We start from the raw sequence: 57,145 nt of genomic DNA on the forward strand, positions 1-57,145 counted from the left end.
AGGGCCGCTACCTGCTGGCCGCTACTTTCGGTAACGTCCACGGCGTGTATAAGCCGGGCAATGTTGTGCTGAGACCTGAAATTTTAAAAAATTCACAAAAATTCGTCCGCGAAAAATTTAATCTGCAATCCGAAAAGCCTGTAAATTTCGTCTTTCACGGCGGCAGTGGCAGCGAGACCTCCGATATCAAGGCAGCCGTGAGCTACGGCGTGGTAAAGATGAATATCGACACTGACACGCAGTGGGCGTTTTGGGACGGCGTGCGCGCTTATGAGGCCAAAAATCGCGGCTATTTGCAAGCTCAAATCGGCAATCCGGAAGGTGAGGATAAACCGAATAAAAAATTCTACGATCCTCGCAAATGGCTGAGAGCAGGCGAGCAGAGTATGGTGGCGCGCTTGCAGGTCGCATTTGACAATCTAAATTGCCTAAATAGGAACTAATATGGATCGCCCGAATAACGAAGTGCTCGATATCACGCTACCTGAGGCGAAGGAGCGCTCGCTAGCGGGCGTTTTTTTTAAGATCGCAGCTCTGCCGATCGCGGTTTTTGTGGTGTTTTTGCTGGGCTATTTGGGGCTTATCGGGCTGAAGGTAGAGACGCACTCGATCCTGATGCTTGCAGTTTTGCTCATTATCGCGCTAGTTTTAGCTCGTCATAATGCAGAATATGGCTGCTTAAATTTTCAAAATAATATTGATGATTTCAAGCGCGAGCTAAAGAATTACATCGTCGCCAATCTCTTAAGTATCGGCGGTAAGAAAAAATCCGATGCTAGCTTTGATCTTTTTGTGGACGAATACGGCTACTCGCTGCGTAATCAAAACTACGCTTCCGTCGCATCGGCAGTCTTTCCGATGCTTGGAATTTTAGGAACTTTCATCTCGATTGCGATTTCGATGCCGCACTTTTCCTCAAGCAATATCGATGGGCTCGAAACCGAGATCGCGCAGCTTCTAGGCGGCGTAGGTACAGCGTTTTACGTCTCGATCTATGGAATTTTCTTAGCGCTTTGGTGGATATATTTTGAGAAAAAGGGCATCAGCAAATATGAGCGCCTGCTCATCAAATACAAAAATTCCACTAAAAATTTCTTCTGGAACAAAGACGAAATAACACAGGGCTATCTGAGTGAAATTTTAAACGCTAATTCTGAAATTTCGCGCTCATTTGCGATGATGAGCTCTACGAATTTTACTGAAAGGCTAAACCGCCTAATCGATGAAAAAATTGGCGCTTTTGAAAGCGTAATGGAAGCCGAGAAGCGAAGTATGGCGATTACACAAGAAGAGCTTGAAAAAGCAGGCGAGATGATCCAAAGGACAAATCTTGCTCACGGTGAGCTAGATAAGAGCTTCACTCAAATTTTATCTGCGCTCAAGTCCGTGTCTGCAAGCCTAATCGAAATTCAAAACGGAATTTCCGCGCAGTATCTAAGTCAGTCTAAGACTTTAACGGACGGGCAAGGCGAGCTGGCTAACGTTACGAGTGCATTAAGCGCTCAAATCAAGAGCCTAAATGCTTCCTTGGGCGGGTTTGCGGGCGAAATTTCAAGTTCGCAGAATGCTTACGCCGCTAAAATTGACGCTAGCTTTAAGGAACTAAGCGCGGATTTAAAGGCACTTTTAGCTGGAGAGGGCGCTGCGCGGACGAGCAACGAAAGCATCATCGAAGAGCTTCGCAAAACGCTTGCGAGCATCGATGAAAAAGCACTTTTAGATGAAAACGAATAACGAAGAAAAAGAGACCTTTTGGATTGCGTACGCCGATTTGATGGCGGGACTGCTTTTTGTTTTCGTGCTTTTAGTAGGCGGCATCATCGTCAAATACTTCCTCACGCAAAGCAACCTGCAGGAGAAAGAAAGTCAAATTTCAAGCGCGCTAGCAAGCCTGCAAAGCCAGGAGAAAAAAAGCGCCGAGCTTGAAGCGCTGAATAAAATTTTTAGCGACCAGCTTGAGAAGCTGAACATAGAAAACACCGACCTTCGCAAGCAAAATTCCATCTATTTCATACAGATCGAAGATCTAACCGAGATGGCTGAGAAGCTGAAAAAAGAGAATTTAGACATCAACTCGCTTCTGCAAAAAGCGCGCGACGACGCCAACGCTACGATCAGCCAGAACGAGCTTAAAATCGCCTTTTTGCTCGATCAGCTCACGAAGAAGGAGAGCGATTTTAATAAAATTTTACAAGACCTCAACGTCACGAAAAACCGCATCCGCAACCTCACCGGAATGAAGGTCAAGATCATCGCCGATCTGAAGGAGAAGCTGGGCGGCAAGATCCGCATCGATAACGAAAGCGGCGCGATGACGCTAAGCTCGTCGATCCTTTTTGACAAAGGCTCAAGCGAGCTGAAAGAGGGCGCCAAAGAGACGCTTCGCTCGACGCTGCAGAGCTATTTCGCCGCGCTTTTGAATAACGATGAAATTCGCGAAAATTTAGATCAGATCATCATCGAAGGGCACACGGACAGCGACGGCGGGTATTTGTATAACCTCGAGCTCTCGCAAAATAGGGCGTTTGCCGTGATGGATTTCATCAACTCGTGGAATAAAGACGAGCGACTGCAAAAATATCTCATCGCCAGCGGTCGCAGCTACACGCAGCCCGTGATGCGTAGAGGCGTCGAGGACAAGGACGCTAGCCGCCGCATCGAGATAAAATTTACCCTTTCAAACAAAGAGGCGATGGAGGAGATCAGGAAATTTTTGCAGTTCGACGCGAACGCTACGAATTAGTAGCTCGCCCTTAACGGCTCGCTCGAAATTTTAGCCTGCAAAAAAGAGGGCTTAAAATTTTAAAATTCTTAACGAATTCGCGAATTGCTTGAAATTTCAGCGGCGACGGAACGCATCCTTTTATTTTGACGCGAATATTATGAACGAGCGTCTCGCTAAATTTTACCGTAGCCCTTACGTGGCGTTTATGTAGTATCTGCTGCGGCGGAATGGGTTTAAATTTTAAACCCGCGTATTTTGCCGCGCTTTTAGTGCTGCTGTGCGCGACGATATAATTCAAATTTTGACCTTTAAATTTAAGTCGCAAATTTAAGCAGGTTTAACGGGCGGCTTAAAATTTAAACGGATTAAAAGCCTTGTTCGTTTAGCTTTCTATATCCGTTACAACCGACTTGATCACCCAAATCACAAGCTTTGCCGAAGTATTTTTTTGCCATACTTATATTCTGACTTATGCCTTTTCCTAAATAATATGAAATTCCGATATTATAGCATCCGCTTCCATCTTTTAAATTGCAAGCTTTTAGATATAGTTCATTTGCCTTTTTATAATCTTGCTTTACGCCTTTGCCAGAGCTATACAAAACTCCTAGATTATAGCACCCTTTGCCATATTTCAAATCACAAGCCTTAGAATATAACTCATTTGCTTTATTATAGTTTTGTTCTACACCTTCTCCTTGTTCATATAAAAACCCTAGATTGTTGCATCCTGCGTCATATTCTAGGTCGCAAGCTTGAGAATATAGCTTGCTCGCTTTTTTATAATCTTTATTTATGCCTTTGCCGTGTTCATATAAAATTCCAAGATTAGTACATCCTATGCCATATCCTAAATTACAAGCTTTAGAATACAATTCACTCGCTTTTTTATAATCTTGTTTTTCATATAAAGCCCCTAGATCATTACATCCTAACCCATATCCTAGATTACAAGCTAGAGAAAGTAAGTTTCTTGCTTTCTCGATATTTTGTTTTATGCCTTCGCCTAAATAGTGTAAGACTCCAAGATTGTAACATCCTTCGGCAATTTCTAAATCGCAAGCTTTAGAATACAATTCGCTTGCTTTCTTATAGTCTTGTTTTATACCTTCGCCCGAGGCGTATAAGAGCCCAAGATTATTACATCCTGTGCCATGTCCTAAATCACAAGCTTTAGAATATAGTTCACTAGCTTTTTCGAAGTTTTGTTCTACATCTTTTCTTGAGTCATACCAAAGCCCTAATATATAGCATCCTTCGCTATATCCTAGATTGCAAGCTTTAGAAAGTAATTCATTCGCTTTTTTGTCGTCTTGCTTTATAGACGTACCTAAATAGTATGAAGCTCCAAGATTGTAACATCCTTCGGCAACTTCTAAATCACAAGCTTTAGAATAGAATTGATCCGCTTTTTGGTAACTTTGTTGCACGCCTTCACCTTTTTCATATAAAATTCCAAGATTATGGCAGCTTTTACCATGTTTTAAATCGCAAGCTTTCAAATATAGTTCGCTTGCTTTTTTATAATCCTGTTTTATATTTTCTCCGAAGTAATATGCGTTACCGAGATTTGCACACGCCGATGCATCGTTATTGTCGCATTTACTTTGCAGTTCGCTTTCATTAAAATCACTCTGTTTTGCCACTACTAAAGCCGCCGTAGCGATCAGCGCTAAAAATATCTTTTTCATACATCGCTCCGTTTAAAATTTCGGCTATTTTATTTCATTTTCGCTTAATCTTTTGAAAATCGGCGAGCTGTAAATTTACATCGCCGCGAGCTTAAAGGCGAAATTTAGCAAAAAGCGTTAAAATTCCAAGCATTACAAGGAGTAAAAATGAAAATTTTAAAAAGCACGAAGGCAAATTTCAAAGAGGAGTTTGCAAGGCTGGTGCGCCGCGGCGAGACGGATATGAGATCGGTAATGCCCGTCGTAAGCGGTATCATCGAAGATATCAGAGAGCGCGGCGATGAGGCGCTAGCTGAACAGATTGAGAAATTTGACAGATGGCGCGTGCAGGGCGATCTGGCTATCACTCGCGAGCAGATGAGTCTCGCGTATGAAGGCTTAACCGCAGAGCTTAAGAATGCGCTTCGGGTCGCATACGAGCGCATCTACGCCTATCACGAAAAGCAGCTTGAGAGAAGCTGGTTTAGCTTCGATCCAAGCGGCGCGATGCTCGGGCAAAAGATCACGCCGGTAGATCGCGCGGGGCTGTATATCCCGGGGGGCAAGGCAGCGTATCCGAGCTCGCTTCTGATGAACGCGATCCCCGCAATCGTCGCGGGCGTAGAGGATATCAGCGTCTGCACCCCTGCCGTGGGCGGCGTCGTAAATGAGCTACTGCTTGCGGCTATGCATGTGCTGGGGATCAAAAAAGCCTACAAGGTGGGCGGCGCAAGCGCGATCGCGGCGATGGCATACGGCACGCGCACGATCGGCAAGGTCGATGTCATCACGGGCCCTGGGAATATCTTCGTAGCGACCGCTAAAAAGCTCGTATTCGGCGACGTAAATATCGATATGATCGCAGGCCCTAGCGAAGTGGGCATCATCGCAAACGCCGCGGCAAATCCGCGCAACATCGCTGTGGATCTGCTCAGCCAAGCCGAGCACGACGAGATCGCGAGTAGCTTTTTGATAAGCGACGATGAAAAATTCGCTCTTGCCGTCGCAGAGCACATCGAGCGCGAGCTGCCTACGCTCGCACGTGAACCGATCGCTCGCGCCAGCATCCAAAACAAGGGCGCAGTCATCATCGCACGCGATATGAACGAGTGCGTGGAGCTGATGAACGAGCTTGCGGTCGAGCACCTCGAGATCGCGACCGAGAACGCCTACGAGCTGCTTCCGCGCATACGCCACGCAGGCGCGATATTTTTGGGCCACTACACGCCAGAGGCGATGGGCGATTACCTCGCAGGCCCCAACCACACGCTGCCGACCGGCGGAAGCGCGCGATTTTTCTCGCCTCTGGGGGTTTATAACTTCATCAAACGAAGCTCGATCATAGCGCTAAATAAACGCGCCATAGACGAGCTCGGACGCGCGTGCATGGCACTAGCGGATGCCGAGGGGCTAGGCGCGCACAAAAAATCGGTACAGATTAGATTTGAAGAGAAGTGATTTTGCGGCGGTAACGAAATTACGAAATGAAATTTTAAAAAAGCGGCTCAGGGCTTAAATTTACCCGCATATGGCTTAAGGCGGTTCGCATGCAGATTAAAAATTGCGAAGCGAAATTTTAAAAAGCACCGGCGGCAGTTGCGAAACCGAGAGTCGAAATTTTAAAATTTAAGAACGAGTTAAATTTTAAAAAATGTAAGCGTCGAGGTAAGAGTAAAATTTTAAAATTTCAAAAGCGCTATAAATTTAAAAAAACGGCCGTATTTGATTAAAATTTAAGGCAAATTTACTAAGCGAAATGATATACTTTCGCTGATTTTTTACAAGGAGAGAAAAATGAAAAAATCACTTTTAGTTTTGGCTAGTTTTGGCTTTGCGCTAAGTCTTAGCGCCGCAGATCTTTCAGATAGCTGCAAAGAGTATTTCGCAGATCTTGATAAGATGGTTGACACCTACAAACAAGCTGGTCAAGAGCAGCAGGTCAAGATGTATGAGGATCAAAAAAAGCAATCTATGGATCAGATCAGCGCACTTCCTAAGGAGCAGCAAGAGGCCACTTGCAAACAAGCTAAAGAGATATTTAAGCAGATGATGGATCAGATGAAACAACAAGGCGCTATGAAATAAATACCTTCGCGGGCACGATGATGCCCTCTTCAGTCGCGGCGATGCGATATCGTCGCGATTAATTCTTTTTAGACTCACACTTTTTTAAAAATTTTTAAATTTTAAAATTTGGATGTTTTATCCTCGCTGCTTTCGGGGCTTGCTAAGAATTTCAGATTTGATATTCGGCTCGTTGCAGGAAGTTAAAATGAAATAAAGCGCTCGCATCGTTAAAATGCTCCGTAAGGCGATGCATCTTAGTGGGACGCTGCGGTGCACCAAAGATTTACGAGCCGCTTTGGCGCGCTTGAAACAGCACCTCATCAATATGACGAATTCAGGGCTCGGTTTGAGCGTTATTTTATCGCGATTTGAAATAGCCGGGGCTCATAGATAGAGCGAATTCGCGTCTCAGTTTGCCGCTCTGCCTATGAAATTTACGGCCAAAAACATCTCGCAAAATCGCCTTGGATTTTAATCCTTAGTAACGATCGTGCCGTTTTGTATTTCGTGCAAGCAGACATTTCTGTGCAGCTCTTTACCGCCATCTAAAGTATAGTAGTGCGTTGTTACTGTGCAGCGTAAATCGGCGTCGATGACGAACTCCTGCTTGGCGCGCATCGGCGGCTTGCTTTTACCGCAGTGCACGTAATCGGCGTAAATTTCGCGACAATCGCTTATACGAAATGCGTCGTTTAAAAGGCACATAAAAACATATTCGTGCCCGTGCTTGCTATCTTGGAAATCCCCCAGATAAAGCCTTAGCAGAATTGTTTTGGCGCTCTTTTTTGGCAAACGACAAGCCCTTATGTCTTTGATCCTCTCCCAATACGCGCTTAGATTGTCGATTAAAAAATTCTCCTTTGCGAACGAAAACAGCTCATTTTTATCAAGTAAATTTTTATCGATAGCTGCTAAGGGCGAAATTTCTCCCGGATAGCGCATTGGCAGTTGCGCGATCGGTAGATCGTCGTAGATATTTTTCATACTCTGATAAATCTCTGGCCGCGGCGCATCGTCTTCCTTGACCGCGGCATTTTCCATGCCGCATAGCGCAAGTAGGCACAGCAAAAATATCCACACCTGCTTCATAGCATTCCCCCTTGTTTCGGTCGTGATCCCTTTTCTCCTAATCATACTGAAAATTTTAAAGCCTTATTAATATGAAGAAAAAAGATCAAAAATCAAAGCGCCGCTTTACAACCACTCTCGCGCTGTCTTTTTCTGCCCTTGCTTTTGGGTTAATTTAATCCGAGTTCTCTTGTTCTTGTGTGAAACGGACGATGCGCGACTATTCGCCTTCCGTAGCCTTTTCGGTGAAGCTAACAATGTGCGGAGCTGCAATGCGCGCGTAATCCTGCGCGTTTAGGATGATCGAGTGATCAAGCAGGCCCGCGTTGAAAGCAATCTCTTCGAAGCGTCCGAACAGCGACGGATCGGCGATTAGCAGCAGCTTGTCGTGGAAGCTAAAAGGCGGCACCGAGCCGATGACGCAGTCCGTGAGATCGCCCACTTCATCGGAGCTTACGAGCGATGCTTTCGTGCCGCCGAGCCCCTCTGCCAAGCGCTTTAGATCGGTTTTATGATCGGCTGCGAAGACCGCTAGGACGTAAATTCTGCCGTTTCTACCCGCGGGTTTGTCGCTAGGAAGCTTCAGCTGCTGCGGTACGTTTGCGCAGATTTGATCGGCGATTAAAGCTAAATTTCCCGCGCAGGCGCCGTTTTCGCAGCCTTGAGCGCTCGCAAGGGCGGAAGCATCGAGATTTTGCGCGTCATCGGCGCTTGCTAAATTTAAATTTTGCGAAAAAGAAATTTGCCCATCCTTAAAGCCCTTGATCGTGCAAACCAGCGCCTTTGCGCCTTGTCCTAGCTGCGTGCCGCGGATTTTGGCGACTTCGGCGGAGGTGCCCGCGCTTTCGTGAGCTACGACGCGGAAGCGCGCCCCCTGCTGCGTCAAAAGCTCTTTTAGGCTTTCAAAAATTCTCTCTGACATGCTCTCTCCTTGTTTTTGCGAAATTATACTGAAATTTTAACCAAACGACCCATCGATGCCGAAATTCCATTCTTCGCCGTAGAATTTATCTCGCCTGCGCGCAAAACCATTGCGCGATGAAAGATCTATTGCATGGCGGAAATTCCGCCATGCATAAGCTCGGTCCGCCCTGCTTCTTGCGAAATTATTTCATCTTGCGGATTTTAGGCTCTTTGCTCTCTACGAGCTCGTAAATTCTAAGCTCGACCTTGACGTCTTTGGGCGCCAAAATTCTAATTTCGCCGCCGTCGTAGGCGAATGGATGCGTGAGCTCGTAATAGATCCGCTTCTTTTGCTTCTTGCCGTCGCAGAGCATCAGCGTTTGAGCAAGCTCATCGCCGCCGCTAAACTCGTAATAAAGCCCGTCCGAGCCCTCTTTTTGCTCTATTTTGCCACCGATCAGATACGCGTCGTTGCAGTCGGCTTTGATCTCTTTGGAAAAGACCGCTTCGACCTTAAACTGCTGCGGCGGCATCTTTGACGGCGTTAGCTCAAAGACGTTTAGCTGCTTTTGCGCTTCGCCGCCGAATAAAAACAGCGGCAAGAGGAAGAATAAAACGCTTTTTCTCATACTTTACTCCTTGAAAAGATATTTTTATTTAAAATTTTAGCAAAATTTTTACTCATTAAACTGAAATTTCAATCGACTTTGTTTTTATCTGTAGCAGATAATATTTTTTAGCGCCTCTGCCTCCGGTTTTAACGCCTCGCTATCGGTTTTTTGCGCGGTGCTCTTTTTGTTCGCTAAATTTTTGCTAGAGCTTTGCAGCGATGGCTTTTCGTGCGAGTTTAAAGTTTTGACGGCGTCGCGCGATATTTCGCCCTGCGTCTGCGCGGTAGAAATTTCGCCGCTAGCCCCGCTGGCCTTGCTCGCATGGCGGCTTAGCACACTTTTGACGCTTATCTTTTTGCCTGCGTAAAACGCCTCGCAAAGCCCGCCTTGCGCCTCATAGTCTGTCACTTTGACGCCGCCTTCTTGAAATTTGTAAAATTTTACCCGTTTTGCTCTGCGTAGCTCCTGAGCTCCGCCCCATACGCCCGCCTCCGCGTCCAGATCCGCGAACGCAAATGCACCGTCTGTAGCCTTATACATATTGCCGAGCCTTATCGGTATTCGTTCGCCGCTCTTTTTGGTAAGCACGAAGCCGATCTTTTCGCCATCTTTTGGGTGCGGGCGGAACTGCCCCGAGAAAAATGCCGTGAAAAACGCGACCTCCTTGACCTCGCCGTCGGTGCTTAGGTACCTCGTCCAGCCATCTTCGGGCACGTCGATCTCGGCAACGTCTCGTCCGTCCTTTGCGCCGCATTTTAAGCCCGCGCAGCCGCTAAGCGCTAATGCTGCAAGCGCGGCTAGAAATAGATTTTTCATATTTTTCCTTCAAATAAATTTTGGCTCGGAGTAGGGCGCCCGCCGCGCCTCGGCGCGTAAATCTGCACGAAATAGGGCGCGCTAGCTCACTCCGCAGGCTTGATGCGCTACCGCGTCTAAACACACATAAATCGCGCGAGATAAGCGGTAGCGCGGAATTTTAACGTCGCTCGGCGCGTTTTGCAAGCACTTTGCGGTAAATCCGCCCGAAACCTCGGGCGCGCGAAGCCCATATTACAGGCTAAATTTATCAAGCCGATGTCGCCCAGATGCGTAAAAATCGCTGTCCGTTCGCCTCAAACGAGCACTCCTGCCAGTCCCAGTCGTTCTCGCCGCCCATTGCGAAATTTTGAGGCTCGTCTGATAGAGCCGCCGCACTCAAAGCAGCCGTTATCCGCTCTTTCATAAAATCATCGGGCTCGCAGGACTTGAATTTTTCAAATTTTATCTCGTAAAGGGAGGCGAGCCCAAAATCCGCGCGCACGAGCTTGCCGCACTGCTGCGCGAACTCTGCCGCGCTATATTCGTGCTTTGGGGCGTAGTACCAAACCTCCAGCTCCTCGATGCTTTCGCCCCCAAATTTTATGGATTTTATCATTCTGACTCCCTTTTCGCTTGTCGCGGCGGTTTAAATTTTGTTGCTTAAATTTCACTTGCGCCCATACGGCGCAGGTCTTACGCGTAAGATAAAACCTTCGCCATTTGGCGCGAGTGCGCTGCGCAGGCAAATTTTAAATTTAATCCGCCGCGCTTTAAATTCAGACGTCGAAATCCGCCCGCATCCCCTCTTTGCCCTTTGGCGTAAAATAGCAAACGACGTAGCAGAGCATTCGGTCTTTGCAGTCGTATTTGGCTTCGAGGCCACGGGTAATGTGTGCAAACTCCTGCGGCGGCTTGTCCGCAAAGGCGCCTCGCAGCTCCTCTGCGGCGATATGTCTTGGACTAAGGAGCAGATACGCCGCGCCGCCGTCCTCATCCTCGCTTATCGCGCGTAAAATTTCACCGCTCGCGCGAATGCCCCTTGCCGTTCCACTCTCGCAGGCTCAAAAACGTCGTGCCGCCGTCAGCGTCCAAAGCCTTTTCGTTTGGAATTTGAGCGCGTAAGGCGCTTTCATTTAAGCTCTCCTCGCTCGCGACCTCGATAAAAACGTCCGTGCCGAGCAGATAGCTGGTCCGCTCAAACTCGCTTTCGTACTCCCGGCCGTCAAATTTAGCGGCAAATTCGCGCACCCGCTCGTCCGCTTCGCAGCCGAACATCATCGCGTCGCTATCTGAAATTTTAACGATATAAGGCTCGCTCATGAGGTTTTCCAAAATTTTATTGCGGCCCGCATTTTCCGTAAAACCACTCGCGAGTTTCGTTTAGCTTAAACTCGCCGTCTTTTAGAAAATACTGCTTGCTGCTTTTGATCGCGTTTTCGCCCGTAGCTATGTAATCGCCGATGAAGCCGCGATCCAAGACGTCGTGCGCTAAAATTTCAGGCTCAAAGACGTTTTGCGTCCTTTGCGTCTCGTGCCATTTGCCGCTCTCATCAGGCTCGCGCAGGATGATCGAGATGTTGTTGCCCGCTTCGTCGTAGCCGTAAATATACTCGTACTGCTTGCCATCGGAAGCCGCGCGATTTTTTATCACGTTGCCGCGCGCGTCGTAGCTAAACTCGTTTTCAAACACGACCTCCCAGCGTTGCGATTCCTCGCGCCAAAGCACGGTTCGCTCGCGTAGCGGTCTGCCTTCCTCGGTCTCCTCGTGTACGTTTTTGTAGTACCCCCTCCACTCGTTTTTTGCGGCGTCCCAGCGCGATCTTAGCTCGCTAAAGCGCCTATACTTAGGCTCGATCTTGCGCAAGATCTTTTCATCGCGCTCCCAGGCGCCGTCGCGCCATATAAAATTTATCTCGCTGCGCGTCCCGTCCGCCGCCGTAAAGACGGTATGTTTTGTAAGCGGTACCCATTTGCCGCGCCATGCGTAGCCTTCGTAGCCCGCGTAAACGTCGCCGTTGTAGTGATATATCGATTTTTCGTACGGCATCCATTTTTTCGCTTTGGCGTTCCATTCATAGGTCGCTACGAAATTGTTTCTGTCGCTTTCATCGACAATCCTTTTTGTAAGGTGCGTCGGCGTCCATCTGCCCTTTTTTAGCGTGAAATTTTGCAAAATTTCCGTTTTACCCTCGCGCTTTTCGACGGCTTTTTCCCCATCGTATGGTTTACCGTCCTTTTGCAAACTGAAATAAATTTTCGAGCCGTCCTTTGCGATCTCCTGCTTGCTTATCGCCGTTTCGCGAAATTTATTTGCGTCCGCGTCCCAATCGTATTTGATATTTTCGATCTCGCGCTCGCCGCTTTCGTCAAATTTACTAAAGCTTTTCGATACGGACGCTCCCTCTTCGCTGCTTTTTTTGTAAATTTTTTCTAGGCGGCGGGTTTTAGCGTCGTAGTTTTGGCTCACTTCATATTCGTAGCGCGGTACGGCGCCACCCTCTGTTTTGTAGCTCGTCTTTTGCAGGCAGATTTTATCCGCCGCCGCATGTTTCGTCGCTGCCTCGCCCGTCTCGGTCGCGCCCGCAGGCATCGCAAGCGTTAATGTCGCCGCCAAAATAGAGCCTGCTAAAACTGCCGATCGCGCCCTCGAATTTACCGCCGCTCGCGCCCTAAAAGCACCCGCTGAAATAATCGCTCGCGCCTTTAAATTTGCCGCCGCAAAATCTGCCGTGTCCTCGGGCAAAATTTTAAAAATACCTCTCATGACCGCTCCTTTTATTGTCTAAATTTTAATCCATGCTACGTCCGCTAAATTTAACCGCATAGCTCGCGCCGCGCCCGTTAAATTTAAACGCCACGCCGATAAAATTTAATCGCAGCACTCGCGCAAGGTCGCGCAGATAAAATTTAGCCGCGAAATTTTACCGACGCATCTTCAAACGCTACTTTATCTTTTTATATTTCCACGTCTTTTCCGTTATGAGCTCGGATTTGCCGTCTTTAATCTTAAATTCCTTAAAGCTCGTTATCGCGTAGATACTAGGCATCTCAAACATCATCAGCGCGGCTCCGTGCCCCACGCTGTCTGATGGGATTTGGGTATCGTAAGTAGCCTCCGAGCGCCCGGTTTGCACCCATTTGCCGCCGTCGTCAAGCTTGTAGATATCCATCGCGGTATTGCTGCCGTGCTCGTCGTAGCTATAGACGTATTTGCCGCTGCTGGAATTTGATTCGTAACTTTGCTCTAGTAGTCGCTCGCCCGATTTATCGTAAATTTCGCCGTTTGAGTAGCTTTTGACCCACTCTTTAAGTCGCTCGTCCCACAGATACGAGGTCATATTAAGATCCGCCCCCTTCTTGATAACGGTTTGTTTGCTCATATTATCCCACGCGCCCTTCTCGTCGTTCCAGATGAAGCTCGTAACGATCCCCTCGCCTTTCGCGGCATCAAGCTCGTGCTTACTCATCGTCGCGTTTTGCCACGCGCCGCCCCTAAAAGTGCTGCGGATCTGCTCGTAGCTGCCGTTTCGATCGCCGTTAAGCATCTCTCGCTCGCTGTTTTGCCACGCGCCGTTTACAAACTCGTAGCTCACGTATCCGCTCATCTCTCCTGAGCCGTCGTAGAAAATTTCAGTCTTATCTTTGGGCTGCCAGCTCTTGCCGTCCCATTTGAAGCTTATCGTAAGCTCCTCCTTATCCCACGCGTTTTTTACGGATCTGTTCATGCTATCTTTCTGCCATTTGCCCTTTACAAACTTATATCGCACGTCCTGCGTCGCGTTACCGTCGTAGCTGGAGACGGTTTTGCTCGCATTGCGCGTGCCGTCATCCGCTATCGAATTGCTCTCGCGCGTCGTGACGCCGTCTTTGACGCCTTCCATGTAGTCTTCTATTTTTTTCCACTTGCCGCTTTTAAGATTGAGGTTAAATACTTCAAATTTAACCATATCCCCCTTTTCGTCAAAGTAGCTGATCTCTTTGTAGCTAGAGCCTAGGCCGTCCGAGAAGTTCGTATCTCTTATCTGCTCCAGTTTGCGCGCCGCCGCGTCGTAGCTTAGATGCGTGCTCTCCTTGCGTTCTTTAATTGACTCGTAGCTCATACTTTGCACCATATACTCATACTCCTTGGCAAACGCCGCCGCACAGAGCAGCGCAAGTATCGTAGCGAGCTTTTTCATCCTCTCTCCTTGGAAAAAATTTTGATAATTATATAATGTTCGTATATAAAAACGGATAAAATTTCGCTGCGCGGCTAAATTTAAAAAACTTCGATTTTTAGGCGGTAGCGGTGGAATTTTATGCTGCGGTATACTCATGCAATTCTGCGTAGATCGGCGAGCGGAATTTTATGTCGCTAAAGCCGGTTTTACTCAAATATGCGGCGTAAATTTTACGCAAGCCGCTAGGAAGCGCCTTTGGGTAAAATTTAAGAGAAATTTCTATAAAATTTCGGCTCAAATTGCATTAAGGATCGCTTATGGGATACGTTTATTTGGGGCTTGCGATAATTTTGGAGCTAGCAGGGACCAACTGCATGAAGCTCTCGGACGGATTTAGTAAGCTGAATTATTCTCTAGCCACGTTAGCGGCATACGGCGCCTGCTTTTATTTTTTGGCACTCGCGCTAAAAACGGTAAAACTCAGCATCGCCTACGCCACGTGGGGCGGGCTCGGCATAGTGTTGGCATCGCTGCTTTCGGTGTTTTATTTCCACGAAAAACTCTCTGCGCCCGCGATCTGCGGCATAGCGCTCATCGTGATAGGCACGGCGATGTGTAATTTCTTCGGCGCAGGGCACTAAGACGGCGCGTTTAAATTTAGCCTCCGATCTAACTATCGCTACTGCAAAAGCGGCGCGAGCCTCAGCCGTCTGCGTAAATTTTAAAATTTTATAAATTTACCGCCTCGCCTCGCTGCCGCGCTATGTCCGTGCCGAATGTACCCGGTGGGAGCGGTAAAATTTTAACCGCCGCCTAATCTTACAAAAAATTCTTATCGATCAGGTCGTAGTTTTTATATAGCCTGCGCAGCTCGTCTCGCACCTCCATCAGCGCAAAGCCGAGCAGATTTTGCCCGCGCCACGCGCTCGGACGACTTGCGTTTTCGCTCTGCAGCCCAAGGCCGATACCACAAATTTTATCCAGCGGGCTGGTCTCAACTAAAATTTTATCTCCCGTCGCGAGCAAAAAGCGCATCATCGCGGGATTTCGCGTAAATTTATAGTAATTGCCGCTTAGCACGACGCTGTAGCGCACCTCGCCCCAGAGCCGCTCATCAAAGCCCCGCACTTGCCTGCCTAGCGCCTTCATCTGCTTTGCATCGCGGCTTTGCATTATCCGCTCCCGCGTCTGCTCGTCGCCGAATATTTGCGCCTTACTCGCCATCATAAACTGCTCGGCGCATAGATACTCGTCGGCATCTACGGCAAAAGGCGAGCTCTGCCACTGCCCGAGGCAGGATTCATCCGCGGCCGCATCCGGCTTGTAGAAAAATAGAAATTCGTGCGCTTTGGAAGAATTTATTAGCGAGGTTTTGTCGTATTTCGACGCTCCGCCACGTCGCCAAAACGGCACGCCCTCGCGGTAGAAATCGTCTATGTCGTCCGTAAGATCGTCCCTAAGCTCATCACACTCGCTAAATTTCAAATTTCGTGGCTCCGCGCAGCATCTGTCGCTGCCATGCGCGCATTTTACGCGCTCATTTTCAGACGTCTCGTCCAGCCCGTCCCAGTCGCCGTAGTGCCAAAAGCAAGGATAGGGGAAGGTCCGTGAATACGCTTTTTGCGCCGCTTTATCCAGCCGCTCGAACCACTGCCAAAATTTAAATTTATAATCCTCTGCCGCGCCCATTCGCCAGCCAAGCGAAAACTCGCTAAGAGCGGGGTATTTGATCCACGGCGGCGGCATCACGTTTTTTAAAATTTCGCTCACGCCTTTTCCTTAAATTTTATTTTGAAGCATAGCTTGAAATTTACCTAAATTTAGCCTGCGAGCTGAAATTTAGGCAAAATGCGGTTAAGCTAGCAAAGCCCTCTATACGAGCTTAGCCGCAAATTTAGTCGCAGAAGCGCTCGTCGGTGCGATATTTCTTGCGCTCGGCGATGTAATTCGCTCTGTTTTTCGGATCGGCAAAATACTGCTTTTGCTTTTGCTGATCGGCTTCGAGCTTTTCTATCACTTCTTTTAGAGCTGCCTTGCGGTCGCTAGCGATGGATGGGAATTTATCTGAAAATATCGCCTTGTACGGATGATCCTTTACCCAATCGACCGCCTTTTCGACTATGATCTGCTGCTTGTCGATGTCGCAAAATGCGTAGGGGTTGATCACGTCGCCCGCAAGGTGCATGAAAGCGGAATTTGCCTCGACCGTCTCCATAAACATCGTGCCGCTGACGTCGATTACCGAGGCGAAGGAGATGAAGCGGTATTTGCCTGCGTAGAACCAAAACACCGCGTCGTCCTTAAGCCCCAGATCATAAGCGCGTGCAGCGACCGTCATCAGCGTGGTCGGAGCGATCATGTCCGGGGCGTCTTCGATGATTTTGATCGCTTTTTTCAGGCTCGGCACGTCGTTTTTCATCAACAGACCGTCGATCGGCTCGTAAACATGCACGTATTCGGGCTTACCATCCTTAGCCGAATAAAACGGCGAAACATAGATGTCGATCGAAGTGATTTTTTCCACTTTATCCTCACCCTGGGCGCTCAAAGTCGCAGCCGCCGCTGCACAGAGCAGTAGTGAACGAAATTTTTTCATGGTCTCTCCTTCGGTTAAATTTTGTAAATTTGCTTCGTAATTATACCCTGAAATTTAAGAGCGTGAGCTTGATCTTTAACGAATATATTTTTGCGGAATTTTAATTTTTGCGGCGGCTCTATTTTCTTTTGATCAGGCTTTAGCGCGACGCTTTACGCGGCTAAATTTAAGCGCCGTTAGCTGCTAAATTTACATTTCAATCTAGCTCGCTCACGCAAATTTTATAAATTTTGGCGCTTTTTAAAAGAGCTAAATATTCGCCGTTTCCGTACGAGCCGCAGCCCTCATTTTTGTTATTTTTCGAGCCGTCTGCGCCGAGAAAATTTAGGCTGATTTTTCTGTCGAATTCTAGTGTTTCGCCTTTAAATTTAAACAAAAACAGCTCATCTTTGTCGTTATCGGCCGGGCAAAACAGCACGCTTCGCTCATTTAGCGCGAAGTCGCGGCTCGCAAAAATATAATCGCTCTTTGAAAATTCTAGCTCGCACGTTTCAATAGCCGCGGAGTCCGGTTTATAAGAACTGATTTTTGGAGTATACGCCGTGGCTTGCCCGTCCTTGATACGCACGAAATCAAAGCTACTGCAATAGTGCGCGTAGCACGCGCCGCTAAATAGATTTATCGCGTAGCAGTCGTGAATCCGGCTGAGGTCAAATCCATAGAGCTTTTCGCCCGCCTCGTTCCAAACGGCGAGTTCACACTCGTCTCCGCCGAAGTTGCCGAAGAGCCCGTCGCCAAAATATGAAACGTAGAGTCGCCCGCCTTGTGCTATGATCTTTGCTATGCCGTCGCCCACGCAAATTTTGCCCGTTTGGGCGCCCAGCTCATCGATAAATTTTAAATTTTCCTCGCCGCGTTTTAGCTTCTCATCGTAGCGCGAGCGAGCGTTTAGTAGCGCCCAACGGTTTGGAAAATCCACGGGCACGGCGAAGCGGTAGCCGTTTTCGTCCGCGCCGGTTTTTATCTCGCGCAGCCGCCCATCTTGCATAAATTTTATGACGTATTCGCCCGCATCCTCGCATAGAAAATATATCTCGCCGCGCTCGGTGATGCCGATGCTGACGAGCTCTCGCGCCTCTTTTGGCGTTAGTTCGTAGCAAGGGGTTAAATTTAACCGCGATTCTTTGATTTTAATGGACTTTGACATTTTGATTTTTCAAATTTTACCGTTACAGCTCCTTCGATCTGTAATCGTAACTGAAATCTTTCGGCGAGTAGTAATTAAGCGTGTTGCCGTCCACTTCGCCGTAAGGATAGCCGAAATTATTGATCGGAAACTGCGCTGGGCGCGGGCTTAGCGTGAAGTCTCTGCCGTAGTTAAAGCCGATCCAGCACATCTCCCAGTTACCAAATAAATACTCGCGGATTTTAGCGAGCTTGCTGTCGTCATTGCTTAGCTTCTCGCCCAATCGCACCTTTGTAACGTCTGCGGGATCGACCGGGATCCAGCCGTGGCCTTTTAGATAAAATTCCGCCCTGCAGTGCTGTGCGCCCGAGATATGGCTGACGCCGTCTTTTGGTGCGGCGCCCATTTGAGCGCTAAATCTCGACGCGCCGACGCGGATGCCAAACATCTCTCTTGCGGCGATGCCCTGCGCGCGGCAAAGTGCGACGAAAACGCTATTTATGTCGGTGCATTTGCCGCTTAGCTTGCCGCTACTTAAAATTTGCTTCACGTCCCCTAGCCCGCAACCTAGCACGCTATTATCGCGCTGCATAGTGTTCGCCACCCACGTATAAATCGCGCGCGCCTTTTCCAGATCGCCCTTGATGCCGCCTGCGATCTCGTCTGATTTTTGCTTAACGACGCCGTCGATTTGAATCTGCGTGCTAGGCTCCAAAAACTTCGCTACCTCGGGGTTAAGCTTTTCGTTCGGATTAAATTTTACCTTGCTAAAATCGGTATTTCGCTCAAAGGTCTCGACGCTAAATTTAATGTTTAGCGTGGGCTTTGCCACACCGACGTAGCCGGCATAGAGCGTCGGAATTTTGCCGTAGTCCACGGACGGATCGTTGAAATTACCGTCAAATTTTACGTCGCTTACTTTTTGATATTCCGTGATAAGAGGAAGCGGTATCCAAAGCCGTGTCTGCTTGCCCTCCTCCAAAATTTCGTGATTTAGCGATAGCCCGAAAGTTCTCTTTTTGCCAATGACTTTTTCCCCGCCCAAAATGGTACTCGGAGTTGCCATAACGGCGCCTAAAATCGCAGTGTTTCTTAAAAAATCGCGTCTTTGCATGAAATGCCTTCAAAATAAAATGGCTAAGCCTTAGCCCTAATTACGCGTGGATTTTAGCCTTTTGCGGCTTTGAAATCGCTAAATTTTAAAATTCCGCAAGCCGTAAATTTTAAAATTCTATCCATATTTAAAATTTCAAAATTCCGCTCGCTTTAAAATTTTAGAATTTTACTCGACGCGGAATTTTAAAATTTCAAAATTTCGCCCAAAGACATAGCGCGAAATTTCGCCAAGGCGGGCATGATAGCCCGCAAACTAGGCGCGCAGGCAGTATGTATCGGCGGCGTAGGCTAAACTACGCAAAAGCGCCGCTGTCGCAAAGCCAAGCGTGCGCTTCGATTAAACGGTTGAGCTTTGACGAAGCGCGGCAGCTTAGCTTGAGCAAATCGCGGCGGTAAAATACAAGCCACCAGAGGATTAAATTTCTCGCGAAAAATACTCGTAGATAAAATTTTTAGGCGAGTACGGATCTTTAGGCGTGCCACCCACTTCGCAATACGGATGCGAAAAAATTTCAATCGGGACATGCGCCGGGCGCGGATTTAGCACGATTTCGCGAGCGTAGTTAAAGCCCAGCCAGCACGGCTCCCAGTTACCGAAAAGATATTCGCGCACCCGCGCGAGTTTGGAGTCATCCTCGCTTAAGCCTTCGCCTAGGCGCACCTTTGTAACGTCCGCGGGATCGACCGGGATCCAGCCGTGGCCTTTTAGATAAAATTCCGCTCTGCAATGCTGTGCGCCCGAAATTTCAAGCGCACCACCACTTAGGGCGCCCATTACACCCATTTCAGGAGAAAATTTCTGCGCCGCGCCCGTGCGGATGCCGTAAATAGCGCGCGCAGGAATGCCAGCTGTCCTGCAGAGCGCGACGAACACGCTATTAATATCGGCGCATTTGCCGCTTAGCTTGCTGCTGCTTAAAATCGCTGCTGCGTCGCCGCTGCCGCATGCGATCACGCTATTATCGCGACTCATATTTTTAGCGACCCACTCGTAGATCGCGCGCGCCTTTTCCAGATCGCCTTTAAGCGAGTCGGTGATCTCGTCTGATTTTTGTTTCGCAGCGCCTTCTACCGGAATTAGCTTTGAAGGCTTTAAAAACTCCTCGATCTCTGGGCTCAAGCGCTCGTTTTCATTAAAGCTTACCTTGCTAAAATCGGTATTTCGCTCCGAAATTTCAATATCGAAGCTAAGCTCAAAATAATCATCCTCTTCGCCTACGACACCTTGCTCGCCGTATTTGCCGACGCCTGCTCTTGCCTCTTTATCGGGTGCGAAGCGCGCGTAGTACGTGCTTATATGATCTCCGCAGATAGCAGACTCTTGCGCATTTGAGCGGGCATGATATTCGCCCAGCAACCTTTGATACGGCTCTTGCAGCACTAACGGCAGCCAAAGTCGCACTTCTGCGCCGCTACTTGAAATTTCGTGATTAAACCTGAGACTAAATTTTCTCGTTTTTGCTTCTTGCATTTTTTGCTCCTTTGCTTGAATTGCAAGTCGATTTTATCTCTTTGCGCCTTAAAATGGATAAAATTTTATGTTAAAATGGCGCTAAATTTTGAAATTTTAGGATTAAAATGGATCTGCAAAAAATCAGAAACGAGAACTTTAAAAAGCTGCAAAGCGGGCAAAACTGCGAAATTTTAAACGCGATCGAGGCGCTGCAAATAGGCGGGTGCGAGTGCGAGTGCGGCGACGTCGTGCGTGCAAGCTTTAGCGCTAGCGCGGAGCAAGAGAATGAGATTACACGTATCGCAAAAGCACTAAAGCCGTGGCGCAAGGGGCCTTTTGCGCTGAATGATCTTTTTATCGACGCCGAGTGGCGAAGCTTCGTGAAATTTAACCTGCTGCGACCGTTTTTAGATCTGCGCGGCAAAACCGTCGCCGACGTGGGCTGTAATAACGGCTACTATATGTTTCGCGCAAGCGAGCTTGCTCCTGCGCGGCTCGTGGGATTTGATCCTGGCGCGCTATTTTATCTGCAGTTTCGCTTCCTTGAGAAATTCTTTCGCAGCGGCGCGAAATTCGAGCTTTTGGGCGTAGAGCATCTGCCCTTTTACGAGCACAAATTCGATACGATCTTCTGCCTCGGCGTCATCTACCACCGCAGCGACCCAGTAAAGATGCTAAAAGATCTGCACACCTCGCTAAATGCGGACGGCGAAGTGGTTTTAGACACGATGTATATCGAAGGGGCGGGCGATTTCGCGCTGTGTCCGAAAAACAGCTACTCAAAAATTTCAAATATCTACTTTGTTCCGACCGTCGGCGCGCTACAGAATTGGTGCGAGCGGGCGAAATTTAGAGATTTTGAAATTTTGGCTCAAAAGCCCACAGATGCTAGCGAGCAGCGCAAAACGGAGTGGATCGACGGGCAGAGCTTGGAGAATTTTCTAGATCCGCACGATAGCTCACGCACGATCGAGGGCTACCCCGCGCCGAGGCGTATATACGTGCGGCTTCGGGCGTGATCTGCGCCTTTAAAAACGCGTAAATTTACTGAATTTATCGGCTCGCGGGGAAAAATTTTGCGTTCGGCAGAGCGTGAAATTTGACTAAATTTAGCGAGCTCAAGTCGGATTGATCGAATTGTAGCGACCAGGATTAGTGCGGCGCAAATTTGAATTTCGACTTTTGCGTTACGCTTTACACGCACGGCAGCACGAATTTTAAATTTTGCTTTTGCGCTACGCTTTGCGTCTTGCGCGCGGCGGCGCGAAATTTTGCTAAATTTAATCAAGCGGCGGTAAATTTAAAATTTTATCTACGCAGTGCATGCCAATGCGCGCATCGTGCGAACGCAGCGCAAAATTTAACGCCCGCGGCCTCAAATAAAGCGGTAAATTTTGGCGCCTACAATGCGAGCAAAGCGGCACAAATTCTAGCGCCCGCGAACAAAGCGGTATAAATTTTCCGGCGCCGAGCAGCTTCACACCGCTTCACTGCTTCTTGTGAGACGAAACACGGTTAAATTTAAACGATCAGCGCTCAAAAAGTTGCAAAAAATATTTTAAATTTTGCCTCTCGGCCGCTAGGCTCGTATTTGGACCGTGCCCCGGATAGAGCGTAAAATCGCCCTTTATCTGCAAAATTTTATGCAAAGATTCTCTCATCTGCGCGCCGCTTGAAAAGGGAAAATCCCACCTGCCGATAGAGCCTTTGAATATTACGTCGCCGCTAAAAATCACGCCGTCCACTTCAATCATACAGCTGCCCGGCGTATGTCCGGCAAAAAGACTAAATTTAACGTTAAAGCCCGCTATTTCAAAGCTTTGCTCCTGCCCTTTTACGAGTACGTCCGCTTCTATGGGCTCGGGCATCGTCTCAAAAGGATCCGCCCGTAGCATAAAGGCGTCGTCCTCGTGAATATAAATTTTAGCGCCCGCCCTTTGCAGCTTGGCGTCGTCGTAAACATGATCGAAATGCCCGTGCGTATTCAAAACCGCCGCGATCTTTCCCGTATTTTGCATCACCCAATCAAAGCTGCCCTCGCCCGGATCGATCACTAGATCGCCCTGCTCACCCTTTACGACGTAACAATTCGTCACGTATTCGCCGAAAGCTTTTTTTAAAATTTGCATTTAAATCCTCCTTTTAAGCTTAAATTAAAGCCGTAATTTAGCCAAAAATAGTTAAAATTCGCACAATTTAACGTAAAATTTTAAGGCTAAATATTATGTTTTTGGACGATTTGCTGCCGCAACTGACCGATTTTTTATCGGAGAGACTCGATGAAACGGGCGCGGACGCCTTTGTAGTGGGTATCAGCGGTGGGCTTGACAGCGCCGTGGTTTCTGCGCTTTGTGCACTTACGGAGATCCCCACTTACGGACTTATCCTGCCTAGTGCGGGTTCAAATTTAGAAAATATGGCAGACGGCATCTTTCACTGCGAATCCTTTAATATCCCCTACGAAATCCAAGAGATCGCGCCTTTCGTGGAAAATTTTACCGCCCTAAACCCGGGCGCAAGCCCACTTCGTATCGGGAATTTCGCCGCACGCATACGCATGAGCTTGCTTTATGATTATAGCGCGCAAAAACGCGGAGTAGTCGTAGGCACGAGCAATCTTAGCGAAAGGATGCTCGGCTACGGCACGATCTACGGCGATATGGCCTGCGCGTTTAATCCGATCGGAGAAATTTTTAAAACCGATCTGTTTAAATTTGCAAAAATTTTATGCATAGACGATGCGATCATAAAAAAAGCGCCCAGCGCCGATCTATGGGAAAATCAAAGCGACGAACGTGAGCTTGGATACAGCTACGAGATTTTAGATAGCGTGCTAAGAGATATTTTTTCGCGGCCTAATCTAAGGGCCAAATTTCGCTCGGGCGAGCAGATCTGCGCGGACGATCTGAAATATCTGAAAAACTCGCGCCACAATCAAGAGCTGGTGAAATTTATCGTCCGTAGAATTCTTAAAAATAATTTTAAGCTTCGCGCGCCCGCGGTCGCCCGCATAGAGCCCGCACACTAAGGAGAGATTTATGAAAGAGATACCGTTTTATAAGGCTCAAGTCGATAAGAAAGAGGAAGACTTAATTAAAAGCGCCCTCTACAACAGCGATATAAGATATAGCGAAATTTTTGAAGAGGATATTTGTAAATATTTCGGCGTAAAGCACGCCGTATCGACTACGAGCGGCACGACGGCGCTGCATCTGGCGCTTTGCGCAATGGATATTAAGCGCGGAGATAAAATTTTATGCTCCGTAAATTCCTTCCCTAACGTCGCCGAAGTGATCCGCCACTTCGACGCAGAGCCCGTTTTCGTAGATATCGATCCGATAAGCTTTAACATTACGAGCGAAAGCCTTGCTCGCACGATAGATCAAAACCGCCACAAGAAGCTAAAATGCGCTTTCATCTCGCACATCGCAGGACTTGCTGCGGATATAGACGCCATCAGCGAGGTCGCCAAAAGCGAAAATATCATCCTCATCGACGATGCGTGCCGCGCTATGGGCGCTACCTATAAGGGCGCAAAAATCGGAGCGCTTAAAAGCTCGCTCATATCGTGCTTTCAGATCAATCCTCAAGCGCAAGATGCGATCTCTACGGCGGGCTTTTTCGTTACGAACGACGATGAGATCGCAAGCGCCGCGCAAATTTTAAGAAACGGCGGCATCGTGGGAGACGCCTTTTACAAAGACGGCAATATGTCCTTTACCTACGACGTCGATCGCATCGGTCAAAAATACGATCTTGACGCCATAAATTCCGCTTACGCGATCGCCCAGTTTGAAAAAACCGACGCTTTTATAAAGCGCCGCAAGCAGATCGCCGCAGCGTATCGCGAGCAGCTCGCAAACTGCCCTCACGTGACGCTTCCAAGCGACAGCGAGGAGCATATCTATACTCAATTCATCGTAAGGATCGACAAAAACCGCGACGATTTTGCCAAAGCGCTGATCGCGCGCGGAGTAAGCGTATCGCTGCACTATGTGCCGGTGCACCTGCTAAGCTACTACAAAAGCAAATATAATTACAAGGTCAATGATTTCCCGAATGCGCTTAAAAACTATCAGCAAATTTTATCCTTGCCGATCTACACGGCGCTTAGCGACGACGATGTGAGCTACATCTGCGAGCAGATCAAAGAGATAGCGCAAAATCGTGTTTAAACTCCTAATCGAGCGAAACCTATACGATCCGAGCCCCGCGTGGCTTGCGCTCGGAGTGATTTTAGCGCCGTTAACGCTACTTTATACGCTTATCGTCTGCCTAAAAAGGCTCTTTGCTAAGCCGCAAAAATTTAAAATTCCAATAATCAGCGTCGGAAATTTAACCCTCGGCGGCAGCGGCAAAACCCCGCTAGTACGGGCGCTTTTTAAAGAATTTAATAGGGAGCTCAAAACCTGCATCATCCTTCGCGGATACGGGCGCAAAAGCAGAGGCTTGCTCGAAGTAGCGCTCGGCGGACGGGTACTTTGCGACGTGCGGCAAAGCGGCGATGAGGCGATGGAATACGCGCTGTTTTTGCGCGGCGCAAACGTGATCGTCAGCGAAGATCGCGCCGCAGGGATTTTGCGCGCACAAACTCTCGGCTTTGAGCTGGTGATCTTGGACGACGGATTTTCTAAATTTAATATCTCTAAATTTGATATCTTGCTGCGCCCGCAAAGCGTGCCGAAGCTGCCATTTTGCCTGCCATTCGCCGCGTATCGCTACCCGCCGTTTTTTTATAAATTTGCGGATTTCATACCGGCGCCGAGCGACATCTCGCAGGAGCTTAGGATCGTTTCGGCGGCGGATCTGCAAGAGGGGCTAAACGGCACGGATGAAATTTCAAATCTTGCGGATGAAATTTTAAATTCTACCGCGGATAAAATTTCGGATTTAAATTTAAATCGCGCGGCAAATGAAATTTTAAATTTAAACCACGTTGCGGATAAAATTTTAAATTCCAAAGAGGCTGGTTTTGAAAAATCCCGTACGATCTTAATCAGCGCTATCGCCAAGCCTTGGCGCTTGCAAGAGTTTTTGCCGCTCGCAAAAGCCCACGCATTTTTCCCCGACCATTATGATTTCAAAAAAGAGCAGATTTTAGAGCTGTTAAGGCGCGAGGATGCGGAGCATATCCTTTGCACGGCGAAAGATTACGTGAAATTAAGGGATTTGGGCGCGGAAATTTCGGTGATTTTGCTAAATTTAAAGCTAAGCGAAAACTTTATCCGCGAAATTCAAAACTACATAAACCAAGCTATGATAAAATAAGGTTTTTAAAGGAATTTTATGATAAAAAAGAGCAAAACCGCCGAAGTCATCATCTCCGCGCTGCCCTATATCCGTAAATTTAGAGATAAAATTTTCGTCGTCAAATACGGCGGCGCGGCGCAAACCGACGATACGCTCAAGCTTGATTTTGCCCGCGATATCGTGCTTTTGCATATGGTCGGCATCAAAATCATCGTCGTGCACGGCGGCGGCAAAAAGATCAATCAGACCCTGGATAAGATCGGCGTGCGCAGCGAGTTTAAGGACGGGCTTCGCATAACGAATAAAGACGCGATCGAAATTACCGAGATGGTGCTAAGCGGCGCGGTAAATAAAGAGATCACGGCGCTTTTGAACCAAAACGGCGCGCCCGCGATCGGTATCAGCGGCAAGGACGGCGGGCTTTTGAGGGCAAAATTCCTCGATGAGAAAAAATACGGCTTCGTAGGCGAGATCACCGAGGTAAACACCAAGCTGATAAACGACCTACTGCAAAAGGACTATCTGCCGGTGATCGCCCCGCTTGCGGGCGGCGAGACGGACGAAAACGTGAGCTTTAATATCAACGCCGATCTCTGCGCTAGCAGGATCGCAGCCGCGCTAAAAGCGAGTAAGGCGATATTTTTAAGCGACATTGACGGCGTGCTCGATAAAGAGGGAAATTTAATTAGCAAGCTTGATGCCGCGCTCATTTCGAAACTCAAAAAGGACGGTACGATCGCAGGCGGCATGATCCCCAAAGTCGATGCGTGCCTGCAGTGCGTGCGAAACGGCGCAAATGCCGCGCATATCATCAACGGCAAAATTCCGCACTCGATCCTGCTTGAGCTTTTCACGGACGGTGGCATAGGAAGTTTGATAAAGGAAGAAATTTAGGCGCGAGCGCGGAGGCGGCAGGCTTAAAGCGGCAATGCCGCAAGTCCGTGCAAGCGACCTAAGTGATCAAATTTAAAGCGCCTAGGCGGGCGTAAATTTTAAAATTTTAAAAAGGAAAAAGATGAAACTGGTTTCAACGAGAGATTTTTCGCAAAAAGCGGATCTTAGCTACGCGCTGCTAAATCCGAGCGCGAGCGGCGGCGGGCTTTTCAGCCCCGAGAGGCTGCCGCTTTTGAACGAGGATTTTTTTAAGCAGTGCGAGGATCTGAGCTACAAACAAATCGCGCTTAAAATCATCGAGAGCTTCGATTTTGACGTAAGCAGCGAGGTCTTTGAGAGTGCGCTAAAGCGCTACGATAAATTTGAAAATCCCGCCTGCCCCGTCCAGATCAAGAAGCTAAGCGAAAACGCCTATATTTTGGAGCTTTATCACGGCCCGACGCTCGCGTTTAAGGATATGGCGCTACAGCCCTTCGGCGCGCTTTTAAAGAGCATCGCAAAATCCAGGAATGAAAAATTTTTAATAATGTGCGCTACGAGCGGCGACACGGGACCTGCAACGCTGGAGGCTTTTGCGGACGACGAGAACATAAAAGCGGTCTGTCTCTACCCGCAGGGCGGCACGAGCGAGATACAGCGCCAGCAGATGGTCAAACAAAGCGCGGCAAATCTTAAAATTTTAGGCGTGCGCGGCAACTTCGACGATACGCAACGCGCTCTAAAATCGCTACTGGCTGACGAGGATTTCAGAAACGAGCTCGCGCAGGCAAATTTAAATCTAAGCGCCGCAAACTCCGTAAATTTCGGCAGGATTTTATTTCAGATCATCTACTACCTCTACGCTAGCATCTATTTCTCAAAGCACGGCGTATTGAGCCCAGATCAAAATTTAAAGCAAAGCGATCAGTGCCAGGCGTGCGGTAAAAATTTTAGCGCTGCAGCGGGCGCAAGCGGCGCAGCGAGCGCAAAACAGAGCGCTAAATTTAACACCTTCGACGTCATAGTTCCTAGCGGAAATTTCGGCAACGCGCTGGGAGCGTATTTCGCCAAAAAAATGGGCGCAAAGATCGGCAAAATCAAGATCGCTTCAAACGCGAACAATATCCTGACCGAGCTTTTTACGAGCGGGATCTACGATCTACGCGGGCGCAAGCTCATCCGCACGATCAGCCCTGCGATGGATATTTTAGTTAGCTCCAACGTCGAGCGGCTGCTTAGCGATATGTTCGGCGATGCGCGCACAAACGAGCTGATGCAAAGCTTGGCGCGAGATAAATTTTATAAGCTTAGCGCGAGCGAGCTTGCGAAGCTGCGCGAGGTCTTCGAGGCGGATTTTTGCGACGATGCGCAGTGCGCTAAGTTTATCAAACAAGAGAGCAGCCGCGGCGTGCTGATCGACCCGCACACGGCGACCTGCTTTAAGCTACTTGACGAAAGCCACCTAAATCTCGTCGTTTCGACCGCGAAGTGGATTAAATTTACGCCGTCGATGATCGGCGCGATCAAAGGTAGGGCTTGCGAGGACGAGCGAGCCGATATGATCGCACTTTCTAAGGAATTTCGCAGCGACATTCCGCCGCAGATCTCGCGCCTTTTTAGCGCGCCGCAGGTGCACTCTAGCGTCGTGGAGCAAAGCGAGATCAAAAACGCCATAATGGAGTGGATCAAAAAATGATAGTAATCCCCGCGCGCCTTGCTTCGACGCGCTTTAAAAATAAAATTTTATGTGAGTTCGGCGGCGTGCCGATGTTTATCAAAACGGCTCAAAATGCCGCCAAAGCGGACCGCGTGCTAATCGCCGTGGATGAGCCGCAAATTTTAAAGATCGCGCAAGATTACGGCTTTGACGCCGTTCTCACCGCGCGCGAGCATCAAAGCGGCACCGACCGCATCGCTGAAGCGGTCGCGAACGCAGCGCTTGCGGAGGATGAGATCATCATCAATATCCAAGCCGACGAGCCCTTTTTCGAGAGCGAAAATTTGATTAAATTTAAAGATTTCGCCAACGCCATGATCGCGCAAAAGGGCGCATTTATGGCGAGCTGCTATAAATATATAAGCCCTCAGGCGGCAGAGGATCCGAATTTAGTCAAGCTAGTGCTTGATAACGCAGGCTTTGCGATCTATTTTTCGCGCTCACTCATCCCCTATCCACGCGCGGCATGCGAGTGCTACCTCGGACACATCGGTATCTACGCATACAGCGTGCGAAATTTAAAGCGGTTTTGCGCCCTGCCCGCCTCAGCGCTGGAAGATACCGAAAAACTCGAGCAGCTTCGCGCCATAAGCGCGGGCGAGAAGATCGCGATGCTTGGGATCGAAACCGAAAGCATCGGCATCGACACGCCGGCTGATTACGAGCGCGCGCTAAAGGAGTTCGGCAATGGAAATTGATCGCGCCTTTTTAAACACGAAATTTAAAGCGAACGGACCCACAAAATTTAACGATAATGGGCTGTGCGGCACAGTATTTGGGGTGCACAGACCCGCCGCGGAATGTAAAATTCTAACGACGCATAAAATTCTAATGGCGCGCGGAATTTTAAAATTTAAAGATGCGAGCGCAAGATGAATTACGATGAATACAGATCTGCGGTAGATACGCTAAATGCGTGGGCGCGGGCATATTACACCGACGATAAACCGATCGCAAGCGACGAGGAGTACGACGAGCTTTATTCGCAAGCGGAGAAATTCGAAGAGCAAAACCCCGAGCTCGCGCTGCCCTACTCGCCTACACGGCGCATCGGAGGCGCGATCAGCGAGGGCTTTTCCAAGCTTGCTCACGGCGCGCAGATGTGGTCGATGGAGGATATTTTCGACGACGCGGACCTTTTGGCGTGGCTAGCTCGCGGCGAGAAGAGCGGCGCGCAGTTTTACGTGGAGCCCAAATTTGACGGCGCGAGCTTAAATTTAACCTACGAAGGCGGCGTGCTGATAAGTGCGGCGACGCGCGGCGACGGGCTTATAGGCGAGGATGTGACGCAAAACGCAAGAGCGATCAAATCAGTGCCGCTTCAAATCCCCTACGCGCAAAGGATCGAGATCCGCGGCGAGACGCTGATCGCCAAGAGCGATTTTGACGCGCTAAACGACGAGCGCGCCGCAAACGGCGAGAGCCTGTTTTCAAACCCGCGCAACGCCGCCGCGGGAAGCCTGCGCCAGCTAGATAGCGCGATCGTAGCGAAGCGGAAGCTAAAATTTATCCCGTGGGGGGTGGGCGAGCATTCGTTAAGCTTTGCGCTGCACTCGCAGATAATGGAGTTTGTGCGCAGCCTAGGCTTTTTGCGCGACGAGTTTTGCCGCATCTGTTCGGGCGCGAGCGAGATCAGGAGCGCGTACGAGGCGCTGCATAGCATGCGCGCAAGCAAAGACCTGATGCTTGACGGCATGGTAATCCGCGTAAACGAGCTTTCAAAGTGCTCGCAGATGGGCTATACAGTGAAATTCCCGCGTTTTATGGTCGCGTATAAATTTCCCGCGGTCGAAAAGGTAACGCGGCTGCGCGAGATCAATCTGCAGGTCGGCCGCACCGGCGCGGTAACCCCCGTAGCCGTCGTAGATAGCGTAAACATCGACGGCGCGAACGTTTCAAACGCGACGCTTCATAATTTCGACGAGATCGCGCGGCTGGGGCTGATGAAAAACGATTTCGTAGGCATCATCCGCAGCGGCGACGTGATCCCGAAGATCACGAGCGTTTACAAACAGCGCAGAGACGGCACGCAGAGCGAAATTTCGCGCCCGGGTCGCTGCCCGGTTTGCGGCGAGAGGCTACTTGACGAAGGCGCGCTCATAAAGTGTCAAAACCTCGATTGCAAGGCGCGCGTGATAGGCTCACTGATCTATTTCTGCTCCAAAAAATGCATGAATATCGAAGGCTTAAGCGATGCGACGATCACGCAGCTTTTTGAAAGCGGCAAAATTTCAAAGATCAGTGACATTTACGCCCTCGGCGCACAGGATTTGGCGGGGCTTGAGGGCTTTGCGGATAAAAAAATTTCAAATCTTTTGGGCGCGATAAATGCAAGCAAAAACGCGCCGCTTGAGCGCTTCATCGCTTCTTTGGGGATCGAACACATCGGCGAGGTGGCCGCGCGCAAGATAGCCGCGGCATTCGGGCAGGATTGGCTGGATGCGAGCGAAGATGAAATTCTGCGGCTGGAGGGCTTTGGAGAGGCGATGGCAAGGAGCCTAGCGGAGTTTTGCAAGATAAATCGCGAAAAAATTCTAAATCTAAGCGAAATCATCACGCCGCGACCGCCCCAGATGCATACCGTCAAAAGCGCCTTCACGGACCGCAGCGTCGTTATCACCGGCACGCTCAGCCATCCGCGCGACGAGTTTAAGGCTAGACTTTTGGCGATGGGCGCGAAGGTGCAGGGCTCGGTATCTGCCAAGACCGACTTCGTACTCGCAGGCGCAGAAGCGGGCTCCAAGCTGCAAAAAGCTCGCTCGCTTGGCGTGCGGGTGATCGACGAGAGCGAGTTTGAAGCGCTCGCGAACCTGGTGACGCCTGGCGCAAATTCACCTGACAAGAGCGAGCCTGAAGCGCTTGCGGGGAGCGGCAAGTGAAGGTCTTCTGCTTTGTGACAAACCCGCACGCAAACGGCACGGGGCTGAATTTTAAAAGCAACCCCCGTCCCCCAAAATGGATGCGACAGAATTCTGGCTTAGACAGCTTAAATTTCAAAGGCAACCTCCGTCCTGCGGCGCTTGCGTGTTTTATGAAGCGCAAGAATTTTAAAAATTTTAAAGAGTGTGAGGAGGCGGTAAATTTGCCGCTAGAAGCAAGGATAGCAAATCAAGCGGTCGGCGCGGTATCGTCAGGCTTTGAGGCGTGCGTAAAAACGGCAGACCGAGAGGCGGTTTTTGCGAGGCGCGCGGACTCCGCCTGCCGCGGCGCTAAAACGGCGAGCGCAATGTCGATAGATGCGGCTGCAAGTAAGAATATCTCAAATCTTGCGCCGCTCAAACACTGCGCCGATAGGAAAAATTTTAAAATTTTCGCTAGCGACGAGATCGAATTTACAACGCGCGGCGAGCCGAAATTTACAACGTACAGTATGGTTAAATTTACGGCACGGCGCGGGCTAAAATTTGAGCCGCGTAGCACTGCTACGCGCGACTTTGCTTTGCGCGATAAAATTTTAAACCCGAAGCCGCACAAAAGCTGCGCAAGCTTTAAAATTTCATCGCGGCGTGGAGAAAAAGCAAAATGAGATTTGATCTGCTCGTTGCAAACACGCTTAAAATCAGCAGAAATCAGGCCGCTGCGCTGATAAAGCAGGATAAAATTTTGCTGCGAGGCGCCGTGCAAAACAGGCCCTCCGCGCAGATCGCGCCCGAGCAGAGCGGCAAAATCAGTACTGCCGAGCAAATTTACGTAAGCAGGGGCGCGCTCAAGCTCGCAGGCTTTTTGGACGAGCTCGCCGAAAACGGGCTTTTAGCAAGCTGCGGCGCAAATTCGCCTAGCGCGGCGGCAGAAATTTCAAAGCCGTACAGCGCCGCAAAGGGCGCGGATAGCAAAGCGGCAGCGACGCAAATTTCAAGCGCAGATTTTGCGGCTACGGATAAAATTTTAGGCGCGGACGAGACGACCGAAATTCTAAGCGCGACGGCGGCAAAGATCGCAGAAACAAATACCAAGGCGATCCGCAACGTAAAAACTAGCGCCGAGGCGGCGAAGCTTTTACAAACCGGTACAGGCAAGCACACGGTGGAATTTTTACAGATGAGCACAGGCGCCGAGACGGCAGGGCTTTTGCAAGCGGACGCAGACGCCGAAACGGCGGAGATTTTAAATGTGGCAAAAGCCTCCAAATCGGGCGGCAAGGCGGGCGCGTGCCGCAGCGAAGGCGGCGCGGAGCCGGTACAAACAAAGCCCTCGCAAAAAGATATTTTAAATTTAGCGGGAGTCGATGTTTTGGACGTGGGTAGCAGCACGGGCGGATTTGTGCAAATTTTGCTTCAGCGCGGCGCAAAGAGCGTAACCGCGCTTGACGTCGGCAGCTCGCAGCTAAGCGAAATTTTGCGACGCGATCCCCGCGTGATCGTGCGCGAAAACACCGACATCAGGGAGTTTTCGAGTGAGAAAAAATTTGATCTCATCACCTGCGACGTGAGCTTCATCTCGCTAAATTTGATCTTAAAAAGTCTCGCGAGCCTTGCAAAAAGCGCTCTCATCGTGCTATTTAAGCCGCAATTTGAGGTGGGCACGGAGGCGAAGCGAAATAAAAAAGGGGTGCTCAAAGACGAAAAAGCGGCGCGCGGCGCGCGGGCGAAATTTGAGCGACTATGCGCCGAGCTGGGGCTTGCCGTGCTGCATGCCGGCGCTTGTAAGATCACGGGCAAAGAGGGGAATCAAGAATTTTTCTATCTTCTAAAAAGGATGAACGATGAAATTTAAAAACTTAATTATATTGGCGCTAAGCGCGCTATTTTTGGGCTCATGCGCCAAAAGCTTAAACCCCAAAGCGCCGATCGTAAAAAACTTCGACATCGCTAAATTTAGCGGCGGCTGGTATGAGATCGCCCGCATGAAGGGCAGCGACGACGATCTGCAAAACACCGCCTACGAGTGCTTCGTCGATAAAAATTCCACCATCAACCTCCTAAAATCAGCCCAAACGAGCTCGGGCAAAATCAAAAACGAACAACACGTATTGGAGTTTGCGGGCGATAAAAACGTAGGCCTGCTCTATCAAAAAGGCCTGATTTCTGACTCCCTCTACCGCGTGGCACAGGTGGACGGCGACTATCGCTACGCCCTGATCTTCGGCGCCGATACGAGCGAGCTGTATATCCTCTCGCGCACCAAAACCCTGCCTGAGCCGATCCGCATCGTTTATCTAAAAAAGGCGAAGCACAGCGGCTATGACACCAAAAAAATCGTCTGGACGAAGCAAAAGTAATGGCTAATCAAAAATCATGTAAAGACCATACAGGGGCTTCGCTACGGAATTTTAAAGAGCGAAATTTCGTAGCGCAGAATTCCAACTTGCAAAATTTTACGGAACAGAATTTCACAAACAATGGGGAAAATTCATCTAAAAGTATCGAACACCCGAAGCAAGAGCTACGCAAAAATAAAACCGGCGATGCGCACCGCGCAGATGAAGCAGACACCGACACCTCTTGCAGCAATGAAACGACTTTTGGCAGTAAAACGGCTTATAATGACGCTTGCAGCAATGACGTAGACGTGCAGGCTCAAGGCACGTTTCCTGCTTGTGCGGAAGTGCTGCGTGCGCGCCTAAGCGAGCAGTTCGCACGAGGCGATATTTTCGCAACGCTACAAGGCTCAAACCGCGATAATGTGCGCGCCGTAGCAATCGGTAACTTCGACGGCATGCACCTTGGACATCAAAAATTATTTGAGCGCCTAGGCGAGCAAGGCGCAATAATCGTAATCCTAGCAGGTGGTGGCACGAAGCTAACCCCTTTTGCGTCACGGCAGGCATTTACGAACAAAAGGATTTTTTATTGCGATCTACGCGCTATCAAAAGCCTTAGCGGAGGCGAATTTATCACACTTTTAAGGCAGAATTTCATAAATTTACAAAAAATTGTCGTCGGCGAGGACTTTAGATTTGGGCGTGATAGGGCGTGGGACGTGGAATTTTTAGGGCGCGAATTTCGCGGGCAAACCTGCGTCGTAGGCGAGTTTTGCTTAAACGGCGGCGGCGTGCATTCAAGTAGGATCAAAGAGCTTTTATCGCGCGGCCAGTGCGAAGAAGCGGCGGAACTTTTGGGGCGAAATTACGAGATCTGCGGGCGGATCGTGCGCGGTCAGGGGCGCGGGGCGCGGGAGTTCGTAGCGACGCTAAATCTTGATGCGAGCGGCTATTTTATGCCAAAAAGCGGCGTGTATGCGAGCCTAGTACGCGCCGGAAGCAAGGAATTTGCAAGTGTGAGCTTCTTGGGGCACAGGCTCAGCACTGATGGGGCTTTTGCGCTTGAAACGCACATTTTAGAGGATTTTGCGGGCTTTGAAGCGGGTTTAAATTCCGCACAAGATCGCGCGCCGTGCTGCGGGGAGCAAGCCGCACATTCTGCGCAAAATTTAGATGAAATTTCGGCGTGTAATTCGGCTGAAATTTCTACACAAAATTTTGCGGCGAGCGAGAGCTTGGACGCCGAAAATAAAATTTTAGAGGCTGCGAGTAAAAATAGCACCGCGAAATTCGTCTGCGTGAAATTTATAAAGTTCCTACGCGAAAATCGTAAATTTAGTGATCTAACGCAGCTTAAAGAACAGATTTTAAAAGACGCTTCAGAGGCGGAGGCGGTACTACGAAGCCGCAAATTTTAATCTAGGCTTGTAAGCTTAAAGATAAAACTTGCGGGCTGTGCGCTTGAAATTTGATGCGTTTGCCCGCGTTTTGCATCTACGGCGCATTAAATGAGCCGTCTGCGTCGTCCCGTATAAAAGTCGTGTGCCCGTTGTCACTGAGAATACTTGGTGCACCGCCTGCGTCTGCGATGCCATATGGGAAGTGTGCACAAAAGCGGCGCGCAAACCGATAAAAAGTCGTTAATTTTTAACGGCGTACCGCCTGCAGGACTTTAACGTACCTTGGGCTTGGGTTTATGTAAGACGAGGCAAGTGCAAGCTGCGCCGAGAATTGAGAACGATAAAAAATCTTAGTTGTGCTGCGAAGCTTTAAAATTTAGCAGGGATAAGCTGCCGAGCAAGAGCCAAGCGGCTAAATTATGCACCTAGCTAAACGCGGGATTTTGTCAAGCAGCTCCATTTTACGGTGCATAAAATCACAAAATGGGCGCGAAATTCTACCAATGGAGCTTCGACTATGCTTTTAGTTTAAGTTCGTAATTAAAGAATTTAAAGGAGCTGTTTTGGTAGCGTGAGATTTGGCGACGTAAAATTAATGCTGCGAAAATACGGCGTAGAATTTTAAAGATGTATTTGCACGGCGCGGAATTTTAGGGTCTGTCAAGCAAGACATGAAATTTAATCATGCATCAAGCGTATCTGGGCTAGAAGTGGAGCACAAACTGGGATACAGCTCGCTCGCATCAAAAGCGCTCATGCTGCGTTTAAAATTTAGGTATGCTTACGCACGGGGCAAACTAAGCGCAAAAATTCCATGCGTAGCGGTCGCAAATCGAGTGTCGCGTAAGTGCTAAGTGCAGAAAGCGCGGCGTGAGAATTCTGCGCTTAGCATGCGTAGGAAGTATAAATCGAGTGCTGCGCAAATAGCGAAACTAAAAAGGAAACGGATGAAAGACGAAATTTTTAAAGAGCCTATCAAAAAGCAGTTTGAGTTCGACGCCAGCGTCGCGTCAGTTTTTGATGATATGATCGGCCGCAGCGTGCCGTTTTACGAGGCCAGCACGCGACTTAGCAGCGAGCTTTTGGCGCGGATACTGCCGCAAAAGGCCCGCGTGATCGATCTTGGCTGCTCGACTGCGACCGCGCTGCTGGCGCTGTTTGCGCTGCGCCCCGATCTGCGGCTGTGCGGCATCGACAGCTCGGAGGCGATGATACAAAACGCTCGCGCTAAGGCGGCGGCGTTCGGCGCCGAGCTCGAGCTTAGCGTATCGGACGTGCTGGATGCGAGCCTCGCGGACTGCGACGCCGTGATTTTAAACTACACTCTGCAGTTCATCAGGCCGCCGCGTAGGGCCGCGCTCGTGAGTAAAATTTACGACGGATTGCGTGAGGATGGGGTTTTGATCTTTAGCGAAAAGATCGTCTACGAAGAGCCTGCGCTCGCGCGCCGGATGATCGAAATTTACGAGGATTACAAGCGCACGCAAGGCTATTCGCGCTACGAGATCGCGCAAAAACGCGAGGCGCTCGAAAACGTGCTAGTGCCATACACCGAAGCGGAAAACCGCGCTTTGGCGCTGGGCGCGGGCTTTAAGCACGTCGAGAGTATTTTTAAATGGGCGAATTTTATGAGCTTCGCGGCGTTTAAATAGCGATAATTTAAATTTACAAGAAGTATAAATTTTAAAATTCTATGAATTTAAAAATTTCAATGATTTCCGAAGTTTTTACTTTTCCAAAACTCTTGCATTATAAAATTTGAAGCAAAATACGGAGTGAAAATTTTAAATTTTATTCTGTACTCAAAGGCGTAAAATCTAAAATCTCCTCTCGTACCCGCAACTTTTGGAATGTGCGCGCTCAAAACCTTTTTATTTTACATAAAATTTTAACCGTCTAGAAATAATTGATACAAATTCTAATTAAACTAAATTTTACTTCATTTCTATTTGCTGCGCTTCTTGGTTTGTTTCAGTGATTTGTACTTGCGAGCTTACTTTTGTGATTAACCCCGTTTCTTCATCGATTTTTTCACTGCTAACACGATTTTCAAAATCGTCGAAAAAACGTTTCGTATCGGCTAGGATATTTTTATATTTACGCCGTTTATTTTTATAAATCGATCGGCAAACCATGAACGTTAAAATAAAACTACTTCCAATACATGCCAAAAACGGCAAAAGCTCGAAATAAAGTATTTGAAAATAACATATACATATAAATAGCAGTATTCCACCTATAAATGTACCACAGCCGACGACATAATAATCAAATCTGGGTTTATAACTTTCTGCATTAGCCCAGAATTGGTCCTCATTGCTTACTTTTCTAGTGATATTTTTAGTTAGACCGCAATCGATATAACCGCCATTTTTTTCGGCATAACCAGCCATCTCATCGCCATCCAAAATCAAAAAATTTTTATCTAAAACCGCTCTAAACAAATCTTTACCTTGTCCCTTAAGCTGGAATGTCCATATATGAGTATGCGTAGTGCTTGTTTTAGTGGTCGTATTTGTCGTCGTATTGCTGTTAAAACTGCCGCGAACGGCGAACGGATTGATAGGCAAAAAGGGATAACCCAAGCCTCCACTACTTACATCACCACTATTTACAGTACTTACAGTAGTATTAGTTATGCTACTCATGTCTGTTAGAACTTCTTTTTTAGCATTGATTGCGATACCGTGAAAATAATCCATTAACAATCCTTTAGTTAAAAATAAAATTTGTGAATAATACGCCCCCCCCCCATTAAAATTTGCTGAAATTTTATACTCGCCGTATTTTTCGGGTGATACGGCAAGGATTTTTATCTAAATTCTTTGGAATTTTATAATTAAATTTTGATGCAGATTAGATGATCCAAACAGCGCGAATGTATAATTCTAGCGATATGCGAGACGGCACAGATAAAATTTATCGCCGCTCGTAATTTCAAAATTTCGTCGAGGATGTGAATCGTTGAAATTCGACGAAATTTCAAAATTTATATGAAATTTTGAAATTTCATAATCCAAGCATAATTCATAAATTTTACAAAAAATTCAAAGATTGAAAAAGTGTAGTTGTCTAAATTTCGGGCATAAAAAAAGCGTCCGCCGTTTGACGGACGCCGTGTATAAATCGCGGGGCGAAATAAATGCCACCGCGAGCAAAGGAGCTTATTTATCTCTTAAATTTAACTCGCTAACGAGCTTGGAATAAACTGCGTAGTCTTTATTTTTGAGATATTTCATCATTCTTTTGCGCTGACCTACCAGCTTTAGTAGGCCTAAACGGGATGAAAAATCTTTCGGATTTGCTTGCAAATGAGCGGTAAGAAGCGTGATCCTCTCGGTAAGAAGCGCAATTTGCACCTCCGCAGAACCTGTATCTTTCTCTCTTCTAGCGAATTTCGCAACTATCTGTGCCTTTTGAGCCGTGTCTAAAGCCATGATGACCTCCTGATCGGTAAAATAGGAAGCGATTATACTTAATTAACCTAAATTTTTGCTTTCTTTGTGTAAAATGCACGCTTTGACACCAAAGGAGAAAATAAATGCTTTTTACAAAAGCAAGCGAATACGCCCTGCTTTCAATGATCTGCATCGCAGGCAAGGAGGAATCGATGGATGTCGATTCGATCTCTAGCGAGCTTGGAATTTCACGCAGCTTTTTGGCTAAAATTTTACAAAATTTAGCTCGCGCGGGACTTTTAAATTCCTTCAAAGGCGCCAAGGGCGGCTTTGTGCTCGCGCGCAATGCAGATGAGATCACGCTAAGCGAGATCATTAAAAGCGCCGAAAGACGCAAGGCGACGGTATTTGACTGTACTGCCGAGGGGATCGACGCCTGCCCGAACGGTCGCACACTATGCCGCGTCAATCTAATGTTCGGCGAGCTTCAAGAGAAAGTCGATGAGTATATGGATACGATCACGCTAGCAGACATCATCGGCAAAGAACGCAAATGAAAATATATCACCTAAGCCACACCGATCTGGACGGCTACGGCGCGCAGTTCGTCGCGGTGCACTACTTGACGGGCGTGGAATTTTTCAACGCCAACTACGGCAAGGAAATAAACGAAAAATTTGATCTCATCCTCGTTCGTATCGATGAGCGGCTCGCTGCAGACACGGACGAGAAAAGCCTGGTTTTAATCACCGATCTAAATTTACTACCCGCGCAGTGCGAGAAATTTAGCGGCGAACTAGCCAGTCGCAACGCTCGCGTGATCCTTCTGGATCATCATCAAAGCGGACTTGAGTGCGCGAAAAAATTCCCGTGGTATTTCCTAGACTCTTCGCGCTGCGCTACGAAGATAACGTATGATTTTTTCAGTGCGATGTTCGGCGGCGCGGCGCGGCTGGATAAGCTCGTGCGCGTCGTAAACGCCGTGGATATCTGGCTAAAAGACGAGAGCGAGTTTGAGCTCGGCAAAGTCTGCCTCGGCATGGTCTCGGGCGCGAAAGAGATCAATAAAATTATGTTTGAGCAGGAGAGCAGGGATTATATCTTTTTCTTGTTAGAAAAAATTTTTAAATTTCAAAATGAGCCGAGCGCGCACATCGCGCTAGATAGCGCACTGCACGGCATAAAGAAAGAATTTTTTAAAAGCGAGCGCGACGATACGCTAAGCAATCTCGTCTCGCACTTCGTAGTCGCCCGTCTAAGCGCGCAAAAGCAGCGCTTCGCGATCAATTATCTAGGTAAAAAAGGTATTTTGACCTACAATATCGGCAACGTAAGCGTCATCGGCAACGATTTTTTGACGCAAAACCCCGATGTCGATTTTTTCATCGATGTAACGAGCAAAAAAACGCTCAGCTTCCGCGCCGACGGCAAGATCGACGTTAGCGAAATGGCAAAGCTGCTCCTAGGCGGCGGCGGGCACGTAAACGCGAGCGGCGGGATGTTTGCGGGCTTTAAGGACGCGAGCTCGTACGAAGCCGTAAAGGCGCAAATCGTGGATCTAATCGAGAAAAAAACTCAAATTTCAAAGGAAGAAGATGAAAACTAATGACGAAAAAATCGCCGAGCAGGACCTCATCTACGAGATTAATATCCTGCTTGACGCGATGCTACTTTATGCGGGCGTGAAACGCGAGCGGCTCGCTGATGCGGCGCAGCTGTATATCGAAAACATCGACGTCGTGCTACAAAACTCTGACGCTAGCGGCGCGGATGAGGTAATCGCCGTGGTCGAGTTTTTGCGTAGCAAACACGCGGAACTATTCGAAAATAAGGGCTAGCTCGCGAAATTTTAAGCGAAATTTTGCGAGCTAGAATTTTACGAAGCGCAAACTTGTGGAGTAGAATTTCATTTAGCGCAAAAATTTATAGAGCGAAATCTGCGAGATAAAATTTTGCGAAATAGAATTTCTAAAATGCGAAATACGTAATTTTGCGGACTTAGGCTCAAAATTTTAAAATTTAGCAAGTAGGCTTTGCGAATAAAATTTTAAGGCATGGCAGTTGCAGAATTTAATTTTAAAATTTTATGCCGTCAAACAAGAGCAAAATTTCAAGGCTTAGAATTTACGCTAAGTAATTCCGCACAATAGCAAATTTAAAATTTTAAGTGCATTTTGCGGCACGGAATTTTGCAAAAAATTTTAGACAACGCGGGACGGCTCTGAGTAAAATTCTAATCTAGGCTTCGCGCGGAATTTTGCGCTCAACTAAGGTGCAAAATTTAAATATAAAGGCTAAATCTTTGCTTGCCTGTGATGCAAAGATTACCCAGATTGCGGAATTTTAAATTTAAAAGCACGGTTCTGCCGTCTAAGATCAAAGAAATGGCATAGCGCCTAAGCTTGCTGAAATGACAAAGCTCGCTTTGAAGGGAAGGGAGAATTTTATCTGCAAAAGCGCAGAGATGGCATTTTAAGATATTTTTGTTATTTCTAAGCGAAAAAGATCCGCGCTGGAAGCTTTTAAATAAACGCGCTTGATAAAATATTATCGCTAGATATGATGCAGGTGCAGGTAAGTACGCCCGAATGCGGCGAAATAAAACTAACGTGGCGCCCTATAGTCGCAAAGCCAGGCATTGTAAAATAAAAAGCTTGGGTAGAGCGCTTAGAAACAAAATATCGCAAAATAAGACGTCTGCAAAGCAAGGTGTCTATAAGATGAAGCGTCGTAAAATAGAATAGAAAGCAACGTGTCGATAAAATAGACACCGCGAATCAGAATTTCGTAGCAGTAACGCAGGACGCAATTAAATTTTAAGCAGACGTCGCACCAAATTTTGAAATTTTATGAATTTAAAACTTTATGAAAGGATAGAAATGAAAAAGATTTTTTTGTTTGCATGTCTCATGCTTTTGGGCTCGCAGCTTTTCGGCGACGATAAGGTATATCGCCTAAGACTTGCTAGTACGTGGGAGGCGACTACGCCCGTTTTGGGCGCTGCTGCTGAGGATTTTAAAAACTATGCCGAAAGCCTTAGCGGTGGTAGGCTTCAGATCCGCATCGATACGCCGAGCAAGCACAAGGCAAGCTTTGGCATCTTCGACTTCGTCAAAAGCGGACAATACGATCTAGGATATACTTCGCTTTATTATTATAAAGGCAAAGACGCCAAAACTATGCTCTGGACGGCAGTGCCTTTCGGTATGACTACTGATGAGCAGCACGCGTGGTATTACTATGGTGGTGGGCGAGAGCTTAACGATAAGATGTTCGCGCAATACGGCATAAAGACCTTTTTGATGGGATCTACCGGCATGCAAATGGGCGGCTGGTTTAAAAAAGAGATCAACTCGGTAGCAGATTTGCAAGGGCTTAAATTCCGCATACCGGGGCTAGGCGGAGAGGTGATGAGCAAGCTGGGCGCTACTATAAACACGGTGCCTACGGGCGAGCTATTTATGGCGTTAGAGATGGGTACGATCGACGCGGTCGAGTGGGTAAGCCCTGTCTATGATATGCCACTTGGATTTCATAAAGTGGCTAAATACTACTACACAGGCTGGCAAGAACCTATGGGAGACTGCCAGCTGCTGGTAAATCAAAAGGCGCTAGAGAAGCTGCCTGCGGATCTTCAAGCGATCTTAGAGGCTGCAGCAAGACTTGCCGGAGAGAACTTCCAAAATAAGGGCTTTTACGAAAACGCTCGCATTTGGGCGGAGCTAAAAGCGCAGTTTCCGGACGTGCAGGTGCGCGACTTCCCTGCGGACGTGATAGCCGCACTTAAAAAAGCAACGAATGAAATTTTAGACGAAGAAGCGGCGAAAGATCCGATGTTTAAAGAGATCCTAGACAGCCAGCGCGCGTTTTTGAAAATCGGTAGAGAATGGAACAAAATAAGCACCGTAGCCTACATAAATAACGTAAGTGGCATCGCGGGCGAAAGCATAGCAAATCCAATCTCCGCAAGCCCTAGCGGTACGACAAGCTCAGATTCTGCAAGCAGCGAAAATCACGGCGCTGCGAGCGATTCTAACGCGACGGACAGCAAAAATTTAGGAGCGACAAAGTAAAGTGGGTGCTGCTAGCGATAAAAATTAAAGCGAGACGAACAGACCGGCACAATAAGTAGCTCAGGCGCGACAAGCGGCAGAAATTTTAACTACTTTTGATAAAGTAGATGGAATTCTGCCGCAGTAGCTTTGGCGCAATGGCTTCAATATCAGAGCCTAGTTTCATAAATCTCGTCCGCAAGCAGGCAGAAGCTTTGGCGCAATAGCTTTAACATCGCAAGCGGCGCGATCTAGCGCAGCAAAGGGCCCCCACGTGAAATAGAACGCCAAAAACACGCGATGAAACAAAATTTTAAAAATTGTGAATTCCAAGCACGACAGAATTCGGAATTTTAAATCTAAAATTTTAAAATCAAAATTTATGGATTTCAGACGGAGCGCGAAACTACTCCGGTTATGCTAGAAACCGGTATTTGCGACCATTAAGACTAAAAGCCGCGTCTAGCATTTTAAAAAAGCCTATGAGCCTTTTGCATTTATATATTAAAATCACAAAAATTGCATTTGCGTTATTAAAATTATGGCATTTCTTGGCAATATAGGCTAATTCGCATAAAATCAGCCTGCACGCGTTAAAATTTAATCAATAATGTAATTTGGCAAGATTTGTCGCGATAAAATAGCCTTATTATCATGCTTATCTTTAAAATTTACTCCATTGCGCCGCTCTTATAGAGACTACATTTATTAGGATTTGATAAATCACGAATGCCCAGTATCTGCCGCCACATCTATTAACGCAATAGCAGATAAATTTCTATGCCCTTTTATCGATAGTGCAACTACGCAAAAAAGCGTATTAATACCGCGAAATTTATTGAATTCTTGAAATTTTTGATCTTTAAAATATCGCGAGACGGCTAGATCGCTAAAAATTTCATATTATTTGAATTGATTGTTAAAAAGTAGATTCGGAAGCATAGCCCCCGAATCTACGGATAAGATTAAATTCTTAGAATTTAATCGGATGGTGGTGGAAGTCGTCGTAAACGACCTTGTTGGTCTGAAACTTAATGCGCTTAAGCTCGCGGATACGCAAAAATTCCTCTTCATCGATCTTTTTAATCTGAATCGCCGCCTTAAACGTAGGAGTTTTGGCGATTAGATCCCAGCCGCCGCTCGTTAGCTCGTTGCAGCAGCTCTCCCAGTAGTGATAAGACATTTGAATGATACCGTCCATTATACACTCGGTGATGTCGGCCTTGATCGCGATATAGCCGTAGCGGCTCCACGCGACGATGAAATCGCCCTGTGAAATTCCGTATCGCTCGGCGAGTTTCGGATTCATTTCCGCAATCGGTCCTATCGCGTCGCCGCCCTGCTCGACGGTCTTAGAGCGCCTAGTCATCGCGCCTCCTGCGTACTCGTAAACCTTACGCGTAGTTAGAAGCTGGATTGGGAACTCCGCATCGGTCTTCTCGTCCACGGAGCCTGCCATTACAGGATAATCTTTCGGCATATTCATACGTTTTGCGAATTCCTCTTTGGCGCTTTCGATCTTGCTCTTATCATCCACGAATAGAACCGGGACGAAATTTCCTTTACCGTCCGGGGTAAAGAATTTCTTATCAAGATACAATGCAGGTCCGCCCATAGAATTCTCATCAGGGCACGGCCAGTGAAGTCCGTGGTATTTTTTGATACGGTAATAGCTCATTCCGCCGTAGTTGTGCGGAGCTACCCTGCGCACCTCTTCCCAAATCTGCTCTGGAGATTGAAATGTGAAATAATCCCCTAGACCTAGGCGTCTGGCAAGCTCGCAGATGATAGCCCAGTCTTGTCTAGCTTGTCCCGGAGGGGCAACCACAATCTCGCTATGCTGTACGCGGCGCTCTGCATTTGCATAAGTGCCCTCCTTCTCGCCGCTGCAAGCTCCAGGGAGCACGACATCTGCTTTGCGGCTCGTCTCGGTTAAGAAGATATCTTGGATCACATACATCTCTACCTGCGAAATCGCGCGCAAGAAGTGGTTCGCGTTCGGATCGGTCATAACCGGGTTTTCGCCCATCGTCCAGAAGAATTTTACCCTACCATCAAGAATTGCGTCAGGCACTTCGGTTTTATGAATGCCGATCTTGCCATTTAGATGACCTTTCGGCAAATTCCACTGGCGCTCAAACCAATCACGGGCACTCTCGTCGGTTACAGCTTTATAGCCGGTAAATACGTTAGGAAGCATTCCCATATCGCAGCAGCCTTGAACGTTTTCTTGTCCACGGATCGGTAGATCGCCGCTGCCTAGCTCGCCTACGTTGCCCGTTACAAGCATTAAATTTGAAATGTCGCAGACCGCGCCCACGCCGTGGTTGAAGTGAGTTACACCCATACCGTGCGTGATAACCGCAGGTCGCGTAGTAGCGTAAATTCTAGCCGCTTTTCTAATATCTTCAGCGTTTAACCTAGTGTATTTAGCTACGGCCTCAGGCGAATAATCCTTAACCGCCTCTTTTACATATTCAAAGCCCTTGGTGTATTTCTCAACGAATTCATGATTTACCAAATCCTCGTCGATAATAGCATGGATTAAAGCGTTTATAACCGGGATATTGTGCTCCGGCTCAAGCTGGAGGTGGATATCTGCGCGATTTGCAAATTCCGTCTTAACCGGGTCAATGACGATGAGTTTAGCGCCTCTATTTAACGCTCTTTGAACGTGCATAGCTACGATCGGATGGCCATTTTCCGGGTTTGAGCCGATCATCATAATGCAGTTACTGTGAGTTCCGATCTCCGTGAAGCTATTTGTAGCCGCTCCGTTACCGATTGTTTTGGCAAGACCTGCCACAGTCGGAGCGTGTCAAATGCGCGCGCAGTGATCGATATTATTCGTGCCTAAAATTCTAAGTAGCTTCTGCGCTACGTAGTTATCCTCATGCGTACAGCGTGCAGAATAGTTTCCGGCTATCGCGTCGGCGCCGTATTTTTCTTTAACCTCGAGCATCTTTTTAGCAACCAAATCAAGCGCTTCGTCCCAGCTAGCCTCGACCAAATCGCCGTCTTTACTAAATTTGCCATTCTTTTTACGAATTAGCGGAGTAGTAAGCCTATCTCTAGAGCCTACGTAATTCCATCCGTAATAACCTTTCAAACATAAACAACCCTGATTTACGGGGTTGTCGCTTACGCCGGTTGCGGATTTGATATAGTTGTCTTCCGCAGTCAGCTCGATTTGACAGCCTGTGCCACAATAAGGGCATATGACCTTGCCTTTATTCGCCATATTTTCTCCTTTCGAAAATACTAAACATGCAAAATTACCATATATGCAATTTCGGCACAATTATATAAATTCTTACCTAAAATAAAATTGAAATTTTGCCTTAAGCTAAAAGAATTTTTTCAATTATAATTAGGAGTAAGTTGGGGTAATTTCAGTAGCAATTTAAATTTTAAAATATACTTTAATACTGATATACTAGACTTTTAAAGCAAATAATCAACGAACCGGTTTAAAAAAGAAATTAGTTTTTAAATTTAAGCTTTGAAAGCAAATTTATCAAATAAATTCCAAATATCGTCAGATAAATGACGGAATTTTTTTACGGACTTAAATATAATTACACCAAAATTTTTAGTAAAAAATTTTTAAAATTCCTTAAGTCAAGGAGAAAGGTATGAAACAACATAAATTTGTAATCTGCGATTACAAACGATGTATCGGTTGCACGACGTGCATGGCGGCCTGTTACTCAAGTGCCTACGAGCGCGGCAAGCTTGCTAAATCGCGACTTACCGTGCTTAGACAGGCTTACGGCGTTATGCCTACGCAGTGCAGGCAGTGCGATGACGGACCATGCGCAAACGTCTGCCCTACCGGTGCGCTTCGCTTCGATAATAATTATATCGAATTGCACGAAGAAATTTGCATCGGATGCAAGATGTGTACGCTCGCCTGTCCTTATGGCGCGATCAGCTCGAATGCCGAGCTTATGCCGTCAGTAAATTATGCGGTCGAGCCGAAGTATTATCTCGAGATCGAAAGCCAAGCGGGCGCCAAAAGCACCGCCATCAAATGCGATCTATGCAACGGACGCGAGAACGGTCCTGCATGCGTCGAGGTTTGCCCAACTAGCGCTATCATTATGATAGATCCTAAAGAGGGTAAGCATAAATTGGGCTTTGCGATAGACTACGATGCGGCTAATGCTTTTGCAAAAGACGTATTAAACGGCGAAATCAGTTGCGTCGCCAAAAAAGAAGGAGGCGCAAAATGATAAGCGTCTATACTTTATTTATCGTCAGTGCAGTAATTAGTATCCTTTTATACTGCGCTCCAAAAACTGCCGTTAAGGTAGGATTTGGATTAGGTGCTATCAGCTGTTTTTATGCGATGTGTCATTTCGTAGCCAATATGGGCGTAAGCGATAGCTTCGTTTTGGGCGGCACTTTCTTATATGCGCCAAAATTTGCTTTAAGTCCGCTTGGAAATTTCTTCAGTTTCGTAGTCGTTTTTATAGGCTTTGCAAGCAGCGTTTACGGTATGAGCTACGCCGAGGAATATATCGGAAAGGCAAATATTGGCGTTTTTGCATGTTTATTTAATACCTTCATCTTATCTATGCTTTTAGTCATCAGTGCGGATAATGTATTTTGCTTCGCTGTTTTATGGGAGCTTATGACGTTAATCTCGTCATTTCTAATCATAGTAAACGATGGCAAAGGCACGCTCAAAGCCGTTATGGTATATCTAGGTATAGCGCAGATCGGTGCATTTTGTATCACCTGTGGATTACTTATCATTGCAAACTACGCAGGCAGCTTCGAATTTGCGGAGTGGGGAAAAGTAAATATGCCGATGGGCGCTTCTGTAGCAGCATTCATCTTGTTTTTGGTCGGCTTCGGCTCAAAAGCGGGAATGTGGCCTTTTCACGTTTGGCTACCGCAAGCTCACCCTGCGGCTCCATCAAATGTCTCTGCGCTAATGAGCGGCGTTATGATTAAAGTAGCGCTCTTTACCCTTGTTAAATTTACACTATTTTTACCGCTAAGCATCTATTTTGGGCTTGCAGTTTTGATCCTAGGAGCAGCTAGCTCGCTTTTTGGCGTTTTATACGCGTTGTGCCAGCACGACTTTAAAGCACTTCTTGCGTACCACTCGGTTGAAAATATCGGCATTATCTTGCTGGGTCTTGGCACTGGAATTTACGGCGTCGCAGCAGGCAATGTAACACTAGCCGCAGTCGGATTTTTAGCAGGCTGCTACCACGTAGTAAATCACGCGATATTCAAAGGCTTACTATTCTTATGTGCAGGCTCTGTAATCCACGCTACTCATACGCAAAATATGGACGTGCTAGGAGGGCTAGCTAAAAAAATGCCTCTAACCGCGGTCGGTATGTTTATCGGCATCATGGGTATTGCAGCGCTTCCTCCGGTAAACGGCTTCGTTTCAGAGTGGTTTACCTATCAAGGAATGCTTCAAGGCGCTAAGGAAAGCGGAATTTTCATTAGATACGCTTTCTCGCTAGCAGTAGTCGCACTTGCGCTTACGGGCGTTTTAGTCGGTATGCACTTAAAACTATATGCGGTAATCTTTGCAGGAACCCCAAGAGATGAAAAAATTTGGGAAAATGCAAAAGAAAGTCCTCTTGGGATGGTTTTAGGAATGATCATACTGATGATAGGCTGCGTGGGATTTGGCGTAGGCGCACACTTCATAGTCGATTACATCATGCAGGCGGTAAATTCTATTACTTCCAATAGTGGGTATGTCGCAAGCCTAGGCGCTTCGTCAATCACTTCGCCTTTGGGAAGTATCGTTTCAACTCCTCTTATTGCAGTAATTTTGTGTTCTACAATGCTGCTTCCGTTTATCATCCTAGCAGTTATGAAAGCAAATCGCGACAAACCTCGCGAGACAGATCCTTGGGCATGCGGTTTTAAATATAGCCCTCGCATGCAGATGACCGGCGGTCCTTTTACCGGCGATTTAAGAAAGATTATGGACTGGTTATTTAGAGGTCATAAACGCAGAATAGAGCAAAACGGCTACTTCGGACCGATCGAGTATCACAACCACCCACAAGACATTTGGTGGACGATGATTTATCAACCGGTAATCGATTGGAGTAAGAAGATCGCCGATAAGATAGGAATTATTCAAAGCGGCTATGCAAATTTATATACGCTTTACATCCTAATCTATCTTTGCGCGATACTGGGCGTCGGATATTTCTTGATCTAGGAGGTTTAAGATGCAGACTATACAAACTATATTTTTAATGATATTTCAAGTCGCGGTTATCGTCCTAGTCGCTCCACTTTTCGACGGTATGGCGAGAAAACTTCGAGCCAAGCTTCAGTCGAAACAAGGAAGCGATTTTTTCCAGACTTACCGCGATATTATTAAGCTTTTTAAGCGCGGCAGAACCGTTCCTGCGTGCAGCCACTGGGTATTTAGGTGGGCGCCGTTTTTCCTTTTCGCTACTTCGGCAGCGATTTTGGCGGCTATTCCTATTACATACAGCAAAGATACTCTTTTCGGAGCGTATTCGGATATTTTCGTTATCCTATATCTAGGCGCGCTTTTGCGCTTCGTATTCGGTGCGGCTTCGATAGATAGCGGTAACCCTTTTGCGGCAACCGGCGGTGGACGCGAGCAGATGCTTGCCGTTTTTGTCGAACCTGTGATGATGATGTGCCTAATCGTAGTAATGATGGCTGCGGGAACTTCAAATTTAGTTGAGATCCAGCAGATGGTACGCAGCGGTCAGATCGGCTATCAAATTCCAAGCTTTGCCGTCGCCTCGATTGCATTTTTATGGTGTATGTATGTCGAGACCGGCAGAAAGCCATTTGATCTTGCCGAAGCCGAGCAAGAGCTTCAAGAAGGTCTACTTGGCGAATATGCAGGCAGCGATCTCGGCTTAGTGCAAGCGGCGCTTATTTTGAAGCAGTTTGCGATGATCGGATTATTCCTAACGATATTTGAGCCGTGGAATTTTAGCAATCCGTTTTTGGCGATCATAATCTTTGTGCTAAAAACTGGCGTATTTTACGTAGCAGCCGTTTTCATCGACAACTTTGGACCACGCTTCAGAATGACTTCGAGCATGCGCAAAATTTCATGCGGCGCTCTTGCCATTGCTTTTGCGGCATTAACGCTTTACGTAGTAGGATTTTAAGATGAATAGTATCGATATTTTAGCAATTTGTATGATCGTAACGTCACTCGCGGTATTCGGACTTAGAAATTTAAAACTTTCGATCGGAATTTACGCGATTCAGACGCTACTTTTGGTAAGCATATTTTTTATGCTGTATTCTAACTTCAATGCGCCGCAACTTAGAATTTGGGCGATAGTGGCGTTTTTTACGAAGGTTATTTTCGTGCCGGGAATTTTATTTTGGCTAGTTAAAAAGCTGGATGTGATCAGCGAGGATGAGCCGGTAGGCGGCTTTTTCGTAAGCCCCGTTATTGCGATGGGATTTTCGCTAGCGATTGCGATGACAATCAATCCGATCTTGCTTAAATTCTCTCTTATTCAAGAAAGAATCGTTCTAATAGCGGCGGTAACCGTATTTATGATGGGAATTTTCGGCTTCATGCTAAGAAATTCTTTCATCAAGCAAATTCTAGCCTACTGCCTCTTTGAAAACGGCATCCACCTAAGCCTTGCACTTATGGCTTACAACTCTCACGAGCTAGTCGAGCTTGGAATTTTAACCGATGCAATCTTTGCGGTTATTATTATGAGCATTTTGGCGGTTAGATTTTACAAAGCTTATGACGGGCTTGATACGTCTAAAGCTTCGAATTTAAGGGGTTAATGATGAATAGTTTAGCTTTTATATTAATTTTTCCGTTGCTCGGAGCGCTGATATTATTCTTATGCCCTAAGAATTTCAAGCTCCTAAGCTCGCTACACGTTTTGATTTCTGCGATTACTTCCGCAGGGCTACTCTGTAACGTAGGCAAGCTTATCAGCGGCAACTTTGAGGCTTTTTACGCATACGATAAATTTCTATTCCTAGATAGCCTAGGCTGCGTATTTTTAGTGCTAATCGCCGTAACGGGCTTTTTGGTAAATTTATACTCTACCACCTATATGAAATGGGAGATACAGGGCGGCCATCTGGATCTTAGCGATCTTAGAAAATACTATGCGCTCTGCCACGTTTTCGTTTTTACGATGACGCTTAGCGTTATCTGCAACAACGTTGCGTTTATGTGGGCTGCGGTAGAGGCTACTACGTTAGCATCGGTATTTTTGGTCGCTATTCATAAAGATAAAAAATCCACCGAGAGCGGTTACAAATATATCGTTATCTGCTCGATCGGCTTAGCGTTTGCGCTTTATGCGACCGTTTTACTATATGCGGCTACATTCAAAATCACAGGTGACGGCGAGGCTTCTATGCTTTGGACGAGCATCATGGATAATGCCAAAAATTTGAACGGCGATGCCGCTAAGCTTATCTTTATATTCGCTCTAATAGGCTTTGGAACCAAAGCAGGACTTGCTCCTACTCACACTTGGCTTCCTGATGTTCACGCAGAAGGTCCGGCTCCGATTTCAGCACTACTTTCGGGTGTGCTTTTAAAATGTGCGATGCTAGCGATATTTAGATATTACGCGGTAACCGCCGAAGCGGTAGGGCCAGACTTCGTTAAGCACGTGATGCTGATCTCGGGCACGATCACGCTATTTATAGCAGGAATTTTCCTCGTTCGTCAGCACGACGTAAAAAGGATGTTTGCTTACCACTCGGTCGTTCATATGGGTGTTATTGCATTTGCGCTAGGTATCGGCGGATATTTCGGCTTGCTTGCCGCGATCTTTCACTGCTTAGCTCATAGCTTTACTAAGGCTCTTGCATTCTGCTCTACCGGTAATATCGCTAGAATTTACGGTCACAAAGATATGACTAGAATGGGCGGTATGGTAAAAATCGCTCCGCTTACTACGATAATGTTTGGTGCTGCGGTTTGCTCGCTCGTAGGCGTTCCTGCGTTTGCGATCTTTGTAAGCGAATTTAACGTTTTCAAAGGCGCGATAGCCAGCGGTCAATACATAGCCGTAGCATTATTTGCGATCGCGCTCGTAATTATTTTCATCGCGGACTTCGCGCACTTTAATCTAGCGAGCTTCGGTACACCTAAAGGTGAAGTGGTTTATGCTAAAGAGATGAGCTTGTTTGAAAATTTACCGCTAATCTTGCTTTGCGCTTTAGTGATAATTTTCGGCGTATGGCACGTAGGTGATTTTTGGATGCTCGTCGAAAACGGCGTTAGAATAATGATGAGAGGTTAAAAATGAGAGGCGATAAATTTATAGAAATTTTAAAGACCAAAGTCAAGGTCTTAGAAGTTACCCGCCAAGCCGAGGATCAAATCACCGTTTTAGTGGATAGAAATGATCTGCCGCTTGCGGTTAAGACGCTATATTATGACATCGGCGGTTTTATCAGCACGATGATCCCTAACGATGAGCGCGAGCTAAACGGAAATTTCGCGCTTTACTATGCGATATCTATGGAAGGTGGCAAAATGACCGAAGCGGAGGATTTCGCCGCAGAGGATAAATGCTTCATCACCGTTAGGACGCTAATTCCCGGATCGGATCCTACATTCCCGTCAGTTACTCCTTTAGTGCCTGCTTGCGTATGGTACGAAAGAGAAGCCTTCGATATGTTCGGTTTAATCGCTGAGGGCTTGCCTGATAAACGCCGCTTAGTGCTAAGCGACGATTGGCCGGATGGGCTTCATCCACTTCGCAAAGACGCGATGGACTATCGCTATAGGCCCGATCCTGTAGATCATAAAGACGAGCCTAATGCAGAGTTTTTATTTCCTAGCGGCGACGGCGTAGTAGATGTTCCGCTTGGACCTCTTCACGTAACGAGCGATGAGCCGGGACACTTCAGACTATTTTGCGATGGCGATGAGATTATCGATGCAGACTACCGCTTATTTTATCAACACCGCGGTATGGAGAAACTAGCTGAAAACCGAATGAATTACGATCAGATGGGCTATTTAGCAGAGCGCGTCTGCGGAATTTGCGGCTACGCTCACGCGATTGCGTGTATTGAAGCAGCAGAGAAAGCCATCAAGCTTGAAATTCCGCTTCGTGCGCAAGCCATCCGCGTCATCTGCCTTGAGATCGAGCGCCTTCACAGCCATCTTTTAAATATCGGTCTAGCCTGCGAGGTAACAGGTAACTACAACGCCTTTATGCATATCTTTAGGGTGCGCGAATACTCCATGGAGCTAGCTCAGCTCGTAACCGGCGGCCGCAAGACCTACGGCAATGTAATTATGGGCGGACTTCGCCGCGATATGACCGATAATGAAATTCGCAAGAGCATCGAGATCATCAATAAACTTGATGTTCAAATTTCTGAAATTTGGGACGCCGTTATGGAGGATAAACGCCAAATCGGTCGCTGGAAAGGCGTGGGCGTATTAGATCGCAAAGTGGCGCGTGATTTCAGCCCGGTAGGTCCAAATATGAGAGCTTCCGGTTTTAAACGCGACAACCGCTACGATCATCCTTACGATTTCTTTAACAAGATAGAATTCGAAGTAGCCGTAGAGCACGGTGGCGATGTATTCAGCCGCGAAGTCGTAAGGTATAAAGAGCTCAAACAATCGATCCACATCATCAGGCAGTGCTTGCATCAAATGCCGCAAACTCCGATAATGATCGATCCACAGACTATGATCAGACCGGAAAACTACGCTTTAGGTCACGACGAAGCGCCGCGAGGCGAAAATGTCCACTGGATCATGCAAGGAAACGCACAGAAGGTTTACCGCTGGAGATGTCGCGCCGCTACGTATAACAACTGGCCGAGCTTGCGATTTCAATTCCGCGGAAATAACATCTCCGATGCGGCGCTAATCGTATGCTCGATGGATCCGTGCTACTCATGCACCGAGCGTGTAACTTTAGTCGATATTAATAGCGGAAAGAGTAAAATTCTAACCGAAAAAGACCTTAAGAAATTTTGCCAAGACGGCAAGGTTAGCAAAAAGGATTTAAGATGATGAAATTATTCGACATTACCGAAAAATATGGTAAGGCGACCTATGCTTATCCGTTTGAGCCATACATCGTGCCCGAGAATTTTCGCGGGCAGCCTGAATATACCTATGAGCTTTGCATAGGCTGTGCTGCGTGCGGAATCGCCTGCCCATCTAATGCGATTGAGCTTAAGATGAATGAAGCCCAAACCAAACTAATTTGGGAATTTGATTGCGGACGCTGCATATTTTGTGGTCGCTGCGACGAGGTATGCCCTACGGGAGCGGTAAGGCTAGGCAATAGCTTTGAGCTAGCGGTAAAATTTGATAAAAGCGCGCTTATCCAACACGGCGAGCTTGAGATGGAGAAATGCAGCTGCTGCGGCAAGCCAATGACCCCAAAAAGGCTCATCAATTACACGCTAGAAAAGTTAAGTACTGCAAATTTGCTCCCAGGCAGATTAGAAGAAGCTAAAAAATATCTCTATATCTGTCCTGAATGCAAAAAAGCTCAAGCGGTCGAAAGAGTGACCAAAGGTATAGAGGAGGCAATAAAATGAGTTTGTATCAAGTCCCCGAAAATATTAAAAACGCAAACGATCTAACCGCAAAATTGGAGCTTTTGAAAAATATCAAACGAAGCTTCAGCGTTTATCGTATCGACTGCGGAAGTTGCAATGGCTGTGAAATCGAAATTTTTGCTTCTATCACGCCGATGTGGGATCCGGAGCGCTTCGGATTTAAACTCGTAGCTAACCCTCGCCACGCAGATATCTTAGTCTGCACCGGTCCGGTTACTAGACAGATGTATTATCCGCTGCTTCGCGCTTATGAGGCCGCACCTGATCCAAAGATCGTAGTAGCTCTTGGAGCCTGCGGAAGCACTGGTGGAATTTTTCATGACGCATATAGCGTATGGAGTGGTATCGATAAGATTATACCGGTAGATGTTTATATCCCCGGCTGCCCTCCGCATCCTGCTAGCATCATCTATGGTCTTGGCATGGCGCTTGGCATCATCGATCAAAAGCTTCAAAAGAAGAGCTACGAGCAAGATAGTACTCTTCCACCACCAGTTAAGAGTTCAGTTATCGGCGATATTTTATTCGAGCGCGATCTGCAAGCTGAAGCTAAGAGGCTGATGAGCTATATTTTCGGAAGAGTTTTATTTGCAAAATATATGGATGCGATCAAAACCTCATCTGACGTTCACGATCCAAAAGCTTCTCGCGAGGCTCTACTTAACGCTATCCATACCGAAGAGGATCCTAGATACGCGGAGTGCATGGCACTATTGCACAATGACGTATATCTAAAATACGCCCGCGCTACGGAGGAATTTAAGATCGATCCGCAAAAAGAGGTCTGGAGCAAACGATGATTGAGGTTTTTAAGCTTACAAAGCGGCATATGGACGAAAACGAAAATTTACCTAAAGAGCTAAAGGATATCAAGGTTTTTTCCACCTGCGTCGGTCACGGCGTAGGTACGATAGATTTTAGCGAAAAGGTACTTGAGATAGACGATGAAGAATTTAAACGCATCATCGAAAACTCGGGCGACTACGTTAAATTTAAGATCGGTAACCTAAGCAAGTATTTCGAGATTGAAATTTTTGCCGAGCACGCAGCCAAGCTAATACCTCAGCTTTGCGAATGTGAGCTTAAAGATCTGCTGAAAAATATGCGCGAAGGATACTTCGTGCTAAGGAAGGATTTTTGATGCGAAAGGCGTTGCTTTGTATCGGCAATCCCCTTCGCGGCGACGATGACGTGGGCAATGAAACAGGGCGAATAGTCGAGGCGAACTTAAAAGACTGGCGCGTTTTTTATGGGCAGGATGTGCCTGAAAACGAATTTGCAGCACTTAGGGAATTCGCCCCTGAAATTCTGATCGTAGTAGATGCGATGAGCGGCTTTGATGAGGATAAGATAGAATTTTTCGACCTCAGCAACGATCGCGACTATATCTACTCGACGCATAACCTACCTACGCCGGTGCTTCTAAGCTATCTGCGCAAAATTTGCCCAAAGACGTTGTTTTTGGGCATTAGCGTGCTGCTCGATAATGTCCTTGATTTTAAAGAAGGGCTAAGCGAGAGCGCAAAAAAAAGCGCGCAAAGAGCTTATGAGCGTATCTTAGAAATTGATTCAAATTTAAATGAGGAGGAGTAAATGTTAAATCCTGCAGAAACCGCGCAAGCGGTGTCTAGTTCGATGCAACACAAGGCGCATACCCCGCTAATTAGCATAATTTTTCTAGCTATAATGGCGGGCGCTGCAATCGCTATGGGTGATATTTTCTGGGCTCACTCGACCGTCGGAATGGCTGAAAAGCAATCTATTGGCTTATCGAATTTCATCGGCGGTATTACCTTTAGCTGCGGTCTGATGATGGTGGTTTTTTACGGTGGGCATCTATTTACCAGCTCGGTTTTAACGGGCGTACCTGCCGCCGATGGCAAATTACCGCTAGGTAAAACTATCGGCTATTGGGCTATCGTTTGGTGCTTTAACTTTGTAGGTGGCGCGTTAATCGCGTATATGTATTATTACTCAGGACTTCCGCTTAAATATGATGGCTACATCTTGCAGCACTTCATTCCTGCAGCAGCAGGCAAAATAAACGCACCTTTTCATGAGCTATTCATCCGCGGAATTTTTTGTAACGTGTTTGTATGTATGTCTATCTGGACTGCGACCAGCGAGAGCAATCTATCAGGTAAATTCTTTGCAATTATGTGGATGATCGGCGCATTCGTAGCTTGCTCGATGGAACACTGCGTGGCAAATATGTTTATCCTAACCGAAGGTATCATCGCTAAAGGCCACTATTTAGCAGCTGCTGGTGGCGATGTAAATGCTCTTGCAAGCTCGCTTCACGGTGTAACGGCAGCTCAAATAGATTCAATAAACTGGGGAAATTTCATCGTTAAAAATATGATCCCAGTTACGCTAGGTAACATCTGCGGCGGTCTATTTTTCGTAGGCTTGGTCGGATTTATGGTAAATAAATACGACATGAAAAAGAAAGACTAATCTATCGCGCTTCAGCACGATATAAACAAAATACGGCGCGGCACTTTGCCGCGCATTTTTAATTTCTAAAATTTTAAAAATTCTCATACATAAAATTTCGCTCGATCCAAAATTTTAGACGAAATCCTAAACGAAATTCGGGATGAAATTCTAAAACCAAGCTCTTGATAAAAATTTTACGCTGTAAATCTAGGTAAAATCCTGCGCCGTAACTTTAGACAAAATTTCGCGCTTAAGCCGTAAGCGTAAGCCGCATAAATGCTTTAAAAACTCTAGCCCGCGCTAAACACAGTAGCTAAGCAATCTGTCGTAGTCCAGGATCAAAAACTCGTGTTGGCTGATTTTTTGAATTACGTTATCTTTTACAAGCTCATTAAACGCGGTACTCGCGCTTTGACGCTTGAGCCCTACGAAGGACGAAAGCACCTTTAGCGAAAAGGGCAAAAAGACGTATTTGTAGCCATTTTGATGAAAATTCTGCTCGTTTGCAAGCTCGATCAAAAAGCTCGCGATGCGCCCTTTTGCATTTTCAAAAAGTATAGAGCGTGTGATTTTGCGCTGCAGCAGAATTATCTCTGTTAAAATTTTTATATATGCCTCGCAAAAGCTGCGATTTGCCAAGATCTCCCCTAGTCCGCTCGCATCGATCGTGTAAATTTCGCTGTCCTCTAAAAACTCAAGTGCGCAAATTTCATTAAGAATGGTAATATTGTCCTTGTTTAGGTAGTTGATGATGAATTCTTCGCCGTCTTCAAAAAACGAAAGCTTCGCCTGTCCACTTTTAAAAATAAAAACTTTAGGCACCTCACTATAAAAAACATAGCCTTTTTTGATGACTTGGTGCTCGAACATTGCAAGCTCCTCGTCGCTAAGCGTGGCGATAGCCTCGGTTTGCAGTAGTCCCAGCCGCGATTTTTCCATATAACCTCCAAAA

General features: G+C 47.2%; 55 protein-coding genes. 36 read left to right on the top strand and 19 right to left on the bottom strand.

All coding sequences use genetic code 11. The features are described 5' to 3' along the window. From Q0174_RS06370 to Q0174_RS06380, 3 genes are all read left to right on the top strand, one after another. Positions 1-443 (top strand): class II fructose-bisphosphate aldolase (locus Q0174_RS06370; protein WP_298042530.1); only part of this gene is annotated, 443 nt, incomplete at its 5' end. 1 nt (position 444) lies between these two features. After that, positions 445-1,734 (top strand): MotA/TolQ/ExbB proton channel family protein, encoded by a 1,290-nt coding sequence (locus Q0174_RS06375; protein WP_298042533.1) that lies wholly within the window; start codon positions 445-447, stop codon positions 1,732-1,734. Further along, complete coding sequence (locus Q0174_RS06380; RefSeq protein WP_298042535.1) at positions 1,721-2,743, top strand: OmpA family protein; 1,023 nt, start codon at positions 1,721-1,723, stop codon at positions 2,741-2,743. Before Q0174_RS06375 ends, Q0174_RS06380 begins: the two co-directional genes overlap by 14 nt. 347 nt (positions 2,744-3,090) lie before the next feature. On the opposite strand, the gene Q0174_RS06385 is transcribed toward Q0174_RS06380, so the two are convergent. Beyond that, the gene (locus Q0174_RS06385; RefSeq protein ID WP_298042537.1) at positions 3,091-4,416 is read right to left on the bottom strand and encodes a hypothetical protein; all 1,326 of its coding nucleotides are present in this window, start codon (positions 4,414-4,416) and stop codon (positions 3,091-3,093) included. Positions 4,417-4,563: 147 nt separating this feature from the next. Here Q0174_RS06385 and hisD point away from each other — a divergent pair, with 147 nt between their 5' ends. Then, positions 4,564-5,853 carry a histidinol dehydrogenase gene (gene hisD / locus Q0174_RS06390; protein ID WP_298042539.1) on the top strand — a complete coding sequence of 430 codons (1,290 nt, stop codon included), beginning with the start codon at positions 4,564-4,566 and terminating at the stop codon, positions 5,851-5,853. Between the two features lie 336 nt (positions 5,854-6,189). After that, positions 6,190-6,480 carry a DUF5339 domain-containing protein gene (locus Q0174_RS06395; protein WP_291936556.1) on the top strand — a complete coding sequence of 97 codons (291 nt, stop codon included), beginning with the start codon at positions 6,190-6,192 and terminating at the stop codon, positions 6,478-6,480. Positions 6,481-6,933: 453 nt separating this feature from the next. Here Q0174_RS06395 and Q0174_RS06400 read toward each other — a convergent pair whose 3' ends face one another. The 5 genes from Q0174_RS06400 to Q0174_RS06420 all read right to left on the bottom strand — a co-directional run bounded on the left by Q0174_RS06400 (position 6,934) and on the right by Q0174_RS06420 (position 10,458). Further along, a complete protein-coding gene (locus Q0174_RS06400) occupies positions 6,934-7,596 on the bottom strand; it encodes a hypothetical protein (protein WP_298042542.1) in 663 nt (220 codons plus the stop codon). A 154-nt stretch (positions 7,597-7,750) separates the two neighbouring features. Then, positions 7,751-8,452 (bottom strand): YbaK/EbsC family protein, encoded by a 702-nt coding sequence (locus tag Q0174_RS06405; RefSeq protein WP_298042545.1) that lies wholly within the window; start codon positions 8,450-8,452, stop codon positions 7,751-7,753. 184 nt (positions 8,453-8,636) lie between these two features. After that, positions 8,637-9,062, bottom strand: coding sequence for an ecotin family protein (locus tag Q0174_RS06410; protein WP_298042548.1), 426 nt, complete (start codon positions 9,060-9,062; stop codon positions 8,637-8,639). Between the two features lie 84 nt (positions 9,063-9,146). Further along, complete coding sequence (locus tag Q0174_RS06415; protein WP_298042551.1) at positions 9,147-9,860, bottom strand: hypothetical protein; 714 nt, start codon at positions 9,858-9,860, stop codon at positions 9,147-9,149. Between the two features lie 250 nt (positions 9,861-10,110). Beyond that, positions 10,111-10,458, bottom strand: a complete 348-nt coding sequence (locus tag Q0174_RS06420; RefSeq protein WP_298042554.1) for a hypothetical protein — start codon at positions 10,456-10,458, stop codon at positions 10,111-10,113. Positions 10,459-10,498: 40 nt separating this feature from the next. Here Q0174_RS06420 and Q0174_RS06425 point away from each other — a divergent pair, with 40 nt between their 5' ends. Next, the gene (locus Q0174_RS06425; RefSeq protein WP_298042557.1) at positions 10,499-10,855 is read left to right on the top strand and encodes a hypothetical protein; all 357 of its coding nucleotides are present in this window, start codon (positions 10,499-10,501) and stop codon (positions 10,853-10,855) included. Between the two features lie 4 nt (positions 10,856-10,859). On the opposite strand, the gene Q0174_RS06430 is transcribed toward Q0174_RS06425, so the two are convergent. The 3 genes from Q0174_RS06430 to Q0174_RS06440 all read right to left on the bottom strand — a co-directional run bounded on the left by Q0174_RS06430 (position 10,860) and on the right by Q0174_RS06440 (position 14,020). Continuing rightward, a complete protein-coding gene (locus Q0174_RS06430) occupies positions 10,860-11,162 on the bottom strand; it encodes a hypothetical protein (RefSeq protein ID WP_298042561.1) in 303 nt (100 codons plus the stop codon). Between the two features lie 16 nt (positions 11,163-11,178). Beyond that, positions 11,179-12,606 carry a hypothetical protein gene (locus Q0174_RS06435; protein WP_298042564.1) on the bottom strand — a complete coding sequence of 476 codons (1,428 nt, stop codon included), beginning with the start codon at positions 12,604-12,606 and terminating at the stop codon, positions 11,179-11,181. A gap of 178 nt (positions 12,607-12,784) precedes the next feature. Beyond that, complete coding sequence (locus Q0174_RS06440; protein WP_298042567.1) at positions 12,785-14,020, bottom strand: hypothetical protein; 1,236 nt, start codon at positions 14,018-14,020, stop codon at positions 12,785-12,787. Positions 14,021-14,319: 299 nt separating this feature from the next. Here Q0174_RS06440 and Q0174_RS06445 point away from each other — a divergent pair, with 299 nt between their 5' ends. Next, entirely contained in the window at positions 14,320-14,643 is a 324-nt protein-coding gene (locus Q0174_RS06445) for a multidrug efflux SMR transporter (RefSeq protein ID WP_298042569.1), read from the top strand. Positions 14,644-14,821: 178 nt separating this feature from the next. Here Q0174_RS06445 and Q0174_RS06450 read toward each other — a convergent pair whose 3' ends face one another. The 5 genes from Q0174_RS06450 to Q0174_RS06470 all read right to left on the bottom strand — a co-directional run bounded on the left by Q0174_RS06450 (position 14,822) and on the right by Q0174_RS06470 (position 20,311). After that, the gene (locus tag Q0174_RS06450) at positions 14,822-15,772 is read right to left on the bottom strand and encodes an NADAR family protein (RefSeq protein WP_298042572.1); all 951 of its coding nucleotides are present in this window, start codon (positions 15,770-15,772) and stop codon (positions 14,822-14,824) included. A 124-nt stretch (positions 15,773-15,896) separates the two neighbouring features. Next, positions 15,897-16,598, bottom strand: a complete 702-nt coding sequence (locus tag Q0174_RS06455; RefSeq protein ID WP_298042575.1) for a cytochrome-c oxidase — start codon at positions 16,596-16,598, stop codon at positions 15,897-15,899. A 196-nt stretch (positions 16,599-16,794) separates the two neighbouring features. Continuing rightward, positions 16,795-17,745, bottom strand: a complete 951-nt coding sequence (locus tag Q0174_RS06460; protein ID WP_298042580.1) for a hypothetical protein — start codon at positions 17,743-17,745, stop codon at positions 16,795-16,797. A 22-nt stretch (positions 17,746-17,767) separates the two neighbouring features. Next, a complete protein-coding gene (locus Q0174_RS06465; RefSeq protein ID WP_298042584.1) occupies positions 17,768-18,838 on the bottom strand; it encodes a transglutaminase domain-containing protein in 1,071 nt (356 codons plus the stop codon). Between the two features lie 417 nt (positions 18,839-19,255). Further along, positions 19,256-20,311, bottom strand: coding sequence for a transglutaminase-like domain-containing protein (locus tag Q0174_RS06470; protein ID WP_298042588.1), 1,056 nt, complete (start codon positions 20,309-20,311; stop codon positions 19,256-19,258). Between the two features lie 107 nt (positions 20,312-20,418). Between Q0174_RS06470 and cmoB the strand changes: the two genes are divergently transcribed. Beyond that, on the top strand, positions 20,419-21,312 hold the full coding sequence (cmoB, locus tag Q0174_RS06475) for a tRNA 5-methoxyuridine(34)/uridine 5-oxyacetic acid(34) synthase CmoB (protein ID WP_298042594.1): 894 nt from the start codon (positions 20,419-20,421) through the stop codon (positions 21,310-21,312). Positions 21,313-21,822: 510 nt separating this feature from the next. Here the strand turns inward: cmoB and Q0174_RS06480 are convergent. Beyond that, positions 21,823-22,422, bottom strand: coding sequence for an MBL fold metallo-hydrolase (locus Q0174_RS06480; RefSeq protein ID WP_298042596.1), 600 nt, complete (start codon positions 22,420-22,422; stop codon positions 21,823-21,825). Positions 22,423-22,517: 95 nt separating this feature from the next. Here Q0174_RS06480 and nadE point away from each other — a divergent pair, with 95 nt between their 5' ends. The 13 genes from nadE to cmoA all read left to right on the top strand — a co-directional run bounded on the left by nadE (position 22,518) and on the right by cmoA (position 36,385). Then, positions 22,518-23,321 (top strand): NAD(+) synthase, encoded by an 804-nt coding sequence (nadE, locus tag Q0174_RS06485; protein ID WP_298042598.1) that lies wholly within the window; start codon positions 22,518-22,520, stop codon positions 23,319-23,321. 10 nt (positions 23,322-23,331) lie between these two features. Continuing rightward, positions 23,332-24,468: a DegT/DnrJ/EryC1/StrS family aminotransferase gene (locus Q0174_RS06490; protein WP_298022205.1), complete on the top strand. Its 1,137-nt coding sequence runs from the start codon at positions 23,332-23,334 to the stop codon at positions 24,466-24,468. Then, positions 24,461-25,561: a tetraacyldisaccharide 4'-kinase gene (locus tag Q0174_RS06495; protein WP_298042603.1), complete on the top strand. Its 1,101-nt coding sequence runs from the start codon at positions 24,461-24,463 to the stop codon at positions 25,559-25,561. The genes Q0174_RS06490 and Q0174_RS06495 overlap by 8 nt, the downstream gene beginning before the upstream one ends. An 18-nt stretch (positions 25,562-25,579) precedes the next feature. Further along, positions 25,580-26,437 (top strand): acetylglutamate kinase, encoded by an 858-nt coding sequence (gene argB / locus Q0174_RS06500; RefSeq protein WP_298042605.1) that lies wholly within the window; start codon positions 25,580-25,582, stop codon positions 26,435-26,437. Between the two features lie 121 nt (positions 26,438-26,558). Beyond that, on the top strand, positions 26,559-28,112 hold the full coding sequence (gene thrC / locus Q0174_RS06505) for a threonine synthase (RefSeq protein WP_298042607.1): 1,554 nt from the start codon (positions 26,559-26,561) through the stop codon (positions 28,110-28,112). Next, positions 28,109-28,831 (top strand): 3-deoxy-manno-octulosonate cytidylyltransferase, encoded by a 723-nt coding sequence (gene kdsB, locus Q0174_RS06510; protein WP_298042608.1) that lies wholly within the window; start codon positions 28,109-28,111, stop codon positions 28,829-28,831. The genes thrC and kdsB overlap by 4 nt, the downstream gene beginning before the upstream one ends. Then, positions 28,821-29,009, top strand: coding sequence for a hypothetical protein (locus tag Q0174_RS06515; RefSeq protein WP_298042611.1), 189 nt, complete (start codon positions 28,821-28,823; stop codon positions 29,007-29,009). Before kdsB ends, Q0174_RS06515 begins: the two co-directional genes overlap by 11 nt. Next, positions 29,006-31,012 carry an NAD-dependent DNA ligase LigA gene (gene ligA, locus Q0174_RS06520; protein ID WP_298042613.1) on the top strand — a complete coding sequence of 669 codons (2,007 nt, stop codon included), beginning with the start codon at positions 29,006-29,008 and terminating at the stop codon, positions 31,010-31,012. Before Q0174_RS06515 ends, ligA begins: the two co-directional genes overlap by 4 nt. Then, entirely contained in the window at positions 31,009-31,659 is a 651-nt protein-coding gene (locus tag Q0174_RS06525) for a hypothetical protein (RefSeq protein WP_298042616.1), read from the top strand. Before ligA ends, Q0174_RS06525 begins: the two co-directional genes overlap by 4 nt. Further along, entirely contained in the window at positions 31,656-32,846 is a 1,191-nt protein-coding gene (locus Q0174_RS06530) for an SAM-dependent methyltransferase (protein WP_298042619.1), read from the top strand. Before Q0174_RS06525 ends, Q0174_RS06530 begins: the two co-directional genes overlap by 4 nt. Next, positions 32,836-33,351, top strand: a complete 516-nt coding sequence (locus tag Q0174_RS06535) for a lipocalin family protein (RefSeq protein ID WP_298042622.1) — start codon at positions 32,836-32,838, stop codon at positions 33,349-33,351. The genes Q0174_RS06530 and Q0174_RS06535 overlap by 11 nt, the downstream gene beginning before the upstream one ends. Beyond that, entirely contained in the window at positions 33,351-34,751 is a 1,401-nt protein-coding gene (locus Q0174_RS06540) for a riboflavin kinase (protein ID WP_298042625.1), read from the top strand. The genes Q0174_RS06535 and Q0174_RS06540 overlap by 1 nt, the downstream gene beginning before the upstream one ends. A gap of 929 nt (positions 34,752-35,680) precedes the next feature. Beyond that, complete coding sequence (gene cmoA / locus Q0174_RS06545) at positions 35,681-36,385, top strand: carboxy-S-adenosyl-L-methionine synthase CmoA (RefSeq protein ID WP_297990336.1); 705 nt, start codon at positions 35,681-35,683, stop codon at positions 36,383-36,385. Between the two features lie 282 nt (positions 36,386-36,667). Here cmoA and Q0174_RS06550 read toward each other — a convergent pair whose 3' ends face one another. After that, complete coding sequence (locus tag Q0174_RS06550; protein ID WP_298042628.1) at positions 36,668-37,435, bottom strand: hypothetical protein; 768 nt, start codon at positions 37,433-37,435, stop codon at positions 36,668-36,670. A gap of 462 nt (positions 37,436-37,897) precedes the next feature. Beyond that, positions 37,898-38,170 carry a 30S ribosomal protein S15 gene (rpsO, locus tag Q0174_RS06555; RefSeq protein ID WP_298042631.1) on the bottom strand — a complete coding sequence of 91 codons (273 nt, stop codon included), beginning with the start codon at positions 38,168-38,170 and terminating at the stop codon, positions 37,898-37,900. A 104-nt stretch (positions 38,171-38,274) separates the two neighbouring features. Between rpsO and Q0174_RS06560 the strand changes: the two genes are divergently transcribed. The 4 genes from Q0174_RS06560 (at position 38,275) to dctP (ending at position 42,204) form a co-directional block, all read left to right on the top strand. Beyond that, positions 38,275-38,688 (top strand): Rrf2 family transcriptional regulator, encoded by a 414-nt coding sequence (locus Q0174_RS06560; protein ID WP_177387765.1) that lies wholly within the window; start codon positions 38,275-38,277, stop codon positions 38,686-38,688. Further along, on the top strand, positions 38,685-39,737 hold the full coding sequence (locus Q0174_RS06565) for a 3'-to-5' oligoribonuclease B (protein ID WP_298042634.1): 1,053 nt from the start codon (positions 38,685-38,687) through the stop codon (positions 39,735-39,737). The genes Q0174_RS06560 and Q0174_RS06565 overlap by 4 nt, the downstream gene beginning before the upstream one ends. Then, positions 39,727-39,969, top strand: a complete 243-nt coding sequence (locus Q0174_RS06570) for a hypothetical protein (protein WP_298042636.1) — start codon at positions 39,727-39,729, stop codon at positions 39,967-39,969. The genes Q0174_RS06565 and Q0174_RS06570 overlap by 11 nt, the downstream gene beginning before the upstream one ends. A 1,041-nt stretch (positions 39,970-41,010) precedes the next feature. After that, on the top strand, positions 41,011-42,204 hold the full coding sequence (gene dctP / locus Q0174_RS06575; protein ID WP_298042638.1) for a TRAP transporter substrate-binding protein DctP: 1,194 nt from the start codon (positions 41,011-41,013) through the stop codon (positions 42,202-42,204). A gap of 952 nt (positions 42,205-43,156) precedes the next feature. On the opposite strand, the gene Q0174_RS06580 is transcribed toward dctP, so the two are convergent. Continuing rightward, positions 43,157-45,424, bottom strand: coding sequence for a molybdopterin-dependent oxidoreductase (locus tag Q0174_RS06580; RefSeq protein ID WP_298028413.1), 2,268 nt, complete (start codon positions 45,422-45,424; stop codon positions 43,157-43,159). A 394-nt stretch (positions 45,425-45,818) separates the two neighbouring features. On the opposite strand from Q0174_RS06580, the gene Q0174_RS06585 reads away from it, so the two are divergent. The 11 genes from Q0174_RS06585 to Q0174_RS06635 are packed head-to-tail and all read left to right on the top strand — an operon-like array spanning position 45,819 to position 56,211. Beyond that, the gene (locus Q0174_RS06585) at positions 45,819-46,418 is read left to right on the top strand and encodes a 4Fe-4S dicluster domain-containing protein (protein WP_005871891.1); all 600 of its coding nucleotides are present in this window, start codon (positions 45,819-45,821) and stop codon (positions 46,416-46,418) included. Continuing rightward, the gene (locus tag Q0174_RS06590; protein WP_297989775.1) at positions 46,415-48,388 is read left to right on the top strand and encodes a proton-conducting transporter membrane subunit; all 1,974 of its coding nucleotides are present in this window, start codon (positions 46,415-46,417) and stop codon (positions 48,386-48,388) included. The genes Q0174_RS06585 and Q0174_RS06590 overlap by 4 nt, the downstream gene beginning before the upstream one ends. Positions 48,389-48,398: 10 nt before the next feature. Beyond that, complete coding sequence (locus Q0174_RS06595; protein ID WP_297901004.1) at positions 48,399-49,328, top strand: NADH-quinone oxidoreductase subunit H; 930 nt, start codon at positions 48,399-48,401, stop codon at positions 49,326-49,328. 1 nt (position 49,329) lies between these two features. Next, positions 49,330-49,974 carry a hydrogenase 4 membrane subunit gene (gene hyfE / locus Q0174_RS06600; RefSeq protein WP_297916762.1) on the top strand — a complete coding sequence of 215 codons (645 nt, stop codon included), beginning with the start codon at positions 49,330-49,332 and terminating at the stop codon, positions 49,972-49,974. 2 nt (positions 49,975-49,976) lie between these two features. Beyond that, the gene (locus tag Q0174_RS06605; RefSeq protein WP_298042640.1) at positions 49,977-51,458 is read left to right on the top strand and encodes a hydrogenase 4 subunit F; all 1,482 of its coding nucleotides are present in this window, start codon (positions 49,977-49,979) and stop codon (positions 51,456-51,458) included. A 2-nt stretch (positions 51,459-51,460) separates the two neighbouring features. Next, positions 51,461-53,197 carry a hydrogenase large subunit gene (locus Q0174_RS06610; protein WP_005871901.1) on the top strand — a complete coding sequence of 579 codons (1,737 nt, stop codon included), beginning with the start codon at positions 51,461-51,463 and terminating at the stop codon, positions 53,195-53,197. Then, the gene (locus Q0174_RS06615) at positions 53,194-53,733 is read left to right on the top strand and encodes a formate hydrogenlyase complex iron-sulfur subunit (protein ID WP_177386902.1); all 540 of its coding nucleotides are present in this window, start codon (positions 53,194-53,196) and stop codon (positions 53,731-53,733) included. The genes Q0174_RS06610 and Q0174_RS06615 overlap by 4 nt, the downstream gene beginning before the upstream one ends. After that, positions 53,730-54,554, top strand: coding sequence for an NADH-quinone oxidoreductase subunit B family protein (locus Q0174_RS06620; RefSeq protein WP_297944740.1), 825 nt, complete (start codon positions 53,730-53,732; stop codon positions 54,552-54,554). Before Q0174_RS06615 ends, Q0174_RS06620 begins: the two co-directional genes overlap by 4 nt. Then, positions 54,551-54,895: a formate hydrogenlyase maturation HycH family protein gene (locus tag Q0174_RS06625; RefSeq protein ID WP_005871907.1), complete on the top strand. Its 345-nt coding sequence runs from the start codon at positions 54,551-54,553 to the stop codon at positions 54,893-54,895. The genes Q0174_RS06620 and Q0174_RS06625 overlap by 4 nt, the downstream gene beginning before the upstream one ends. Beyond that, positions 54,895-55,347, top strand: coding sequence for a hydrogenase 3 maturation endopeptidase HyCI (locus Q0174_RS06630; protein WP_297948245.1), 453 nt, complete (start codon positions 54,895-54,897; stop codon positions 55,345-55,347). Before Q0174_RS06625 ends, Q0174_RS06630 begins: the two co-directional genes overlap by 1 nt. Next, entirely contained in the window at positions 55,348-56,211 is an 864-nt protein-coding gene (locus Q0174_RS06635) for a formate/nitrite transporter family protein (protein ID WP_005871911.1), read from the top strand. 282 nt (positions 56,212-56,493) lie between these two features. Here Q0174_RS06635 and Q0174_RS06640 read toward each other — a convergent pair whose 3' ends face one another. After that, positions 56,494-57,132 (bottom strand): Crp/Fnr family transcriptional regulator, encoded by a 639-nt coding sequence (locus Q0174_RS06640; RefSeq protein WP_298042643.1) that lies wholly within the window; start codon positions 57,130-57,132, stop codon positions 56,494-56,496. Positions 57,133-57,145 lie beyond the last annotated feature (13 nt).

The organism is uncultured Campylobacter sp. (assembly GCF_937996225.1).
Lineage (GTDB): Bacteria > Campylobacterota > Campylobacteria > Campylobacterales > Campylobacteraceae > Campylobacter_B.

What these genes read in the sequence shown, in the direction of transcription:
- Q0174_RS06380 (WP_298042535.1), top strand. Translation starts at nt 1,721, where the DNA reads ATGAAAACGAATAACGAAGAAAAAGAGACCTTTTGGATTGCGTACGCC.
- Q0174_RS06620 (WP_297944740.1), top strand. Translation starts at nt 53,730, where the DNA reads ATGAGTTTGTATCAAGTCCCCGAAAATATTAAAAACGCAAACGATCTA.
- Q0174_RS06415 (WP_298042551.1), bottom strand. Translation starts at nt 9,860, where the DNA reads ATGAAAAATCTATTTCTAGCCGCGCTTGCAGCATTAGCGCTTAGCGGC.
- Q0174_RS06455 (WP_298042575.1), bottom strand. Translation starts at nt 16,598, where the DNA reads ATGAAAAAATTTCGTTCACTACTGCTCTGTGCAGCGGCGGCTGCGACT.
- Q0174_RS06440 (WP_298042567.1), bottom strand. Translation starts at nt 14,020, where the DNA reads ATGAAAAAGCTCGCTACGATACTTGCGCTGCTCTGTGCGGCGGCGTTT.
- Q0174_RS06460 (WP_298042580.1), bottom strand. Translation starts at nt 17,745, where the DNA reads ATGTCAAAGTCCATTAAAATCAAAGAATCGCGGTTAAATTTAACCCCT.
- ligA (WP_298042613.1), top strand. Translation starts at nt 29,006, where the DNA reads ATGAATTACGATGAATACAGATCTGCGGTAGATACGCTAAATGCGTGG.
- Q0174_RS06560 (WP_177387765.1), top strand. Translation starts at nt 38,275, where the DNA reads ATGCTTTTTACAAAAGCAAGCGAATACGCCCTGCTTTCAATGATCTGC.
- nadE (WP_298042598.1), top strand. Translation starts at nt 22,518, where the DNA reads ATGTTTTTGGACGATTTGCTGCCGCAACTGACCGATTTTTTATCGGAG.
- Q0174_RS06625 (WP_005871907.1), top strand. Translation starts at nt 54,551, where the DNA reads ATGATTGAGGTTTTTAAGCTTACAAAGCGGCATATGGACGAAAACGAA.
- Q0174_RS06630 (WP_297948245.1), top strand. Translation starts at nt 54,895, where the DNA reads ATGCGAAAGGCGTTGCTTTGTATCGGCAATCCCCTTCGCGGCGACGAT.
- Q0174_RS06385 (WP_298042537.1), bottom strand. Translation starts at nt 4,416, where the DNA reads ATGAAAAAGATATTTTTAGCGCTGATCGCTACGGCGGCTTTAGTAGTG.
- Q0174_RS06465 (WP_298042584.1), bottom strand. Translation starts at nt 18,838, where the DNA reads ATGCAAAGACGCGATTTTTTAAGAAACACTGCGATTTTAGGCGCCGTT.
- thrC (WP_298042607.1), top strand. Translation starts at nt 26,559, where the DNA reads ATGAAACTGGTTTCAACGAGAGATTTTTCGCAAAAAGCGGATCTTAGC.
- Q0174_RS06435 (WP_298042564.1), bottom strand. Translation starts at nt 12,606, where the DNA reads ATGAGAGGTATTTTTAAAATTTTGCCCGAGGACACGGCAGATTTTGCG.
- Q0174_RS06570 (WP_298042636.1), top strand. Translation starts at nt 39,727, where the DNA reads ATGAAAACTAATGACGAAAAAATCGCCGAGCAGGACCTCATCTACGAG.
- Q0174_RS06530 (WP_298042619.1), top strand. Translation starts at nt 31,656, where the DNA reads ATGAGATTTGATCTGCTCGTTGCAAACACGCTTAAAATCAGCAGAAAT.
- Q0174_RS06640 (WP_298042643.1), bottom strand. Translation starts at nt 57,132, where the DNA reads ATGGAAAAATCGCGGCTGGGACTACTGCAAACCGAGGCTATCGCCACG.
- rpsO (WP_298042631.1), bottom strand. Translation starts at nt 38,170, where the DNA reads ATGGCTTTAGACACGGCTCAAAAGGCACAGATAGTTGCGAAATTCGCT.
- Q0174_RS06490 (WP_298022205.1), top strand. Translation starts at nt 23,332, where the DNA reads ATGAAAGAGATACCGTTTTATAAGGCTCAAGTCGATAAGAAAGAGGAA.
- Q0174_RS06400 (WP_298042542.1), bottom strand. Translation starts at nt 7,596, where the DNA reads ATGATTAGGAGAAAAGGGATCACGACCGAAACAAGGGGGAATGCTATG.
- Q0174_RS06585 (WP_005871891.1), top strand. Translation starts at nt 45,819, where the DNA reads ATGAAACAACATAAATTTGTAATCTGCGATTACAAACGATGTATCGGT.
- hyfE (WP_297916762.1), top strand. Translation starts at nt 49,330, where the DNA reads ATGAATAGTATCGATATTTTAGCAATTTGTATGATCGTAACGTCACTC.
- hisD (WP_298042539.1), top strand. Translation starts at nt 4,564, where the DNA reads ATGAAAATTTTAAAAAGCACGAAGGCAAATTTCAAAGAGGAGTTTGCA.
- Q0174_RS06470 (WP_298042588.1), bottom strand. Translation starts at nt 20,311, where the DNA reads ATGCAAGAAGCAAAAACGAGAAAATTTAGTCTCAGGTTTAATCACGAA.
- Q0174_RS06635 (WP_005871911.1), top strand. Translation starts at nt 55,348, where the DNA reads ATGTTAAATCCTGCAGAAACCGCGCAAGCGGTGTCTAGTTCGATGCAA.
- Q0174_RS06615 (WP_177386902.1), top strand. Translation starts at nt 53,194, where the DNA reads ATGATGAAATTATTCGACATTACCGAAAAATATGGTAAGGCGACCTAT.
- Q0174_RS06420 (WP_298042554.1), bottom strand. Translation starts at nt 10,458, where the DNA reads ATGATAAAATCCATAAAATTTGGGGGCGAAAGCATCGAGGAGCTGGAG.
- Q0174_RS06430 (WP_298042561.1), bottom strand. Translation starts at nt 11,162, where the DNA reads ATGAGCGAGCCTTATATCGTTAAAATTTCAGATAGCGACGCGATGATG.
- Q0174_RS06605 (WP_298042640.1), top strand. Translation starts at nt 49,977, where the DNA reads ATGAATAGTTTAGCTTTTATATTAATTTTTCCGTTGCTCGGAGCGCTG.
- Q0174_RS06590 (WP_297989775.1), top strand. Translation starts at nt 46,415, where the DNA reads ATGATAAGCGTCTATACTTTATTTATCGTCAGTGCAGTAATTAGTATC.
- Q0174_RS06375 (WP_298042533.1), top strand. Translation starts at nt 445, where the DNA reads ATGGATCGCCCGAATAACGAAGTGCTCGATATCACGCTACCTGAGGCG.
- cmoB (WP_298042594.1), top strand. Translation starts at nt 20,419, where the DNA reads ATGGATCTGCAAAAAATCAGAAACGAGAACTTTAAAAAGCTGCAAAGC.
- cmoA (WP_297990336.1), top strand. Translation starts at nt 35,681, where the DNA reads ATGAAAGACGAAATTTTTAAAGAGCCTATCAAAAAGCAGTTTGAGTTC.
- kdsB (WP_298042608.1), top strand. Translation starts at nt 28,109, where the DNA reads ATGATAGTAATCCCCGCGCGCCTTGCTTCGACGCGCTTTAAAAATAAA.
- Q0174_RS06515 (WP_298042611.1), top strand. Translation starts at nt 28,821, where the DNA reads ATGGAAATTGATCGCGCCTTTTTAAACACGAAATTTAAAGCGAACGGA.
- Q0174_RS06480 (WP_298042596.1), bottom strand. Translation starts at nt 22,422, where the DNA reads ATGCAAATTTTAAAAAAAGCTTTCGGCGAATACGTGACGAATTGTTAC.
- Q0174_RS06565 (WP_298042634.1), top strand. Translation starts at nt 38,685, where the DNA reads ATGAAAATATATCACCTAAGCCACACCGATCTGGACGGCTACGGCGCG.
- Q0174_RS06535 (WP_298042622.1), top strand. Translation starts at nt 32,836, where the DNA reads ATGAAATTTAAAAACTTAATTATATTGGCGCTAAGCGCGCTATTTTTG.
- Q0174_RS06595 (WP_297901004.1), top strand. Translation starts at nt 48,399, where the DNA reads ATGCAGACTATACAAACTATATTTTTAATGATATTTCAAGTCGCGGTT.
- argB (WP_298042605.1), top strand. Translation starts at nt 25,580, where the DNA reads ATGATAAAAAAGAGCAAAACCGCCGAAGTCATCATCTCCGCGCTGCCC.
- Q0174_RS06410 (WP_298042548.1), bottom strand. Translation starts at nt 9,062, where the DNA reads ATGAGAAAAAGCGTTTTATTCTTCCTCTTGCCGCTGTTTTTATTCGGC.
- Q0174_RS06540 (WP_298042625.1), top strand. Translation starts at nt 33,351, where the DNA reads ATGGCTAATCAAAAATCATGTAAAGACCATACAGGGGCTTCGCTACGG.
- Q0174_RS06395 (WP_291936556.1), top strand. Translation starts at nt 6,190, where the DNA reads ATGAAAAAATCACTTTTAGTTTTGGCTAGTTTTGGCTTTGCGCTAAGT.
- dctP (WP_298042638.1), top strand. Translation starts at nt 41,011, where the DNA reads ATGAAAAAGATTTTTTTGTTTGCATGTCTCATGCTTTTGGGCTCGCAG.
- Q0174_RS06405 (WP_298042545.1), bottom strand. Translation starts at nt 8,452, where the DNA reads ATGTCAGAGAGAATTTTTGAAAGCCTAAAAGAGCTTTTGACGCAGCAG.
- Q0174_RS06610 (WP_005871901.1), top strand. Translation starts at nt 51,461, where the DNA reads ATGAGAGGCGATAAATTTATAGAAATTTTAAAGACCAAAGTCAAGGTC.
- Q0174_RS06550 (WP_298042628.1), bottom strand. Translation starts at nt 37,435, where the DNA reads ATGGATTATTTTCACGGTATCGCAATCAATGCTAAAAAAGAAGTTCTA.
- Q0174_RS06445 (WP_298042569.1), top strand. Translation starts at nt 14,320, where the DNA reads ATGGGATACGTTTATTTGGGGCTTGCGATAATTTTGGAGCTAGCAGGG.